The sequence below is a fragment of the Lelliottia sp. AC1 genome (assembly GCF_023278595.1).
Classification (GTDB): Bacteria; Pseudomonadota; Gammaproteobacteria; order Enterobacterales; family Enterobacteriaceae; genus Enterobacter; species Enterobacter nimipressuralis.
In genome coordinates this window covers 4,348,695-4,406,365 of the sequence record NZ_CP025699.1, presented here as the reverse complement: position 1 = coordinate 4,406,365, position 57,671 = coordinate 4,348,695, and the positions used below count along the sequence as shown (strand labels likewise).

Here is a 57,671-nt window from a genome sequence, read left to right as displayed (position 1 = left end):
AAGTATGCACAAACTTATCCACAGTTTGATTTTGCGAGCGATCCCGACGATCGCAAAATCTTTTCCTGTATTCGGTGCTAAAAACTGATGTTTTCATCCTTCTGTGGCATCCTTTAGCCATAAATTGATTAAAGGCACGGACATTATGGTTCAGATTCCAGAAAACCCTCTTATTCTCGTCGACGGCTCTTCATACCTGTATCGGGCGTATCATGCGTTTCCTCCTCTGACCAATAGCGCAGGGGAGCCAACCGGCGCGATGTATGGCGTGCTGAATATGCTGCGCAGTCTGATCCTGCAATACCAGCCGTCACATGCGGCGGTGGTATTCGATGCGAAGGGTAAAACCTTCCGCGACGAGCTTTTTGAGGATTACAAATCCCATCGCCCGCCGATGCCAGACGATCTGCGCGCGCAAATCGAGCCGTTGCACACGATGGTAAAAGCGATGGGCCTGCCGCTGCTGGCAGTTTCTGGGGTAGAAGCGGACGACGTCATCGGTACGCTGGCTCGTGAAGCAGAGAAAATGGGCCGTCCGGTGCTGATCAGTACGGGTGATAAAGACATGGCGCAGCTGGTTACGCCTGGGATCACCCTCATCAATACCATGACCAATACCATTCTTGGGCCGGAAGAAGTCGTCACCAAATATGGCGTGCCGCCAGAGCTAATCATTGATTTCCTCGCCTTAATGGGCGACTCCTCGGATAACATTCCTGGTGTGCCAGGTGTCGGCGAAAAAACCGCGCAGGCGCTGCTGCAAGGCCTGGGTGGGCTGGATACGCTGTATGCCGAATCAGACAAAATCGCCGGCCTGACGTTCCGTGGTGCAAAAACCATGGCAGCGAAGCTGGAGCAGAACAAAGAGGTGGCTTACCTCTCCTATAAGCTGGCCACCATCAAAACCGACGTCGAGCTGGAACTTACCTGTGAGCAGCTCGAAGTTCAGCAGCCGGTGGCGGAAGAGCTTCTCGGCCTGTTTAAGCATTATGAGTTCAAACGCTGGATAACAGACCTCGAAGCCGGTAAATGGATGCAGGCAAAGGGCGCAAAACCTGCCGCGAAGCCAAAAGAGACAATCGTTGTTGATGCCGATGAGGACGTCGAAGAGGCCGCCAGTACGCTCTCCTTCGAAAACTACGAAACGGTGCTGGAAGAAGCGCAGCTTATCGCCTGGATCGAGAAACTGAAAAAAGCGCCGGTTTTTGCCTTTGACACCGAAACCGACAGTCTGGATAACATCTCCGCCAATATGGTGGGCCTTTCCTTTGCCACAGAACCAGGCATCGCCGCCTATGTCCCGGTCGCGCATGATTATCTGGATGCTCCGGATCAAATCTCCCGTGACCGCGTGCTTGAGCTACTCAAACCGCTGCTGGAAGATGACAAAGCGCTTAAGGTCGGGCAAAACCTGAAGTATGACCGCGGTATTTTACAGAACTACGGCATCGAGTTGCGCGGTATTGCCTTCGACACCATGCTGGAGTCTTACATCCTGAACAGCGTGGCGGGCCGCCACGATATGGATTCACTGTCCGATCGGTGGCTCAAGCATAAAACCGTCACCTTTGAAGAGATTGCCGGAAAGGGCAAAAACCAGCTGACCTTCAACCAGATCGCCCTGGAAGAGGCGGGCCGCTATGCGGCGGAAGATGCGGACGTAACTCTGCAACTGCACCTGAAGATGTACCCGAAACTGCAAAAGCAGGAAGGGCCGCTGAATATTTTCGAAAATGTCGAAATGCCGCTGGTCCCGGTGTTGTCTCGTATTGAGCGTAATGGCGTCAAAATTGATCCTGCGGTACTGCACAAACATTCGGAAGAGATCAGCCTGCGTCTGAATGAGCTGGAACTGAAAGCGCATGACATTGCCGGCGAGCCTTTTAATCTCGCGTCCACCAAACAGCTGCAGACTATTCTTTTTGAAAAACAGGGCATTAAACCGCTGAAGAAAACACCTGGCGGCGCGCCGTCCACCTCGGAAGAGGTGCTGGAAGAGCTGGCGCTGGATTACCCGCTGCCGAAAGTGATTCTGGAATACCGCGGCCTCGCGAAGCTAAAATCGACTTACACTGATAAGCTCCCGCTGATGATCAATCTAAAAACCGGCCGCGTTCATACCTCCTACCACCAGGCGGTTGCGGCGACCGGGCGTTTATCATCGACCGATCCTAACCTGCAAAACATTCCAGTTCGTAACGAAGAGGGGCGACGCATCCGTCAGGCATTTATTGCCCCGGAAGATTATCTGATCGTCTCGGCCGACTACTCGCAAATCGAGCTGCGCATCATGGCGCACCTGTCGCGTGATAAAGGTTTGCTGACGGCGTTTGCGGAAGGCAAAGATATCCACCGCGCCACGGCGGCAGAAGTGTTCGGTCTGCCACTGGACAGCGTGACCGGCGAGCAGCGCCGCAGCGCGAAGGCAATTAACTTCGGCCTGATCTACGGCATGAGCGCTTTTGGCCTCTCTCGCCAGCTCAATATTCCGCGCAAAGAGTCGCAGAAGTACATGGATCTCTACTTTGAGCGCTATCCGGGCGTGCTGGAATACATGGAGCGAACTCGCGCTCAGGCGAAGGAAAAGGGCTATGTGGAAACTCTCGATGGCCGTCGTCTCTATCTGCCGGATATCACCTCCAGTAACGCTGCGCGCCGCGCCGGCGCTGAACGTGCGGCAATCAACGCACCGATGCAGGGGACCGCAGCAGACATCATCAAACGCGCGATGATTGCGGTTGATGCCTGGCTGGAAAAGGACAAACCCCGCGTGAAAATGATCATGCAGGTACACGATGAACTGGTGTTCGAAGTGCACAAGGATGATCTGGAAGCGGTCTCGAAAAAGATCCACGAACTGATGGAAAGCAGCATGAAATTAGATGTGCCACTGCTGGTGGAAGTTGGGAGCGGAGACAACTGGGATCAAGCTCACTAAAGGTCCGATGACTAAGACGCTGTTTATGTAAGTAAGCAACATAACAGCGTGGTTTTTGTGACGATTATTAGATTTACCTATGTAAAGAGTGAAAAAAAACTACAAAAAGTGCTTTGTCCAGCGATAAAAAAAGAGTAGAGTTAACGACGTAGGGTACAGAGGTAAGATGTTCTATCTTTCAGACCTTTTACTTCACGTAATCGGATTTGGCTGAATATTTTAGCCGCCCCAGTCAGTAATGACTGGGGCGTTTTTTATTGCGGCAAAGAAAATATTTGGACAAAAAAAACGCGGACATCGCCGCGCTTTTTATCACTCTTCCGCTTCTGTCGCGGGTTCCAGATCGTTAAACCAGCTATCAAGCTTATGACGTAAAACGTCCACACCCTGCTTTTTCAGCGATGAAAACGTCTCAATTTGCACGTCACCGCCAAATTCTACCGCGGCTTCGCGCACCAGTTTTAACTGTGCTTTACGCGCACCGCTCGCCAGTTTATCGGCTTTGGTCAGCAGCACCAGAACAGGGATTTCGCTGGCGACGCCCCAGTGGATCATCTGCTGATCGAGATCTTTAAGCGGATGGCGGATATCCATCAGCACAACCAGCCCTTTCAGGCACTGGCGTTTTTCCAGGTATTCACCCAGCGCGCGCTGCCATTTGATTTTGATCTCTTCTGGCACTTCTGCGTAGCCGTAACCGGGTAAATCCACCAGGCGCTTACCATCAGCGACTTCAAACAGGTTAATCAGCTGGGTACGACCTGGTGTTTTAGAGGTACGCGCCAGGCTTTTCTGGTTCGTCAGTGTATTCAGGGCGCTGGATTTGCCCGCGTTGGAGCGGCCAGCAAATGCCACTTCGATACCTGTATCAGGCGGTAAGTGGCGAATATCAGGCGCACTGGTGACAAAATGCGTCTGTTGGTAGTTCCAGGTAGTCACGTGGTCGTCTCCAAAAATCTTAATCTGAAGGGGAGTATACCTGAATGCAGGCAAAAGGCTTTTCACTTCGCTTCCGGGATGTAGATTAAACCCATTAGGTTTGTGAGACATTGCCCATAATCTCTATGGGATATTTAAGAGAATCCTCATGCGGTAAAAATAACATATCATTTAAAATCATAAGGTTGAGGATTTAGAATTATCTGAAAATACCATTTTGGCCAGTTTGATGGCTTGTCAGAAGTACTGAAAAAGGTAAAGTAGCACCCAAGGCGAGGATGCCAACAGGATAACGACTTAGGGATAAGGGTCAGGAGCGCCAGGAGGCGAAGACTCAGGAAGACGACCAGGATGGTTAGCGCCAGGAGGCGTTCAAAAAAGGAAATGGACCCTATTAAGGATGATATTCGCTAAGGGATAAACAGGGTGAGTTGTTAGCAAACAGGGATTGAATAACCCGTTAAGGGTTGAGAGTCAGGAAAAAAGGCGACAGATTGCTCTGTCGCCTTTTTTCTTTGCTTGCTTTCTGCTAGATTTCGCCGCAATTCTATACTGAAGAAAATGGCTTAAAGACAAGGCATCATGAAAAAACCGACATCCACAGCGGGCGCTAAACGCCCGGCAAAAGCGCACCGCAAAACCCGTGAAGAACTGAATCAGGAAGCTCGCGATCGCAAACGTGCGAAAAAGCATAGTGGTCATGCTTCGGGTAGCCGTGCGAACGGCAGCAGTGCTTCAGGTTCCGCTGCGCAACAATCCAAACAGAAAGATCCGCGCATCGGGAGCAAAACGCCAATTCCCCTGGGCGTGACGGACGCCCCGGTTATCAAGCAGCTAAAACCTAAAAAGAGCGAGAAACCTATGCTTTCACCGCAGGCTGAGCTGGATATGCTGGAGAACGATGAGCGCCTGGACGCGCTGCTGGAACGTCTTGAGGGCGGTGAAGCCCTGAACGCTGAAGAGCAGAAATGGGTCGATGCCAAACTGGATCGTATCGATGAACTGATGCAGCAGCTCGGTCTCTCTTACGACGATGAAGAAGACGAAGAAGAAGAAAAGCAGGACGACATGATGCGTCTGCTGAAAGGTGGAAACTAACATTTGCACCCAGCGGGCTCTATAGTCCTTCTTATAACCCTTCCGGTTATATGTTATCTGGTGTGGTTATTCGTTAAACTACGGCGGTTGTCGCGGCGACAGAGGTGGCTGCGCACCCGAATATTGACCCGCAATGGGGTCAAAACGGGCCGCCGTATACGAACGCGACACCAACGGAAGGAGTGAGCATGTCTGTACCAAACATCGACTGGGATCTGGCCCTGATCCAGAAATATAACTATTCCGGGCCGCGTTATACCTCATACCCGACCGCGCTGGAGTTTGCTGAAACCTTCGGCGAGGCCGATTTTTTGCAGGCAGTTGCGCGATATCCTGAACGCCCGCTGTCGCTCTATGTTCACATTCCTTTCTGCCACAAGCTCTGCTATTTCTGCGGATGCAATAAAATCGTCACCCGCCAGCAGCACAAAGCCGATCAGTATCTGGACGCCCTCGAGCAGGAAATCCTGCACCGTGCGCCGCTGTTTACCAAGCGAAACGTAAGCCAGCTGCACTGGGGCGGCGGTACGCCAACCTATCTCAATAAAGCGCAAATCAGCCGTCTGATGGATCTTCTGCGGGCCAACTTCCGTTTTGAGGCCGATGCTGAAATCTCTATTGAAGTCGATCCGCGTGAAATCGAGCTGGATGTACTCGATCACCTGCGAGCCGAGGGCTTTAATCGCCTGAGCATGGGCGTGCAGGACTTTAACAAAGAGGTTCAGCGCCTGGTCAATCGCGAGCAGGATGAGGAATTTATTTTTGCGCTGCTGAACCACGCGCGCGAAATCGGTTTTACTTCGACCAATATCGATCTGATCTACGGCCTGCCGAAACAGACGCCGGAAAGCTTCGCCTTCACGCTGAAACGCGTGGCAGAGCTGAATCCCGATCGTCTGAGCGTCTTTAACTATGCGCACCTGCCGACGCTTTTTGCCGCTCAGCGCAAAATTAAAGATGCCGATTTGCCCTCTGCCCAGCAGAAGCTGGATATCCTGCAGGAAACTATCTCGTCCCTGACGGAAACCGGCTATCAGTTTATCGGCATGGACCACTTCGCCCGTCCTGATGACGAGCTGGCCATTGCCCAGCGCGAAGGTGTGCTGCACCGTAATTTCCAGGGCTACACCACCCAGGGCGACACCGATTTACTGGGGATGGGAGTCTCTGCGATCAGCATGATTGGCGACTGCTATGTGCAGAATCAGAAAGAATTGAAACAGTATTATCAGCAGGTGGATGAAAACGGAAATGCCCTGTGGCGCGGCATTGCGCTTACGCGCGATGACTGCATCCGTCGGGATGTGATTAAGGCGTTAATCTGCAACTTCCGCCTCGATTTTGCCGACGTCGAATCCCTGTGGGAACTCGACTTTGCCGACTACTTTGCTGAAGATCTGAAGCTGCTCGCGCCGCTGGCGAAGGATGGGCTGGTGGATGTGAGCGATAAAGCGATTCAGGTGACGCCAAAAGGGCGCTTGTTGATTCGTAATACCTGCATGTGCTTTGACGCCTACCTGCGCCAGAAAGCCCGCTTGCAGCAATTTTCACGCGTAATCTAAAAGTCCCTGTGGTGCAGCGCTGACCGGGACTACCAGGCGTAGTTCTCATCAGCGCTGCGCCAACAGGCGTAGAAGTGTTATTCCATTCCCAGCTCTTTCAGCTTCCGCGTCAGGGTATTTCGCCCCCAACCCAGCAGCCGTGCCGCTTCCTGTTTATGCCCCTGAGTATGGCGAAGCGCGGTCGTCAGTAACGTGCGCTCCATTTCGGGCTGCGCTTCGGAAAGCAGGTTTTGATGACCGGAACGCAGCGCGCGATCCGCCCACTGCGCCAGCAGCGTCGCCCAGCTGTCAGGTAACGACTGTCCGGTGCTGCTTTCGGGCGCGGTAGATTCAAACAGTTCACCCGGTAAATCCTGAATCAGCACTTCCTGCCCGGCAGCCATAACGGTGAGCCAGCGGCAGGTGTTTTCCAGCTGACGCACGTTGCCCGGCCACGCCAGTCGCGTCAACGCGGCATCGGTTTCCGGGTGCAGCAGTTTGGCTTCCACGCCCAGTTCGCGAGCCGCCACCTGCAGGAAATGGCGCGCCAGACGCGGAATATCTTCCCGGCGTTCGCGTAGCGGCGGGAGATGGACGCGAATCACGTTCAGACGGTGGAACAAGTCTTCACGGAATTTGCCTTCCTGAACGCGCTGTTCAAGGTTCTGGTGCGTGGCGGCGATAATGCGCACGTCGACTTTAACGGGGGCGTAGCCGCCGACGCGATAAAACTGCCCATCGGCCAGCACGCGCAGCAGACGTGTTTGCACGTCCAGCGGCATATCGCCGATTTCATCGAGGAAAAGCGTTCCGCCGTCTGCCTGTTCAAAGCGGCCCTGACGAATGGTATTTGCGCCGGTAAACGCGCCTTTCTCATGGCCAAACAGTTCCGACTCGATCAAATCCTTCGGAATGGCGGCCATATTCAGGGCGATAAACGGGGCTTTCGCGCGCGGGCTGTGGCGATGCAGGGCGTGCGCAACCAGCTCTTTACCGGTCCCGGATTCGCCGTTAATCAGCACACTGATGGATGAACGCGACAGGCGGCCAATGATACGAAACACATCCTGCATCGCGGGCGCTTCGCCAATGATATCGGTCGTCGGGCCAAACACCGGCGCGTTTCGCGGCTGCTGTTGCTCCTGATAGTGGCTGATGGCGCGTTCCACCAGGGCGACGGCTTCATCGATATCAAAGGGTTTTGGCAGGTAATCAAATGCGCCCTGCTGGTAGGCGCTAACGGCGGCATCCAGATCGGAGTGAGCAGTCATTATGATGACCGGAAGCATCGGATGACGTTGCTTAATCTGCTTTAACAGCGCAAGCCCATCCATCCCCGGCATCCGGATATCCGAAAGCAGCACGTCCGGGGTTTTAGTGATGAGCGCATCAAGCACTTCGCTACCGCTTTCAAAGGTGGTGCAGTTTAATCCTGCTCCGGTAAGCGCGCGTTCAAGCACCCAGCGGATGGAGCTATCATCATCGACTACCCAGACTATCCCTCGTTGCATCGTCGTCACCTTTATTTTTTTATTGGCAGGTAAACCGAAAACTCGGTATGACCCGGCCAACTGGTAAATTCAATTTTGCCGGAGTGTTGGTCAATCAAATTACGGGCGATGGACAATCCCAGCCCGGTTCCGCCCTCGCGGCCGCTCACCATCGGGTAGAACAGCGTGTCCTGCAGATGCGACGGAATTCCTGGCCCGTTGTCTTCTACGTCGATTCGGGCGGCGAGGCGATAGCGCACGCCATGCAGCGTCAGCTGGAACGCGGTACGCGTACGCAGAATGATTTGCCCGCCATCCGCGCCTAAGGCTTGCAGCGCGTTACGTACCACATTCAGCAGAACCTGTTCAATCTGGTCGGGGTCGTGCGGCAATTCCGGCAGACTCGGATCGTAATCGCGCACCAGCGTGACGTTGGCAGGCAACTCCATCGACACCAGCTTCACCACCCGCTCAGCCACTTTGTGGATGCTCTCGGTAACGTGCATGCCTGGCTGCTGCGGCCCAAGCAGACGGTCCACCAGATTGCGCAGGCGATCGGCCTGTTCAATGATGACGTTGGTGTATTCGGCCAGCGCCGGGTCCGGCAGTGCTTTGGTTAACAGCTGTGCAGCGCCTCGGAGGCCTCCCAGCGGGTTTTTAATCTCATGGGCAAGCCCCCGCACCAGATCGCGTGCAGCGATTTGCTGTGCGTGCTGGAGCTGCTCCTGGCTCAAACGGCGCAGATTATCCATCGGCGCCATTTCCAGCAGTATTAATCCTTCCGGCAGACGTTGCGCCGTAAGGGAGAGAATGTGCGAGCGCCCGTCGATCACCAGGGTCACTTCATTATCGGTAAAGCCCTGGCCTGCCGATAAACTTTCCTGCATCAACGCAATATTCAGCGAAAAATAGCTCAACAGTTCCGGGAGTGGGGTACCGAATAATTTACGCGAGCTTTGGGCGAGCAGCTGCTGCGCCGCAGGATTGGCGTAATGGACCGCCAGCTCGTCGTCGACCAGTAAGATACTGTTGATTAAAGAATTGAGGATCTGCCCAGCATCGGGCAGCGTGCCAGTTGCCATTAAGCAGTCTCCTGGAGTTGGGTGCACTAATTTAGTGCAGTATAGCGTTTTAGTGGTAAAAAGCGCGTGAGATCAGGTTGTTGGTGGAGAAAAAAGCCCATCCGAAGATGGGCTAAAAGTTTCCACGGCAACAAAAAAATCTTCTGCGTCTTTCCTGTCACCGCAGCGACAAGAAAAACGGTGAATCAGATGAAAATTAAACGCTGTAGTACAGTTCGAACTCAACCGGGTGTGGCGTCATGCGAACACGGTCGTTCTCTTCAATACGCAGTGCGATGTAAGCATCGATAGCGTCGTCAGTGAACACACCGCCAGCAGTCAGGAACTCACGGTCAGCGTCCAGCGCGTTCAGTGCTTCTTCCAGAGAACCGGCAACCTGTGGGATCTCTTTTGCTTCTTCTGGAGGCAGGTCGTACAGGTTTTTGTCCATCGCTTCGCCTGGGTGGATCTTGTTCTTGATACCATCAAGACCAGCCATCAGCAGCGCTGCGAAGCACAGGTATGGGTTAGCCGCTGGGTCCGGGAAGCGCACTTCGATACGACGCGCTTTTGGAGACGCAACCACTGGAATACGGATAGAAGCAGAACGGTTACGGGCAGAGTAAGCCAGCATTACTGGCGCTTCGTAGCCTGGGACCAGACGCTTGTAGGAGTTGGTGGTTGGGTTCGCCAGGGCGTTGATCGCTTTAGCGTGCTTGATGACACCACCGATGTAGAACAGCGCCTGCTCGGACAGACCCGCATATTTGTCACCAGAGAACAGGTTAGTCCCGTTCTTGGAGAGAGACATGTGGCAGTGCATACCGGAACCGTTATCGCCGAACATAGGTTTTGGCATAAAGGTCGCAGTTTTACCGAAGCGGTGTGCAACGTTGTGCACCACATATTTGTAGATCTGAATCTCATCCGCTTTTTTGGTCATGGTGTTAAAGCGGGTTGCGATTTCGTTCTGACCCGCAGTCGCCACTTCGTGGTGATGCGCTTCAACAACCAGGCCCATCTCTTCCATGATCAGACACATGGTAGAACGGATGTCCTGAGAAGAGTCGACCGGAGGAACCGGGAAGTAACCGCCTTTCACGCCTGGACGGTGACCTTTGTTACCACCTTCGTATTTGGTGGAGGAGTTCCATGCGCCTTCGATATCGTCGATAGCTACGTGAGAACCGGAGATAGACGCACCAAAGCGAATATCGTCAAACAGGAAGAATTCTGGTTCTGGCCCGAACAGCACGGTGTCCGCGATACCGGTAGAACGCAGGTACTCTTCAGCGCGTTTAGCGATGGAGCGTGGGTCGCGGTCGTAGCCCTGCAGCGTGCCTGGCTCGAGGATGTCGCAACGAATAATCAGGGTAGACTCTTCGTAGAACGGGTCAATGAGCGCAGTGGTTGCGTCTGGCATCAGAACCATGTCGGATTCGTTGATACCTTTCCAGCCGCCGATTGAGGAGCCGTCAAACATTTTGCCTTCTTCAAAGAATTCGGCATTTACCTGATGAGCAGGAATTGTGACGTGCTGTTCTTTACCTTTGGTATCAGTGAAGCGCAGATCAACAAACTTCACTTCGTGTTCGTTCAGCATCGTCAAAACGTGTTCAGCGGACATACGTAACTCTCCCGGATTGGTCATTGTCGTCGTGGTAACGAGGTCTTCAATTCTGTGTAAGGCTGGCGTGGTCGCCATGTTTTTGCCGTATTTTTATAAAGCGAAATCTGTGCCAACTTTTAAATCACCCCAAAAAGGCGTTATCATGCACGTCATAGTGCAAATGAGCTGCACCACGATAGTCATCTTGCACCAGTATAGTGCTTCAGTGTGAACATTGAGCACCATATTGGTGCAATTTCCGTTAAAGTGCACTTTTTACGCTGCGTGAAAGCGATCACAAAGCAACTCTGCGATACTTGTTTGCGGAGGATGTTTGTGATCCTGTTTAGTCCTGCGATTAATCCGTGTACAATAACGCGCTATTTCTAAATGCCTGAGGCAAAGTTGTGATCGAAAATCTGCGTAATATCGCCATCATCGCGCACGTTGACCATGGTAAAACTACCCTGGTTGACAAGCTGCTGCAGCAATCCGGTACCTTCAGTAATGAACGTGCTGAAGCCACCGAACGCGTGATGGACTCCAACGATTTGGAGAAAGAGCGTGGGATTACCATCCTCGCTAAAAACACCGCTATCAAATGGAATGACTACCGTATCAACATCGTTGATACCCCAGGCCACGCCGACTTCGGTGGTGAAGTTGAACGTGTAATGTCCATGGTAGACTCCGTTCTGCTGGTCGTTGACGCAATGGATGGCCCAATGCCGCAGACGCGCTTCGTAACCAAAAAGGCATTCGCCCATGGTTTGAAGCCAATCGTGGTTATCAACAAAGTTGACCGTCCTGGCGCGCGTCCTGACTGGGTTGTGGATCAGGTGTTTGACCTGTTCGTTAACCTCGACGCAAGCGACGAGCAACTCGATTTCCCAATCATCTATGCATCAGCACTGATGGGTATCGCGGGCAACGACCACACTGATATGGCGGAAGACATGACCCCGCTGTACCAGGCGATTGTTGACCACGTTAAAGCACCAAGCGTTGACCTCGATGGTCCGTTCCAGATGCAGATCTCCCAGCTGGATTACAACAACTACGTTGGCGTAATCGGCATCGGTCGCATCAAGCGCGGTAAAGTGAAGCCTAACCAGCAAGTCACTGTCATCGACAGCGAAGGTAAAACCCGCAACGGTAAAGTCGGCAAAGTTCTGACTCACCTCGGTCTGGAGCGTATTGAATCCACCGAAGCCGAAGCAGGCGACATCATCGCGATCACCGGTCTGGGCGAGCTGAACATCTCCGACACCCTTTGCGATCCGCAAAATGTCGAAGCACTGCCAGCGCTGTCTGTTGATGAACCGACTGTAACCATGTTCTTCAACGTCAACACCTCTCCGTTCTGTGGCAAAGAAGGTAAATACGTTACCTCTCGTCAGATCCTTGACCGCCTGAACAAAGAGCTGGTGCACAACGTTGCGCTGCGCGTTGAAGAAACCGAAGATGCGGACGCGTTCCGTGTATCCGGTCGTGGTGAGTTGCACCTGTCCGTTCTTATCGAAAACATGCGTCGTGAAGGCTTCGAACTGGCTGTGTCCCGTCCGAAAGTTATCAACCGTATGATCGATGGCCGTATGCAAGAGCCGTTCGAGAACGTGACGCTGGATATCGAAGAACAGCACCAGGGTTCTGTGATGCAGGCAATGGGCGAGCGTAAGGGCGATGTTAAAGACATGATCCCTGACGGCAAAGGCCGTATTCGTCTGGATTACCTGATCCCGGCACGTGGCCTGATCGGCTTCCGTACCGAGTTCATGACCATGACCTCCGGTACCGGTCTGCTGTACTCCACCTTCAGCCACTACGATGACGTTAAACCGGGTGAAATCGGCCAGCGCCAGAACGGCGTGCTGATCTCTAATGGCCAGGGTAAAGCAGTTGCGTTCGCACTGTTCAGCCTGCAGGACCGCGGTAAGCTGTTCCTGGGTCACGGTGCAGAAGTTTACGAAGGCCAGATCATCGGTATTCACAGTCGTTCTAACGACCTGACTGTAAACTGCCTGACCGGTAAGAAACTGACCAACATGCGTGCTTCCGGTACTGACGAAGCCACCACGCTGGTTCCAGCACAGAAAATGTCTCTTGAGCAGGCTCTGGAATTTATCGATGACGACGAACTGGTAGAAGTAACTCCTACCTCCGTACGTATCCGTAAACGTCACCTGACTGAGAACGACCGTAAACGTGCGGGCCGTGGCAGCAAAGACTAATACGACTCCTCTCTCAGGTACGTCGTGCGAAAAGCCGCTGAGATTCAGCGGCTTTTTTTATATCAGAATGAATATCTCAACCCTAAGCGAATGCGATACTGCTCGCGGTTATAGTCATTCCATCGGTCCAGCCATTGAAGCTCCAGATACGGCAGCCAGTGTGGGTCAATCTTGTAGCTAAATTTGTTCGTGATTTCCCAGTGATGATCTTTACCATTTCTACTCTGGTAATCATTCACTCGCTGGAAAAAGTGCGGTTCAAAGGTATAAAAGAACGCGTCGGTTAATTTAAAATTCCAGTAATTCGCGAATTCATGGGTATCGTTCTTATCCATTTTACCGTTAAAGTCAGGTGTGTCGTAATTATTGTGATTGTAGCGATAACGAAATGTCAGGTTAAACCAGTCAATAAATTTATAATTAGTATCTAAATAAATAGCGCCGCCCGAACCTGCGCTGCTGTCATTGATCAATCCGCCGGGCTGAAAGGTTAATTTGTCCGTGGGTCGAAACAGGGGATACCAGCCCTCAATTTCGTTATAACTGTGCTTCAGCTCATCCCATTGACCTAAATTATAGGCATTGGTGAACATCAGCCCCGCCCCCATATCAAAGTTATATCCGGCTCGCAGGATAATTTCGTGCTGTTCCGAGGCGGTATTATAGGCTTCGCGCGTTTCGACATAAGCGCCCGCCAACGCAGAGCAAGACACTGATGAAACGAACAGTGCAATGACGATTCTCTTCATGATTTGTCCATGTATAGATACAGAAGGGCCGCCCCTCCTGTTAAACAGGAAGGGTTAATAGCCAGATTTATGGTTATAAAGTGACTGCTGACGCTTTATTTTTTATGGGTACATCCGGTTCTTGTGCAGACTGTTTCTTCCGTTTTCCAATCTCCTCAATAATAAAAGCGAAGCGTTGTTCATTGAGTTTATAAAACAGCCCCATGGTGATGGCAGCAATAATCGCCAACCCGCAAGGCCAGAGAAAAATAAGCTGACGCAGACCAAGCAGAGTGCCTGTGCTTTGTACCGCATGTGGGATATAGCCAATTTGCGTCAGCATAATTCCCGGCAGGAATCCGGCGAGCGCGGCGGAAATTTTGCGTGAAAAGGTATAGCCGGTATAGACTGAACCTTCGGCGCGAATTCCGGTTTTCCATTCGCCATAATCAACGGTATCCGGCACCAGCGCCCAGTTCAGGCTGTTCACAAACGCGGTGCCAAAAAACGCCATGCAGGAAAACAGCACAAACGACAGCGAGCTGGTTCCCCAGAAAAAGTTCAATACATCGCCCACCGCCCACAGGGTCAAACCGCCCAGATATACCTGCTTTTTGCCAAAGCGTTTTACCGCACCGGGCACCAGGAAAACCCCCACCAGAATGCAGCCCATACTGAAAAAACCCATCCATGACAAAAGATGAATATCGTTCAGCACGTACTGGGTGTAATACACCTGGATGGCAAGTTTGATATTGAAGGCCGCCAACGTACAGAGGTTGGCGATACACAACACCAGTAAAGGGGGGTTGCGGAAAATGGCACAGAACGATTTCATAATGCCGGGTTTATGGGATTCTGGTGTGATCTCAACGTAGCGTTCTTTCACGCCACTGTAGCAACACCACATGCAAAACAGCCCCGCGGTCACGAATAGCAGCGCCGCAACTAAATAGCCCAACGACGGCTGGCTGACGAACAGTGCCTGAACGGGCATAAAGCCAACGGTACACAGCAGCAGCCCCACCGTTGCACCACCCTGGCGCCAGGCGGCGAGGTGGGCGCGCTCGTTTGGGTTTTTGGTGATTGCCGGGACCATTGCACCATACGAACAGTTCATCAGGCTGTAAAACAGACCAAACATCATGAAGAGTACCGTGGCGATGGTGGTTTTGACGGTCAGGCTGAAGTCGTTCGCCACGAACTGCGCTGTGGCAACCAGCGCCACCGGGACGGAGGCATACAGAATAAAGGGTCTGAATTTACCCCGTGCGCCGACATTGCGTCGTGAGTCCAGCAGCACGCCGGTCAGCATATCGGTGAAGGCGGTGAAGAATTTCGCCACCAGAAAAATAATTCCGCCATAGAACGCAGGCATCCCCAGCTCATCGGTATAAAACTTCAGCAGATATAACGTGCCGATACACAGCATTAAATTCGAGCCAAAATCGCCCATTCCGTAGGCGCACTTCTCGCGCAGGCTCAGTTTCAGGGTTAACGGATCAAGGTTCGGGTTCATCTGCGATCCTCATAGCGCCCCGCAGGGCGCTCTTTTAGTGATTCATCAGGCCATGCGCTTGCGCATTTCTATCTCTTCAACGATGCGCACGTACATCTTCTCGTTAAGGTTATAGAAGCATCCCATGGCCACAATGGTGATGACGGCCAGGATGCCTGGATAGATGAAAATCAGCTGACGTAAGCCTTCGACGGTTCCGGCGGACTGCACCACGTTGGGAACATAGCCAATTTGCGTCAGCATAATCCCGGGGAAGAAACCGGCCAGCGCCTGCGATACTTTTCTGAAGAAGGTAAATCCGGTATAGACCGTGCCTTCGGATCGCACGCCGGTACGCCATTCTCCGTATTCCACCGTGTCTGACACCAGCGCCCAGTTCAGGCTATTGACGAAGGCCGAACCAAAGAAGGCCAGGCATGAAAACGCCACAAAACTGACCGAGCCGCCACCAAAGAAGTAATTCAGCAGATCGCCCACCACCCAGATCAGCAATCCGCCGATATACACTTTTTTCTTACCGAAGCGACGCACTGCGCCGGGCATCATAAATACGCCGATAAAAATGCATCCCATGCTGAAGAATCCCATATACGACAGCAAAATCGGGTCGTTAAGAACGTATTGGGTGTAGTAAACCTGGATGGCGAGTTTGACGTTGAACGCGCCCAGCGTGCACAGGTTGGCGATACAGAGGATAAACAACGGTCGGTTACCGGCGATGGCCTTAAACGACTGTAACAGTCCCGGTTTTTGCGTTGAACTAGCCGGCTGCACTTCCACATAACGCTCTTTCACGCCCCGATAGCACCACCACATACAGAGCAGACCGCCGAGAGAAAACAGCGTGGCCGCGAAGACATAACCCAGCTGGGGATTGTCTTCAATCAGATTCATCACCGGAACAAAACCGACGGTACACAGCAGTAAACCGAGCGTCGCACCGCCCTGACGCCAGGCCGCCAGAGAGGCACGCTCATCAGGATTTTTGGTCATCGCCGGAACCATTGCACCATACGAACAGTTCATCATGCTAAAGAACAGCCCATAGAGCATAAACAGCACCGTCGCCATCACCGTTTTACCATTGATATCAAACGGTGTGCCGATGAAGTTGGCGATAGCCAATAGCATCACCGGAAAGGCGGCATAGATAACGAAAGGACGGAATTTTCCCTTCGGCCCAATCTTGCGCCGCGAGTCGAGCATGATGCCTGTGCCCATATCAGTAAACGCAGTAAAAAACTTTGCGATCAAAAAGATGATCCCACCATACGTGCCCGGCAATCCCAGCACATCGGTGTAAAACTTCAGCAGATACAGTGTGCCGATATCCAGCAGGATATTGGAACCCAGATCGCCCATTCCATAGGCGAGTTTTTCTTTGAACGGCAGTCGTAGGGTTGCCGGATCGGATGATTGCTGACTCATTATTATTCTCCGTCTGCCCGCGAGTGACCTCGCGTGCGAGCCTAATCAGATATGACGCAAGCTGCCGAACAGCGCAGCCCATTCGCTTTGCTGGCGATAAAATACCGGCGGTTTACCGAGAGGCGCCGCGACCGTTATCTCACCGCCGCTGTGCTGCTCACCGGTCCACGCGTTGATCCAGTTGTCCTGCGGCAAATAGAGCGTCCAGTCGTTGCGTCCCTCTTCATGCACGGGCGCGACCAGCAAATCACGGCCAAACAGGTACTGGTATTTCAGCGAATAGGTATGCGCATCGTCTTCGTAATGCAGGAACAGCGGGCGCATCACCGGCAAACCTCTTTTGGCGTTCTGCGCCACGGCGTCTTTGATGTACGGCTTCAGGGTGGTGAAGACGGTGGTCATACGGGCAAAGTGGGCGATAGTTTCCGCATCTGCGTCAAACTGCCAGTTATCGCCGGGGCGATTGCCTTCATGGGTGCGCATCATCGGAGTGAAGGCGCTGAAATCGCACCAGCGCAACAGCAGCTCTTTACTGCGTTTCATATCGAACAGTGTGGTATATCCGCCGATATCGCTGTGATGCAGGCCGTGGCCGGTCATGGCCAGTGACAGCGCAGCCGGAACCACAGACGCCAGGCCATCATCCAGACTCCAGTCAACGTTCTGATCGCCTGCCCACATCATCACCGAGTGTTTCTGACTGCCGGTGTAACCCGCGCGCATGAAAAACAGGATCTCGCCCAGTTTGCCGGTCTCTTTCAGTGCTTCGTAATTACATTTTGCCCACAGCGCAGGCCAGGCGTTATGCATGATCTCCGCGCTTACGCCGTTGTGCAGGAAGGTATCGGTAGGAAGATACTCACCAAAGTCGGCCATCCAGCCGCCACAGCCCAGCTCAATCAGATTTTGCTTGATAACCTCCTTGTACCAGTCGTAGGCTTCCGGATTGGTCAGGTCGATAACGCCCGCATAAAATTCGCCAAACTCAACGTGATAATCTTTACCCTCGGCATCTCTGGTCAGATAGCCGCGTTTTGAGGCCTCTTCACACAAATCTTTATCGCTGGCGACGTACGGGTTGATATAGGAGAGGAATTGCACGCCTTCGCTTTTCCATTGCTGGATGCGCTCATCAAGCTGCGGATAAAGTTCACTGTTCCATTTCCAGTTCCACATGACGCGCTTGCCGAATGAGGTCATACGGATACCGGACCAGTCCTGCGCCCAGATCCCATTCACCTTCACGCCGCCCTTGCGCAGGGTATCTAGCTTTTGCTGGCACACGTCGGTTCCACCCTGAATGCCGAGCGTAACGCCGTCGTAAACCCAGTCCGGGAGTTCCGGCTGTCGGCCAAGTAATGCGCTGAGTTTTTCCAGCAGATCGGCATACGTGTCTGCACATTCGAAGCGCAGGGTCGCGTTATCTTCCCAGAATGCCAGCTCGTGAAAATCGGGATCGCTGAAGTCGAAATTCATATAACAGCTGTTATCAACGTGGCAGTAATATTTTTGTGTGCTGACGAATGTCGGCTGGGGGAAGAAGGTCCAGTAATAATCACCACCGGCATTCTCTTTACAGTCGGCAAGCCAGGTGACATAGGTTTGTTTATTCCGCCCCACGCCCTGCTCGCTGGTCCACAGGGGGAAGGGTTTACCGCGCAGATCGAAATACGAAAACTGTTCGCCGCAACCGTATATATGATCGTCGGGCTGCGCCGCCAGTCTCAACCAGATGCGGTTATGGCGTGTGGCATCGTTTTTAAGCTTTAGCTCCAGGCGGCCCTGATGATCTACACCGACCCATAGCGTGGCGCTCACCGCATCCCCACGTGTAAACCGAATCGCCCAGCCAGTGCCTTGCTTCGTCACCGTCGCGTCCGTCAGGGCAATCTTCTCGTCGAGTTTGTCTTTAATGTTGAAGTTGCCGCGAAACATTTCGATATCGGCAATACCCGCGCCAATCCACAGGCAAGGCGTTTCAGCGGTATGCGATAAAATCAGGCGGTTTTGCCAGCGCAGGGTGAAGCCTTTATTGTTATTTTTCAGGTCAATATTGTGTAGGGTACTCATAAGATCTCCATCTGTCGGGAGTAGTATTATTTGGCCTGGCTATCCAGTAATCCGGCGGCGACAGCAGGGGCTAACCCTGGTGCGAGCGGTAAACGGGGGATAACCAGGCAGTGCAGCAGGTGATAGATATCCTGCTTGCCGTCCCAGACTTTGGTGGTCACTTTGTTATCCGTATCCAGTTCTTGCCACCATGAGCCGTTTTCGTAATCCATCAGATATTTGATGCAGTAATCCCACCATTTCTGATACCAGGCTTCGTACTGGGTATCGCCAGTGACGGTATAAAGTGCATACGCGGTTCCCATGGCTTCGACGATAGGCCAGCGCACGCGCTCGCGGACGATAGGTTTTCCGTCCCAGTCTACCGAATAGACGAAACCGTCGGCGCCGTCCGGTGCCCAGGCATCACGAATGGTGGCGTGGAACAATCCTTTCGCATCTTCCAGCAGCCACTCGGGCGCTGTTTCAAAGCGAGCCTCAAGCGCAGCACGCAGATGCAGCATAAGCCGGCCCCACTCAATCCAGTGGCCTGGCGTACCACCGTAGGCACGGAAACGGTGGGCGGGATTTTCTTTGTTGTAATCGCGCAGAGGGTTCCAGTTCGCATCAAAATGTTCGTTAACGCGGTAATCACCTTTGCGGGCAACGTCATGAATAATCACCGAAGCGATACGCAGCGCGCGGTCGAGCCACTTACGGTCGTGGGTGACGTCGTACACAATCAGGAACGCTTCCACGGCATGCATATTGGCGTTACCGCCACGGTAATCTTCGGTGGCACTGAAGGCTTCATCCCAGGACTCCAGACACATCTGTTCCTGCTCGCTCCAGAAGTACTTCTCAATCACTTCGATTGCATCATTCAGCAGTTTGCGTGCGTCGGGATGGCCAGTGGTGACAGCGCTGGCTGCGCCGAGTAACACGAAGAAGTGCTGATAACCCTGCTTGGACGCATCCACAACGCCCTCGTCATTCACGCAGGCGTACCAACCGCCGTATTGCGTGTCGCGCAGCGCCGTATTCAGGGTGGCGATCCCGTGTTCCACTAGCGCGTAGGCCCCTGGACGACCCATTGCAGCGGCAACAGAGTAGACGTGCAGCATGCGGGCCGTGATCCACAGATGGGTGCCCATATCACTGCGCACCTGACCGTTATTGCCCAGCCAGCCGAAGCCGGTCGGCACGGCCGCATTTTTACCAAAATCCAGAATACGGTCGGTTTCTTGTTCGAGCCAACGGTTATGGCTCAGCGTATTAAACCATTTCATTTTTTCGTCCTTTCTTAACGGCGAGCCATCATTTCGTCGACGATTTCACCCAAACGCTGCAATTTCGGCACTGAAACATCGCGCAGCATCAGTTCAGTATCTGGTAGCCCCACCACGGATGACCAGACGGCTCGGCCCGCTAAAAATCCGGAGGCACCCGCCTGCATGGCGACTCGCACGGCGCGCGGGAACAGCTTTTCATCGACGCCCGAAGAGAGGATCACCCACGGCATACCAATCTGATCGTTCAGTTTCTGCGAAGCGGTAAGTAACTCCTGCTGGGTGCCTTTCCCGAACAGCGGCATTTCAACTTTATAGAGGTCGGCTCCGCTATCACCCAGTTCTTTTGCTGCATCAATAATTGCCTGTTCCCGATCAAATACGGCACTGTGGCGTGGCGGGCGCACTACCGGCTCAATAATGCTGAGCAGTCCGTGGCTGTGACAAAGATGATTAAAATCGCTCACCATCTGAAGGCGCTGCTGCGGATCTTCATCGCTGCGCCACAGCACCAGCAGCTTGAGCGCTTTGCCGCCGTCACGTTTTACCGCCTGCGGATCGATACTTTTATCAATGATGACGCTGTCTACGGGAAGACCATTGCCCGGAATAAATTCATCGGCGGCGACAATCATGGCGCAGCTTTTGGCGACCGCGTTTTGCTCGACGACCTGACGGTAGCAAAATTGCTGGTCGACCAGGATTGCCGAGGCGTACGGCGAAAGAATTTTTGCTGCGTTGACTTTGAACTCGGTTAAATGCCGATCGGTGACCGGCAAGGGGTTGCCCGCAGCGGCAAACATTAAACGCATGGCTTCACGCTGATCGACAGCCAGCATGGCAAAACCGCCGGAAGGTCGGGTGATCTCTTTCAGGGTATAGGTGCTCATTGTTCAGTCCTTTTGTATTAATGTGTGTGATTCAGCCCGGCAACCGCCCGAACTTGCTCAAGAATGGCGGTCCAGTCCTGGCGACCCCGGCCTGCCGCGCGCGCCTGGTTATAAACTTCGCGCGAGGCCGCCCCGAGCGGCATAGGAACGTGCAGCAGGTTAGCCACGTCCAGGGCGATCCCAAGATCTTTATGGGCAAGGTCGATCATGAACGCCGGGGTCAGATCGCCTTTCAGCACTTTGTTCGGCCAGGAGGTGGTGAAATGGCCTTTTCCGGCAGGCGTGCCGCTCATTACTTTCAGTGCAACATCGAAAGAGAGACCTAGCGCTTCGCACAGCACTGCGGCTTCCGCCGAAAGGGTATTGAGGGCGATGCTCATGTAGTTGTTGATGAGCTTGACGCGAATCCCCATGCCGGGGCCGCCCGCGATGATGATTTCATTTCCCATGGCCATCAGAACCGGCGTGGCGCGCTCCACCTGCAAGGGCGTCCCGCCGGCCAGCAATAGTAATGTTCCTGCTATCGCATGATCGGAGGTACGGCCCACGGGAACATCCATCATGCTGAATCCGCAGTCGGTCATTTCGGCAATGAGTTGGTCCGTTTGCAACGGATGGATGGTCGACATATCAATCACCAGCGCTTCGCGAGACAGCCCTTCGCAGATACCGTGCTCGCCAAATAGGACGGCACGAACCAAATCACCGTTCGGCAGCATAGTGATGACAAACTCGGCGTCGCTTGCGGCCTCTGCGGGAGTCGCCGCCGCTCGCGCCCCTTTTTCAACCAGTATCTGAACGGCCTGCGGATTGACATCAAAGACGTGAAGCTGGTGGCCCTGCTTTAGCAAATTGTTCGCCATTGGTGCGCCCATCTGCCCTAATCCTATAAATGCGATTGCTGACATATTTCTCTCCTGCTCAGTCGTTGTTGTCACAAATTGTCAGTTATTGCGCGTTTGTGCTGTCTGTTTTTGATCGTATTTGTAATTTATGGTCAAAAAATTGACTCGGGTCACTTTTTAAACATTTGATGAAATTAAAATGGATTCATCAAAAACGCATAAGGAATGACCATGACTCGAATCGCTTGTGTCGGAATTACCGTGCTGGATCGCATCTGGTATCTCAGTGATTTACCCAGGGAAGGCGGCAAGTATGTTGCGAATAACTATACGGAAGTGGGCGGTGGCCCGGCGGCGACTGCGGCGGTGGCAGCGGCGAAACTGGGCGCAAAAGTGGATTTTATTGGCCGCGTTGGTGACGATGATACGGGCAACAGATTGCTCGCGGAGCTGGAGTCCCTGGGAGTAAACACGCGCTACACGCGCGTTGTTAAAGGGGCGCGCTCGTCGCAATCCGCGGTACTGGTTGATGCCAGCGGTGAACGCATTATTGCCAACTATCCCAGCCCCGATCTCCCGATGGCCGCCGACTGGCTTCACGATATCGACTTTTCTCAGTGGGATGTTGTGCTGGCGGATGTGCGCTGGCATGACGGGGCAAAGCAGGCATTTACGCTGGCACGTCAGCAGGGAGTGACGACAGTTCTCGATGCGGATATCACGCCGCAGGATATCCGCGAGCTGGTGGCGTTAAGCGATCACGCGGCGTTTTCGGCGCCTGGGCTGCAACGTTTGACGGAACTCGCGTCACCGGAACATGCGCTGAAAAATGCACAAATGCTCACAAATGGACAAGTCTATGTCACGCAGGGCAAAGAGGGTTGCTATTGGCTCGAAAACGGACAGCTTTGCCATCAACCGGGCTTTAGCGTTGAGGTGGTTGATACCACTGGCGCTGGCGACGTTTTTCATGGTGCTCTTGCGCTAAGTTTGGCGCAACATGCGAGGGGGGCGGACGCTGTTCTGTTTGCCAGTGCGGTCGCCGCACTTAAATGTACTCGTCCTGGAGGACGCGCTGGTATCCCTGACTGTGATCAAACCCGCTCTTTCTTGTCACTTTTTGTATAAAATGCGGGGCGTGATGATATTTCGAGGACAGCCCATGAGTCTGACCGAACTAACAGGGAATCCGCGACACGATCAATTGCTCACGTTGATCGCCGATCGTGGCTACATGAACATTGATGAACTGGCGCAGCTGCTAGATGTGTCTACCCAGACCGTGCGTCGGGATATCCGCAAACTGAGTGAGCAGGGATTAATTACGCGTCATCACGGCGGCGCAGGCCGGGCCTCAAGCGTGGTCAACACCGCCTTTGAGCAGCGCGAAGTCTCGATGACGGAAGAGAAGCGGGCGATTGCCGAAGCCATTGCAGACTATATTCCGGACGGCTCGACGATTTTTATCACCATCGGCACCACTGTGGAGCATGTTGCGCGGGCGTTGCTCAATCATAACCATTTGCGCATCATCACTAACAGTCTGCGCGTGGCGCATATTCTGTATAAAAATCCCCGCTTTGAAGTGATGGTTCCAGGCGGAACCTTGCGTGCCCACAATGGCGGCATTATTGGCCCGGCCGCCACCGCGTTTGTCTCCGGGTTTCGGGCTGATTATCTGGTCACCAGCATGGGGGCTATTGAGAGCGACGGCGCGATGATGGAGTTTGATATCAACGAAGCGAGCGTGGTTAAAACGATGATTGCGCATTCGCGCCATGTTTTACTGGCGGCCGATCATACGAAATATCACGCCTCTGCTGCCGTTGAAATTGGCAATGTCGCTCAGGCAACCGCCTTGTTCACAGATGAGCTCCCCGAGCCTGGCCTGCAAACCCTGCTCAAATCCAGTCAGGTTGAGGTCGTTATAAACCTCCGCGAAGAGTCGCAGGCTGGCTAATCATTTCTCTTCCATCCCCGACGGTGATTGCCTCGGGGATTATCCTCTCTTTCTCTAAGCTGAATCTGACGCATAGCCAAAGCCTATCTTTCCCGCTACAGTTATTTCTCCACGGCGCGAAGGAGATAAACATGCTTTATATCTTTGACTTAGGAAATGTCATCGTCGATATCGATTTTAATCGAGTGTTGGGTGCATGGAGCGATTTTAGCCGTGTGCCGCTGGCGACCCTGAAACAGAATTTCACCATGGGAGAGGCATTTCACCAGCATGAGCGGGGGGAAATCAGCGATGAAGCCTTCGCTGAAGCCATGTGTCACGAGATGGATCTGCCCTTGAGCTACGAGCAGTTCGCTCACGGCTGGCAGGCGGTATTTGTGGCACTTCGCCCGGAGGTCATCGACACCATGAACAAGCTTCGCGAACAGGGGCATCGCGTGGTCGTGCTGTCCAATACCAACCGTCTGCACACCACGTTCTGGCCTGGTGAGTATCCGCAAATCCAGCACGCTGCAGATAAAATTTACCTGTCTCAGGAGATGGGCATGCGCAAACCTGAGGCGCGAATTTATCAGGCCGTCTTGCAGGCAGAAGGATTCTCTGCCGCCGATACGGTCTTTTTTGACGATAACGCCGATAATATAGAGGGAGCTAACCAGTTGGGTATCACGTCGATCCTGGTCACCGGGAAAGAGACGATACCGAACTACTTTGCGAAGCAGTTATGTTAAAAACCGTTCATCAAAAAGCCACACACCATACGCGTCCGTTTCGGGCGTGGATCAAACTGCTCTGGCAGAGGATTGATGAGGACAACATGACCACGCTGGCGGGCAATCTCGCTTACGTGTCGTTGCTCTCATTGGTTCCGCTGGTGGCGGTGATTTTCGCGTTGTTCTCTGCGTTTCCGATGTTTGCCGACGTGAGTCTGCAGCTGCGTCACTTTGTGTTTGCTAACTTTATTCCCGCCACCGGTGACGTGATTCAGGGGTATATCGAGCAGTTCGTTGCCAACTCCAGCAAGATGACCGCCGTGGGCGCCTGCGGGCTGATCGTGACCGCACTGCTGCTGATGTATGCCATCGATAGCGCGCTGAATACCATCTGGCACAGCAAGCGCGTGCGGCCAAAAGTTTACTCGTTTGCCGTCTACTGGATGATTCTGACGCTGGGGCCGCTGCTGGCCGGGGCCAGTCTGGCGATCAGCTCTTATCTTCTGTCATTACGCTGGGCGAGCGATTTAAACAGCGTCATCGACAACGTGTTACGCATCTTCCCGCTGATCCTCTCCTGGCTCTCCTTCTGGCTGCTGTACAGCGTGGTGCCGACCACACAGGTGCCAAACCGGGACGCTATTGTTGGGGCGCTGGTGGCGGCAATCCTGTTCGAGCTGGGCAAAAAAGGGTTTGCGCTCTACATCACCATGTTCCCGTCGTATCAGCTGATTTATGGCGTGCTGGCGGTGATCCCGATTTTGTTTGTCTGGGTATACTGGACCTGGTGTATCGTCTTGCTAGGTGCCGAAATAACTGTCACTCTCGGTGAATACCGCAAACTCAAACAAGCCGCAGAACAAGAAGAAGCAGACCAACCATGATTGCATTGATTCAGCGCGTAACCCGTGCCAGCGTCACCGTGGAGGATGAGGTGACGGGTGAAATTGGCCCAGGACTTTTGGTGTTGTTAGGTGTCGAAAAGGATGACGACGAACAAAAAGCGAATCGTCTGTGTGAGCGCGTGCTCGGGTATCGCATTTTCGGCGATGCCGACGGGAAGATGAACCTGAACGTTCAGCAGGCGGGGGGGAGCGTGCTGGTGGTGTCTCAGTTTACCCTGGCCGCCGACACGGAACGCGGCATGCGTCCGGGTTTCTCCAGAGGTGCCGCGCCCGACCGTGCTGAAGCACTTTACGAATACTTTGTTGAACGGTGTCGTCAACAGGAAATGAATACGCAAACCGGACGATTCGCTGCAGATATGCAGGTGTCGCTGGTGAACGATGGCCCCGTCACATTCTGGCTCCAGGTATGAGCCAGCTGGCGGCATGGCCGCGGGTAACAAGAGAGAGTACAGCTATGTATCACCTTCGAGTACCGCAAACAGATGAAGAATTAGAGGTTTACTACCATTTTCGCTGGGAAATGCTGCGTAAGCCGTTACATCAGCCGAAAGGCTCCGAGCGCGACGCCTGGGATGCGATGGCGCATCATCAGATGGTGGTCGACGAAGAGGGCAACCTGGTTGCCGTCGGGCGTTTGTATATCAATGCCGACAATGAAGCCTCGATCCGTTTTATGGCTGTGCATCCGTCCGTACAGGACAAAGGACTTGGCACCCTGATGGCGATGACTCTTGAGTCCGTAGCCCGTCAGGAAGGCGTTAAACGCGTCACCTGTAGCGCCCGCGAAGACGCCGTGGAGTTTTTCTCCAAGCTGGGTTTCGTCAATGAAGGTGAAATCACCGCGCCGCAAACCACCCCGATTCGTCATTTTTTGATGATCAAACCCATTGCCACCCTTGATGATATACTCCACCGCGCCGACTGGTGCGGGCAGCTGCAGCAGGCCTGGTATCAGCATATTCCGCTGAGCGAAAAGATGGGCGTGCGCATCCAGCAATACACCGGGCAAAAATTCATCACCACCATGCCGGAAATCGGCAATCAGAACCCGCACCATACCCTGTTCGCAGGCAGCCTGTTCTCGCTGGCCACCTTGACCGGCTGGGGGCTGATCTGGCTGATGCTGCGCGAAAGACACCTTGGCGGCACCATTATTCTCGCCGATGCGCATATCCGCTACAGTAGCCCTATCAGCGGTAAACCGAGCGCAGTCGCGGACTTAGGCTCCCTCAGCGGTGACCTGGACCGTCTGGCGCGTGGCCGTAAAGCCCGCGTGCAGATGCAGGTCGAGCTGTTTGGCGACGAAGCGCCAGGCGCCATCTTCGAAGGCACTTATCTCGTGCTGCCTGCGAAGCCGTTTGGCCCTTACGAAGAGGGCGGGAACGAGGAGGAATAACCTCACTCCTGCTATTTTTCCCGGCCTGGTGAGCTGACTCGCCAGGCCACATCCCTCATCACGTCTCGTGCAGACTGGCTGACTCCGCCTAACTGAAAGAAACCATGTATGACACCCGACCAGCGCTGACACGTACAGGTGACGCCCTGTTCCGTCATTCGCTGAAAGAGTGCTTCGCCTTCATCACAAAGCGGATCAAACTCGGCGGTGATGATATGCGTCTGGGACAGCCCGTTAAGGTCGTCACGCCATAGCGGACTGGCTTCAGGATGAAGGCGGTCGGTTCCTGAAAGATATAACTCGTAACCGCTGAGAAGCGTGTCGCGGGTAATGACATAGTCTGCACCGTTGCGGATATAGCTTTCAAAATACGCCGTCGAGTCGAGCATGGGATAGATCAGAATTAACTGTGCCAGCTGCCATTCCCTTGCCGCCTTGAGTCGCAGCGCAGTCACCAGCGCCAGATGCCCCCCCGCGCTGTCACCGGCGAGGGTAATTTGATTTTTATCGATGCCAAACCGATCGGCATAGCGCCAGACCAGGCACGCGGCTTTTTCAGCATCGTCATGGGCGGCGGGGAAGGTGTGTTCCGGTGCCAGACGATACTGCACGGCAACGATCCGACAGCGGCTGTAATAAGCCAGCTGACGTAACTGACCATCATGAGTCTCAAAGCCGCCGCTGATAAAGCATCCGCCGTGATAATAGACAACCGTCGGTAAAATCTCAGGGGCATTGAGCGGCGAATAAACCCTAAACCGCATCCCTTCAAGTTCGACAGACTCGACGTGAACGCGCGTTTCCGTTTCGCCTGCCAGCACCGTGCTCGCGACATACCCTGCACGCCGGTCATCAATATTATGCTCTCGTGCAGAGGGGCGCCCGGCCGCGATAAACCCCTGAACCAGTTCAGCAATCCCGTTTTCCAGTGCCATAATTCTTCCTGGTTATCTGTATGGATATACAGCGTTATAGCCTGGTTTGTTGCAAAAGAAAACGGGGGATTTGGGTGGGAGTTTGAATCTCGAACGCGGCTCGCAAAATGGAGCATGAAGGCAGATGCAGGCCGGGCAACCTTGCGTCGCCCGGCACTGTTACAGAAAACTACTCCCCTTCACCCGGGAACAAGAACGGGTTGATTGAGCTGCGGGCGAAGCCCTCTTGCTCCATCCGCGCGTCGAGTACCAGCGTGGCGAGGTCGTCGGCGACGGCTTCCACTTTCGGGTCTTTTTCCTGATAGAGAATTTTCAGGTAGGTCCCGCAGTCACCGCAGCTTTCGGCTTTAACGGCCGCATTCTCGTTTTCCAGCGACCAGTAATTCAAATCGCGGGTCTGCTCGCAGTTGCTGCATTTGATGCGCACCACGTGCCACTCGGTTTCACACAGGTTGCAGTGCAGATAACGCAAGCCTTGCGTGGTGCCGATTTGCACCATGCTGGTCACGGGCATCGAGCCACACACCGGGCAGAACTGACGGGCTTCACCGTATTCTGCACGCGCTTTACCCGGAATCAGGCTCGCCATTTGCGCCCAGTAGAGCGACAGGGCAGCCCAGATAAAGGGCGCTTTATCGCTACTGACCAGGGAAAAATCGGAGGCAAATAGCGCGCTCGCCATCTCTTCCAGCTCCAGATCGGAGGCTTTTTCCAGATTCTCGATCACCGCCAGCGCAGGGCCGCTCATCTCAGGCTTCAGCTCTGCAATCAGCGAGTGCAGCAGCTTTTGCCAGTGCTTGTCGCGCGGCAGAACGTGAATATCCAGCGGCGGTTTGCCCTGCTCGTTGGCTTCTTTGATGCGCGCGGCGAGGTCCATTTGCAGCGGGTGGTCGTACAGCACCACTTCCTGCGCGTGGGCGATCAGCGCGGCAAAGCGCAGAAATTCACCGAGCGGATTGTTCTCTGCCAGCTCGCGCAGACGCTCTGCGCGGCGGTTGTAGAGGTTCTTGAGTCTGGGGAATAACAACGGCGGAATGTACTCCGCCGTGCGTTTCTCGCTCGAACCCAGCTCATCTTGCGGGATTATGCGAATACTCATTCAGTTTTCTTTTCCGTTGTCTTGCGGACCTCACGGTACCAGCGCGGGTGATGTTTCTTCGCCCACGTACTGGTAACCCATCCTTCCACCATCGCGGTAATAGTGCCTTTCACCCATAGGGCGGCGTAGATATGCACCATGATAACCACAATTAACGCGACTGCGGCAAATGAATGCAGCATCAGCGCAAATTGGATCACCGGGATTGAGAAAGCGGGCGCAAAATACGGACGCCAGATAATCACGCCGCTCACCAGCAACAGGACCAGGAAGATAATCGCCGCCCAGAATACGCATTTCTGGCCGAAGTTATAACGCCCGGTATCACCCACTTCCTCGTTGACGACGATCTTACGAATATTCTTCGCCCAAAAGATATCATCCCGATTGATTAGGTTATGGTGCCAGTAGCGGAAAAACATGATGATAAACGAGGCAAACATAATCACGCCGACAAACGGGTGCAGAATACGCGCCAGCTGCGGTGTGCCCATGATTTGCATCAGCCAGTTAAAGGACGGGAAGAAAAATCCCAGCCCGCTTATCGCCGCCAGCATGAAGCAGAAGGCGGTGACCCAGTGGTTGATACGTTCCGGCGCTGTGTAGCGCACGATGGTGTCACGTCTTTTCATTTGCGCACCTCGTCTTTCTCTTCATGCAGATTGTCGTCTTCCTCTTCCGCGCGGTTCGGGCCGACACCGACATAGTGGAAGATGCTGGCGGCAAAGGTTGCAGCGAAGCCAACGGCGGCCAGCGGTTTCCAGATGCCTTTCCAGAATTTAACGGTCGCGCTGATTTCCGGGTTCTCCGGCAGGCCGTGATACAGATTCGGCTTGTCGGCATGGTGCAGCACATACATGACGTGTGTACCGCCAACGCCCGCCGGATCGTACAGACCGGCGTTGTCGTAACCACGGGTTTTCAGCTCGGCGACGCGCTCGCCCGCCAGCGTTTTCATATCCTCTTTGTAGCCAAAGTGAATGGCCCCCGTCGGACAGGTTTTCACGCAGGCCGGCTCCTGGCCGACATTCACGCGGTCGACGCACAGCGTACATTTGTAGACGCGGTTGTCTTCCGGGTTCAGTCGCGGCACGTTGAACGGGCAGCCCGCAATGCAGTAGCCGCAGCCGATGCACTGTTCTGACTGGAAGTCGACGATGCCATTGGCATACTGAATGATAGCCCCTTCGGACGGACACGCCTTCAGGCAGCCTGGATCGGCGCAGTGCATGCAGCCATCCTTGCGGATCAGCCACTCCAGTTTGTCGTCCTGTTCCACTTCCGAGAAACGCATCACCGTCCAGGACTTGGCAGTCAAATCGGCGGGGTTGTCGTACACCCCGACGTTATGACCCACTTCGTCACGGATATCGTTCCACTCGGAACACGCCACCTGACAGGCTTTGCAGCCGATACAGGTGGTGACGTCAATGAGCTTCGCCACTTCCTGCTGGTGGTCCCGCGCCTGAGGCGCGGGCGTGAAGCCGTTAGTCGCGGAACGACGAATGATGTCTTGCGATTGATAAGCCATAAGTCGTCTCCGTTACACCTTTTCCACGTTTACCAGGAAGGCTTTGAACTCCGGCGTCTGCGTGTTCGCATCACCGACGAACGGTGTCAGGGTGTTGGCAATAAAGCCTTTCTTCGCCACGCCCTCGTAACCCCAGTGAATCGGGATGCCGATGGTATCCACCTGTTGCCCATGAACATTCAGCGTGCGAATACGTTTGGTCACCACCGCCTTGGCTTTGATGTAGCCACGGTTAGAGGAGACTTTCACCGTATCGCCGTGCGCGATGCCGAGCTTATTCGCCAGCTTCTCACCGATCTCCACGAACTGTTCCGGCTGCGCGATGGCGTTAAGCAGCGCGTGTTTGGTCCAGTAGTGGAAGTGCTCGGTCAGACGGTACGTGGTGCCGACGTACGGGAATTTATCTTTTTTACCCAGCGCTTCAAAATCGCCTTTGAAGATACGGGCGGCCGGGTTTGAGATCACGTTCGGGTGCAGCGGGTTGGTTCCCAGCGGCGTTTCAAACGGCTCGTAGTGTTCCGGGAAGGGACCTTCAGCCATTTTATCGATGGCAAACAGGCGGCCCATGCCTTCTGGCTGCATGATAAACGGCCCGACATCGCTGCCCGGTGCGGCGGCGCTGTAGTCCGGAATATCCACGCCGCCCCATTTCGCGCCGTCCCACTTCAGGAGCTGACGCTTCGGATCCCACGGTTTACCCTGCGGGTCTGCGGAAGCACGGTTATACAGAATGCGGCGGTTCAGCGGCCACGCCCACGCCCAGCCCAGCGTATTGCCGAGGCCTGACGGATCGGCGTTGTCGCGGTTCGCCATCTGGTTGCCCTTCGGCGTCCAGCTTCCGGCGAAAATCCAGCAGCCACTGGCGGTTGAGCCGTCGTCGCGCAGATGCGCAAAGGTGCTCAGCTGATCGCCTTTCTTCGCCAGTACGGTGCCGGTGGCCGGATCAACCACATCCGCCAGCGCTTTACCGTTACTCTCCATCGCCACCTCTTCAGGGGCAGGATTTTCAGGCGTTGAATAGTTCCAGGTCATGTTCAGAACCTGCTCTGGAGTCGCGCCGCCTTCGGCTTCGTACATCTTGCGCATGCGCAGGAAGATACCGGCCAGAATCTCGCCGTCGTTCATGGCGATACCCGGGGCGTCCGCACCTTTCCAGTGCCACTGCAGCCAGCGACCAGAGTTAACGATAGAACCGTTCTCTTCGGCGAAGCAGGTGGATGGCAGGCGGAACACTTCCGTCTGAATTTTCGCTGGATCGACGTCGTTCGATTCACCGTGGTTCTGCCAGAAGGTCGAGGTTTCGGTATTGAGCGGATCAATCGTCACCAGGAATTTCAGTTTCGACAGCGACTCTACCACCTTGTTCTTGTTCGGGAACGAGGCGACCGGGTTAAAGCCCTGGCACAGATAGCCGTTCACTTTGCCCTGGTGCATCATGTCGAAATACTGCAGAACGTCGTAACCCTTGTCCCACTTCGGCAGCCAGTCAAAGCCCCAGCTGTTTTCTGCTGTCGCTTTATCGCCGTAGAAGGCTTTCATCATCGAGACGAAGAATTTCGGGTAGTTGCCCCAGTAGTTCACCTGACCTTCCAGCAGCGGTTTCGGCGTGTTGGCGGTCAGATAGGTCTGGAGGTCGGTCTGTTTTTCGCTTGGCAGCGTCATGTAGCCCGGCAGGCTCTGCGACAGCAGGCCCAGGTCCGTCAGCCCCTGAATGTTGGAGTGACCGCGCAGGGCGTTCACGCCGCCGCCTGCCATCCCCATATTGCCGAGCAGCAGCTGAACCATCGCCATGGTGCGGATGTTCTGCGCCCCGATGGAGTGCTGCGTCCAGCCCAGCGCGTAAAGGAACGACGCGGTTTTATCGTGAGCACTGGTTTCGGCGATGTACTCGCAGACTTTCAGGAAGTCAGCTTTCGGCGTGCCGCAGATGTTTTCGACCACGTCTGGCGTATAGCGGGAAACGTGCGTTTTCAGCAGGTTCCACACGCAGCGCGGGTGGGTAAGGGTGGTATCGCGTTTCGCAAAGCCGTTTTCGTCCAGCTCGTAGTTCCAGCTGGTTTTGTCGTATTTGCGTTTTTCGGCGTCGTAACCGCTGAACAGACCGTCTTCAAAGCTATAGTCCTCACGCACGATCAGGCTGGCGTTGGTGTAAGCCTCGGTATATTCACGGTTATATTTTTCGTTGGTCATCAGGTACAGCAATACGCCTGACAGGAAAGTAATGTCAGTACCTGAGCGAATAGGGGTGTAGAAATCCGCCACTGACGCTGTACGCGTAAAGCGGGGATCGATCACAATCAATTTCGCGCCATTGTGGATTTTGGCTTCCATCGCCCAGCGGAATCCCACCGGATGCGCTTCTGCCGCGTTCCCACCCATCACAATGATGAGGTTAGCGTTTTTGATGTCGACCCAGTGGTTGGTCATCGCACCGCGACCAAATGTTGGAGCAAGACTTGCTACCGTTGGTCCGTGTCAGACACGCGCCTGGTTGTCGACCGCGAGCATACCGAGTGCGCGCGTAAATTTCTGGGTTAAATACCCGGTTTCATTGCTGGATGCGGAGGCACAAAGCATGCCCGTGGAGAGCCAGCGGTTAACGGTGACGCCATCGGCATTCTGCGCGATAAAGTTCGCATCACGGTCTTCTTTCATCAGTTTGGCGATACGGTCAAATGCCGTTTCCCAGCTGATTTGCTGCCATTTATCGGAGCCAGGGGCGCGATATTCCGGGAATTTGAGGCGGCTTTCGGAGTGGATAAAGTCCACCAGACCGGCCCCTTTCGGGCACAGCGCACCACGGTTGACCGGATGATCCGGGTCACCTTCGATATGGAAGATGGATGCTTTAGCGTTTTTCGCGCCGTCGCCGAGGCTATACATTAACAGCCCACAACCGACAGAGCAGTACGTACAGGTATTACGGGTTTCACGGGTGCGCAGCAGTTTGTACTGCCGCGTTTCCGCCAGCGCTACACCAGGGGCAAAGCCCAGCGCCGCTGCCGTCGTGCCTGCCATACCGCCAGCGCAGATCTTAAAGAACTGCCTTCTGCTGACCTGCATGGGTCACTCCTTGTTTACGACATTGCTCCCTCTTCATATTTCGCGCTGCAGGTGCGTTGGCTGCGTTCTCTTACTCAGCCGCTTACGTAGGTAAGCGTCTGGGGATTCGCTCAATTGCCGCCTTCCAGCAACACGAACTATTTAGGGAGGTTATTGTTTTTGCGCATGATTGCAAAACAACCATAACGCTTAAAATTTGATGTATTCCCTCAATTCCACGAGGGATATGATTTCAGAATACCACAATGTCGGTAAGCCTGTTCCGGTGCGGTTAATACAAAGTGAACGTATTATCACTCTGATGATTATAAAGTGTGATATTGATCACGTTTTGACCCTGGCTTGTTAAAGGCGTGTATCAGCGCGTCTGTTGTGCCACTCCCAAATGAGTAGGTAAACTTGTGGGGTATGGCTGCCGAAAAGTTGATCCATACTATGCGCACGGCCTGCGGTTTATGATGCAATAGCAGGCTCACCTTTGTGGTTGCTCAGGAATACCGTTGTGTCAAAACAGAATCGTGATACCCATTCGTCTCCCTTGCCTGCGGGCGTGGTGGAGCAAGTGGTACACAGACCCCCTCACATTACCCACGGAATCCCCGATTTTCTGGCGGAAGAAGTGCCTGTTGCCCTGGTCTACAACGGTATCTCCCACGTCGTGATGATGGCCTCGCCCAAAGATCTTGAGCTGTTCGCGATCGGTTTTTCGCTTTCGGAAGGCATTATCGAACACCCGCAGGAGATCTTCGGCATGGATGTCGTTCAGGTCTGTAACGGCCTGGAAGTGCAAATTGAACTCTCCAGCCGTCGTTTTATGGGGCTGAAAGAGCGCCGACGCGCGCTGGCCGGGCGCACAGGCTGCGGCGTATGCGGCGTCGAGCAACTGAACGATATCGGTAAGCCGATTGTCCCGCTGCCGTTTACCCAGACCTTCAATCTTAAACATCTCGATCACGCCCTGGAGCATCTCAACGACGTCCAGCCGATAGGGCAACTGAGCGGCTGTACGCACGCGGCCGCATGGGTTCTTCCGTCGGGGAATATTGCAGGCGGTCATGAGGATGTTGGGCGTCACGTCGCGCTGGATAAACTGCTGGGACGTCGCGCCGGAGAAAGCGAAACCTGGCTGCAGGGTGCGGCGCTGGTATCGAGCCGGGCGAGCTATGAGATGGTGCAAAAGGCGGCCATGTGTGGTGTCGAAATACTGTTTGCCGTCTCGGCGGCGACCACCCTGGCGGTGGAGGTAGCACAGCGCTGCAACCTGACGCTGGTGGGGTTCTGCAAACCGGGACGCGTCACCATCTATACGCATCCGCAGCGTTTAATTATTGATCAGTAAATTTGAAAGACTTTAGCAAATCCTTCCGCTTTTAGTTGTTGATGATGAGGCCTATTATTATCACATCAAGGCACAACGCCTTATCTAAACAACTTACTGAAGGATTTACATCATGAAAAACATCAAAACTTTTGTTGCAGTTATCGCTCTTGCCGCTTCTTTCGGTTCTTTCGCAGCTCAGACCGTAACCGCAACCGCCTCGACCATTGACGGCGCAGAAGCGAAAATTGCCGCTCAGGCGGAACAGGCCGGTGCTGCTTCTTACACCATTACCCAGGCTTTCTCAGGTAACCGTGTTCACATGACCGCTGAACTGAACAAATAAGAGCATAGCCACTGTCCCCTGCTCATCCGGGCAGGGACAGGTTTTCCCCTCTCCGCAGTAACGCCATCCCCCTCGTAGCCCATTTTTTCCGCTCAACAGAACGCTAAAAATGACGCGATCGTGTCGACTCGCGCGCCATGAGAGCGAATCTCTTTCATCAATGCAAACCGGCCACACGCAACAACGCCGTCACGACTGCAGCAGAGATAATCACGACGATCAGCGGCACTTTACGCCACGCCAGGAACACGGCAAAGGCCACGCCTAAGACTCGCGCCATGCCGGCAAAATGTTCGCCTTCGTAGAAGGTGGTCGCCAGCGCCACGGAAAAGAGCAGCACCGTTGCTGCATCCGACAGCAGCGCTTGCGAGCGCTCGGACAGCGCCAGGCGGTTGCCAAGCTTTGCGCCACCGAGGCGCATCAGATAGGTTCCCGCCGACAAAATCGCAATGCCGAGAATAAAGAAGGTCATGTTTTCCATTATTTTTTCCTCGCCGCCAGACCCAGTAACGACAGCAGCACCGGCAAACCGACCGGCGCGAATGGTACTGCGGCCAGCGACAGTGCTGCGCCGCTGCAGGCGCGGATCAGCGTGGTGCGGTTTTTAAAGGCCGGAACGACTAACGCCAGCAAAATCGCCGGGAATACGGCGTCGAGACCGATGGTTTCAGGCGCAGGCAGCAGCTTGCCGACCATCGCCCCCAGCAGTGTCCCCAGCGGCCAGATGATCGCTACGCCTAGTCCGCACAGCCAGTAGGCGGCTTTGCGCTGCTCGGGGGTTTTTTGCGACAGACCAAACACCACGCTTTCGTCGTTCATGATGTGGCAGCCGAGGAAGCTCAGGCCGCGCTTACCTACCAGCTCGCGCACCGTGACGCCAAACGGAACGTGGCGGGCATTCACCAGCAAACCCGCCGCCGCCGCCGCAAGCGGATTACCGCCGCTGGCCACGATGCCGATAAACATGAATTCCGACGCGCCCGCGAGCACGGTAATGGAGAGCACAAACGGCACCCACACCGGGAAGCCGTAAGCCATCGCCAGCGAGCCGTAGGACATGCCGACGACGCCCACGGCGAGACACACCAGAACGATCGCTTTGACCGTGTCACCTTTCAGACAGGAGAGAGAGTTCTTCATACATTTTTAGCCATATCGAACGAGTATCCATTATAATGAACGCATCAATATCGTTTTTCAAGATGAACGATTCGTTCGATTTATAGAACAAGAGGCCGTTTTATGACGCAGCCAATCAGCGTGATCGCGAAAAGCCTGGTGCGGGAGCGCCTGCGAACCGGGCTGTCGCTGGCGGAAATCGCACGCCGCGCCGGGATTGCTAAATCCACCCTTTCGCAACTGGAATCCGGGAATGGCAATCCCAGTCTGGAAACGCTCTGGTCGCTGTGCGTGGCGCTGGGGATCCCGTTTGCGCGCCTGTTAGAGCCGCAGCAGCCCACCACTCAGGTGATCCGCCGGGGTGAAGGGACCAAAGTGATTGCCGAGCAGGCGAACTATCAGGCGATTTTACTGGCCGCCTGTCCGCCGGGCGCACGCCGCGATGTCTATCTGCTGATGACCCAGCCGGGTGCAGACCGCATTTCGCAGCCGCATCCGCCGGGTTCCGTAGAGCACATTATCGTCACCCAGGGACGGGCGCTGATCGGCCTGACTGACGCTCCGGAAGAGCTGGGCGAGGGCGATTACATTTGCTATCCCGCCGATCAACCGCATATCTTCAAGGCGCTGGAACCGGATACCCACGCGCTTTTAGTGGCGGAACAAAACTAACTTCTCGGACACGGAAAATCATGTCGCTCAAAGCCATTGCCAAAGAACTGGGGCTGTCTGTTACTACGGTCAGCCGCGCCCTCAACGGATATGACGACGTTTCTCGCGAAACCCGTGCGCGGGTGGAAGCCGAAGCGCAGCGCCGTGGCTATCGGCCAAACACCTTTGCCCGCCGCCTGAAGATGGGCAAAATCGACGCCGTCGGGCTGGTGTTTCCCGTGCATCCGGTTCCGCTCAATAACAGCGTTTTTATGGACATGGTCGGCGAAATTAGCCACGAACTGGCGCGACATGAGATTGATTTACTGCTGATCGCCGACGATGATCTCGCCGATAAACACAGCTACATGCGCATGGTGCAAAGCCGCCGTGTGGATGCGCTGATTGTCGCGCATACCCTCGATCAGGACCCGCGCCTTGCGCAGCTTCAGGACGCCGGTTTTCCGTTCCTCGCCCTGGGCCGCAGCCAGTTGCCAAAACCCTACGCATGGTTTGATTTTGATAACTATGCCGGGACCTATCGCGCCACGCGCTGGCTGATCGACAAGGGCCATCAGCGCATCGCCCTGCTGGGCGAAAGTAATAATCAGGCGTTTATCACCCAGCGCCGTCTCGGGTATCTCGACGCTCTGCGCGAAGCGGGGTTATCCAGCGAATGGCTGCGCGCGATGCCGCCGTCACGCCGCGCAGGCTATACCACGACGCTTGAGCTGCTTGCACTGCCAAACCCGCCGACGGCGATTGTGACTGACTGCAACACCCACGGCGACGGCGCGGCAATGGCGCTGGCGCAGCAGGGGCGGCTGACCGGCAGCGACCCGGTTTCGCTGGTGGTGTATGACGGCCTGCCGCAGGACAGCATTGTCGACGCCGACGTAGCAGCGGTGATCCAGTCCACCCGCGAGGGCGTGGGCAAGCAGATCGCCGACATGGTGCGCCAGCTCATCAATGGCGATGATCTCTCCCGTCTTCAGGTGCTCTGGCAGCCTGAATTTTCACCGGGCCAGACGGCCTAAATCACCGCAAAACTCTAAAGTTGATCACAGATCCGAAACGTTTTGGTTGGTATCCGAAACGTTTCGGATCAACACTCAGGACATCCGATGACAGGAGATGTCCGATGCAAGATTCCATTTTACGACTCGAAAGCACGACGACAGACGTGGTGATCAAAACGCACCCGTTCGCCGAAATTGTCTACTGGGGGCCACACCTTCACCACTTTTCGCCGCAGGATGCGCAAAGTCTGGTTCGCCCGGTGGCTAACGGCAGGCTGGACGTGGATATCCCGGTGACGCTGATGGCCGAGCTGGGCCACGGTCTGTTTGGCTCGCCAGGCATTGAAGGCCACCGCCAGGGGCTGGATGGCTCTCCGGTGTTCAGGACCGTTACCGTTGAACAGCAGCGTCACAGCCTGACGATTACCGCAGAAGATGCGCACGCCGGGCTGCGGCTGACCAGCGAACTCGTCCTCGATGAGAGCGGCGTGCTGGTGGTAAGGCACGGTCTGACCAATCTGCGGGCGCAGCCGTGGCAGGTGGATCGGCTGGCCGTGACGCTGCCGGTTTCGGAGCGCGCGAAAGAGGTGATGGCTTTCCATGGGCGCTGGATACGCGAATTCCAGCCGCATCGCCTGACCCTTGAGCACGACAGTTTTGTGATTGAAAACCGGCGCGGGCGCACCTCCCACGAACACTTCCCGGCGCTGATGACCGGCACACCTGCATTCAGTGAAATGCAGGGCGACGTGTGGGGCGTGCATCTCGGCTGGAGCGGCAACCACCGCCTGCGGGCTGAAGTGAAAACCGATGGCCGCCGCTACGTGCAGGCCGAAGCGCTCTATCTGCCGGGCGAAATGGCGATTGCCGAGGGCGAAACCCTCTGGACGCCGAAATTGTACGCCAGCTACTCCGCGCAGGGGCTGAACGGGATGAGTCAGCAGTTCCACCGCTATCTGCGCGAGAACATCATTCGCTTCCCGCAAAACAAGCCGCGCCCGGTGCACCTCAATACCTGGGAAGGGATCTATTTCAACCACGATCCGGACTACATCATGCGGATGGCCGACGAAGCGGCGGCACTGGGCGTGGAACGCTTCATCATCGACGACGGCTGGTTTAAGGGGCGCAACGACGACCACGCCGCCCTGGGTGACTGGACTCTCGACGAAAAAAAATACCCTAACGGGCTGATGCCGGTGATCAATCACGTCAAAAATCTCGGCATGGAATTTGGTATCTGGGTGGAGCCGGAAATGATTAACCCCGATTCCGATCTTTACCGCGCGCATCCCGATTGGGTGCTGGCGCTGCCGGGCTACACGCAGGCGACGGGGCGACACCAGCTGGTGCTGAATCTGAACATTCCGCAAGCCTTTGAGTATTTGCTGGAACGCATGAGCTGGCTGCTGGGCGAACATCCGGTGGACTACGTGAAGTGGGACATGAACCGCGAGTTGGTGCAGCCAGGCCATCTCGGTAAAGCCGCTGCCGACGCGCAAACGCGCCAGTATTATCTCCTGCTTGAGACACTCGGCCAGCGCTTCCCGCACGTGGAATTTGAATCCTGCTCGTCCGGCGGCGGACGCATTGATTACGAAGTCCTGACCCGTTGCCACCGCTTCTGGGCATCCGATAACAACGATGCGCTGGAGCGCAACACCATCCAGCGAGGAATGAGCTACTTCTTCCCGCCGGAGGTGATGGGCGCACATATCGGTCATCATAAATGCCACGCCACGTTCCGCCAGCACAGCATCGAGTTTCGCGGGCTGACCGCGCTGTTTGGGCACATGGGGCTTGAGCTGGACCCGCTCACCGTCGATGAGCACGAGCGTGAAGGCTACCGCCGTTACGCCGCGCTGCATAAGCAATGGCGCGACGTGATTCACCACGGCACCCAGTGGCGCGTGGATATGCCGGACGCCACCACTCAGGTGCAGGGTATAGTGAGCGAAGACCAACGGCAGGGGCTGTTTATTGTCAGCCAGCTGGCGATGCCGGATTACACCCTGATGATGCCGCTGCGCATGCCGGGGCTTGCAGCGAACGCGCAATACCGCATCACCTTGCTCGATCATCCAAATATCCGCCTCACCGGCGAAGGGGGCCACACCATGCGCAAACTCCCGGCATGGATGGAAGCGCCACAAACGGTGAGCGGAGAATGGCTGATGCAGGCGGGACTGGTACTGCCGATTCTGGACCCGGAAACCGCCATTCTGATTGGCCTTGAACGCGTGTAAGGGTGATGGGCCGGGCGACCGGCCCTGAGTTGAGGATAAAAATAATGAACACGACTGCCTGTACCCACAAAGACAACCCCAATTTCTGGATTTTCGGGGCGTTCTTCTTTCTCTACTTCTTCATTATGGCCACCTGCTTTCCGTTCCTGCCGATCTGGCTGTCGGATATCATCGGTCTGAATAAAACCCATACGGGGATTGTTTTCTCCTGCATTTCGCTCTCAGCGATTGCGTTCCAGCCGGTGCTGGGGGTGATCTCTGACAAGCTGGGGCTGAAAAAGCACCTGTTATGGATCATCGCCATTTTGCTGTTCTTGTTCGCTCCCTTCTTCCTCTACGTCTTCGCGCCGCTGCTGAAAATGAATATCTGGCTCGGGGCGCTGAGCGGTGGGCTGTATATCGGCTTTGTCTTCTCGGCGGGCTCCGGAGCGATTGAGGCCTATATCGAGCGAGTGAGTCGCAACAGCTTCTTCGAATACGGTAAAGCGCGGATGTTCGGCTGCCTGGGCTGGGGGCTGTGCGCCTCCACGGGCGGCGTGCTGTTCAGCATCGATCCGTCGTTTGTTTTCTGGATGGGCTCAGGCGCGGCGCTGCTGCTGATGCTCCTGCTGGTGGTCGCCAAACCGAAGCCAAACCAGACCGCCGAAGTGATGAACGCGCTGGGCGCCAATCAGCCGCAAATCACCGCCAAAACCGTCTTCACCCTGTTCCGCCAGCGCAAAATGTGGATGTTTATTTTGTATGTGGTTGGCGTGGCCTGCGTGTATGACGTGTTTGATCAGCAGTTTGCTACCTTCTTCAAATCGTTCTTTGCGACGCCGGAACAGGGGACGCGCGCCTTTGGTTTTGCGACCACGGCCGGAGAAATTTGTAACGCGATCATTATGTTCTGCTCGCCGTGGATCATTAACCGCATCGGCGCGAAAAACACCCTGCTGATTGCCGGGCTGATTATGGCCACGCGCATTATCGGCTCGTCCTTCGCCACTACCGTGACGGAAGTCATCGCCCTGAAAATGCTTCACGCGCTGGAAGTGCCCTTCCTGCTGGTGGGGGCGTTTAAATACATCACTGGCGTGTTTGATACCCGCCTGTCAGCGACCATCTATCTGATTGGCTTTAACTTTGCCAAACAGTCGGCGGCCATTTTCCTGTCGGCGTTTGCGGGGAATATGTATGACCGGATCGGCTTCCAGGACACCTATCTGATGCTCGGATGCATTGTGCTGGCGGTGACGGTGATCTCGGCGTTTACGCTGAGCAGCAGGCAGCAAATCGCGGCAGGACGCAGCACGCTGGAGGCAAGCTAAATAGCTTAAAGGAAAACGCTGCCGCGAGTGCGGCAGCGTGAACGGTTACTCGAGGAAAAACACCTCTTTCAGCTCCGCACTCACCGGGCTGTTGTCCGGATTTGCGGGCATCACATCGCGCATGTGTTTCCACCAGCGCTGGCACACGTCGGTATTCGCCACCGCGTTCCAGCGCTCTTCCGATTCAATCTCAACGCTGGCAAACAGCAGGTTGCGCTCCTTGTCGAGATAAATGGCGTAATGGTGCGCACCGTGGTCTTTCAGCACCGATTCCAGCTCCGGCCAGATCGGGGTGTGGCGGCGCTGATACTCCTCGTGAGCGTCAGGATTCACCTGCATCACAAAGGCTTTGCGGATCATAGGGCCTCCAGATACAGCTCGCGCACATCGTCGCGGCTGGCAGTGCGTGGGTTACAAGGCGCACACGGATCGGCGAGGGCTTTATCCAGCCAGCCTTCGATATCCGCTTTGGTCACGCCAAGCTGGCTGAAGCCAGAAGGAATACCGACGCGCGTACTCAGGGCGCGAATGGCGTTGATCGCCTCCATGCTGGCCGCTTCATCGCTCATCCCGCGCGTCTCCACGCCCATCGCCTGAGCCACACGGGCGAAACGCGCCACCGCGTTCGGGCGGTTAAAGTTTTCGATGATCGGCAGCAGGATGGCGTTGCAGACGCCGTGCGGCAGATTGTGCGTCGCCCCCGGCTGATGCGCCAGCGCGTGAACCAGCCCTAATCCGGCGCTGTTAAACGCCATGCCTGCCAGATACTGGCCGAATGCCATCTGTTCGCGTGCTTCGAGGTTGTGCCCGTCGTCGACGGCTTTCGGCAGCCAGAGGCTGATCAGGCGAATCGCTTCGAGGGCGTTAGCATCGGTGAGCGGGTGAGCGCCGACGGAAACATAGGCTTCGATGGCGTGCGTCAGGGCGTCCATCCCCGTTGCGGCGGTGACGGAGGCGGGGATATCGAGCATCACACTGGCATCATCCACGGCGATATCCGGGATAATATTGGGGTCGATAATCACCTCTTTCACCTGACGCTCGCTGTCGATGATCACCGCATTGCTGGTCATCTCCGCCGCGGTGCCTGCTGTAGTGTTAATAGCTACCAGCGGCACACCGGCGTTTTTGACTTTGCCGACGCCGGCATAGGCGGTCGACGGGCCAGGATTAGCGGTGAGGATTTTAATCGCTTTCGCCGTATCAATCGGGCTGCCGCCGCCGAAGGCGATAACGTAATTGCAGCTGGCGCTCTGAAAGGCCGCAAACCCTTTCTGTACCAGCGCTTCAGTCGGATTCGGGAACACTTCATCAAAGAGGTGATACGACATCTGATGGGCGTCCAGGGCGGTAAACAGGCTGTCGAGCAGCCCCATTTTCACCAGCTGTCCGTCAGTGACGATAAGTGCCTTGCCCCACTGTTTGCTCGCCACCAGATTAACCATGTCACCGATCGCGCCCGCGCCGTGCAGGCTGATTTTGGGAAGTGCCAACATGAAACTCATGATAATTCTCCTTAATTACTGTGATTTTTATGCCCGGCGGCGCGACGCTTGCGGGGCCTGCGGTCAGACAGGCCAGATAAGCGAAGCGCCACCCGGCATTAGATCCGTCTTCGCTGCATAATCCGGCGGGTGATAATTGGCAGCGAAATCACCACTATCAGCATCGCGCCGATAATCACCGACATCACAATGCCGGGCACGTTGAGCAGGCTCAGGCCAAAAGTCACCAGGCCCATCAGGAAGGCGGCGATAATCACGCCCACCATGCTGCCGGAGCCGCCGAGAATATTGACGCCGCCGAGCACCGCCATCGTCACCACCGCCAGCTCCCAGCCCATCGCAATCGTCGGGCGCGTACTGCCGAGGCGCGAGGTGAGCAGCACCGAGGCCAGCCCCGCCATCAGCCCGACCAGCGCAAACAGCAGCAGGTTGTGGCGCTTCACGTTGATGCCTGAAAACCACGCCCCGGTCGGGTTATTGCCGATGGCGTACGTCCGGCGGCCAAAATTGGTGCGATGCAGCACGAAGGCAAACACCGCTGCCAGCAGGATAAACAGCGCGAATTCAAACGACAGCGCGCCCCACACGTAGCCCTGCCCGAACCAGGCGAAGCTCTCGGGCCAGGTGTTCAGCGCCTGATCGCCGAGCAAAATGTAGGTAATGCCGCGATACAAACTCATGGTGCCGATGGTGATCACGATGGACGACAGGTTAAAGCGCGTGACCAGAAAGCCGTTGAACAGCCCGCACAGCAACCCGACGCCTAATCCCACGCAGACCAGCAGCGGCGTATCTACACCCGCCGCCGCGCAAAAGCCCATCGCTGTCGAGCTGAGCGCGATGGTCGATGCCACCGACAGGTCGATTTCACGGGCGATGATCAGCATCGCCATCGGCAGCACAATGATCGCTTTTTCGGTGAAGTTGAACGTCGCGTCAGAAAGGTTCCAGATATCGAGGAAATAGGGCGAGGCGAGGGCGTTGACGATAAACACCGCCAGCGTTACCGCCAGCAGGAAGCCCTCCCAGCACAGCAGACGCTGGAAAATCCCCGTCGCGGCCGGACGATTTTTGATCTCTTCCGAAGTCATCATTTTGCTCATGAGTTCACCGCCTGTTTCTGACGCGCCAGCGCCGCATCGCGCAGGATCAGCCGTCCTTTGCGTTTGTTGCCGCGTTCATTGAGCAGCACCGCAATCACGATCACCGTCCCGGAAATCGCCATCTGCCAGAACGGAGAGACGCCAATCACCGGCAGCGCGTTATTGATCACCCCAAGGAACAGCGCGCCAAACAGACAGCCCAACACCCGGCCCGTGCCGCCCATGGTGCTGATGCCGCCGATCACGCACGCGGCGACCACCTGCAGCTCAAAGCCGTTGGCGACATCGACGTAGGCGACAGCGAAACGTGAGATCCACAGATAGCCGCAGAATCCGGCCAGCGCGCCTGACAGGCAGAAACTGACGAACTGCATTTTGCCTGCGTTGATCCCCGTGTAATACGCCGCCGTGGCGTTGCCGCCTGCGGTGTAAAGGGCGCGCCCGGTGCGGCTGTAGCGCAGGAAATAGCCGACCAGCAGCAGGGCCGCAATCGCGCACCAGCTCAAAACGGGCAGACCGAGCAGTGACGCGCGCGGCAGGGCGAGGAAATCCGCGCCCATCTGGTTGGAGTTCACCCAGCCACCGCCGGTGAGCAGGAAGATAATCCCGCGATAGATGCTCATGGTGCCGAGCGTCACCACAATCGCCGGAATACCCAGTTTCCACACCAGCAGACCGTTGATGACGCCCATCAGCAGACCGAGCGCCGTTGCCAGAATCAGCAGCGCCCAGACGGGCACGGCGGGATAATGGAAGTTGATCAGGGCGACAATCATCCCCGTCAGCGCCAGATTGGCCGCCATCGACAGGTCGATGCCTTTGGTCAGCAGAACCATCATCTGGCCGAGGGCGAGAATGATGAGAATCGAGGTGTCGTTAAACATCTCCACCAGGTTTCCCGGTGCGATAAACGACGGCACGCGGCTGCCGATGGCAATGATCATCAGTACGATCACCGCCCCCAGCAGGGCTTCGCGGTGTTTCAGGAGTTGCTTCACCATTACGCGGCCTCCTGTTTTGCACCGCTGGCTGCGCTGACGATGGTTTCCGCCGTCGCCCCGCCCGCCGGGTATTCCGCCACCATCAGCCCTTCGTGCATCACAATGATACGGTCGGCCATGCCCATCACTTCCGGCAGTTCCGACGACACCATAATCACCGCCAGCCCCTGTCCAACCAGCTCGGACATAAACTGATGAACGGCCGCTTTCGAGCCAATATCGATACCTTTTGTCGGCTCATCGAGGATGATCACCTCAGGATGCGTCGCCAGCCATTTGCCGATCACCACTTTTTGCTGATTGCCGCCGGAGAGGGTTTCGACCGGCTGTTTCCAGCTAAACGCCTTCACCTGCAGCCGTCTGGCGTATTCATCGGCCAGCGCCCATTCGCGGTCCTGATTTAACACCCCGCCGGGATTGAGCCTGCTGAGCTGCGGCAGGCTGATGTTCTGCGCAATCGACAGTTCGATAATCGCTCCCTGCTTCTGCCGCTCTTCCGGCACGCAGACAATCCCCGCGCGGATGGCATCGGCCGGTTGGCGGAAATTCTGCGCCTGACCGTTCAGCACGATCTCGCCGGAGGAGGGACGGGTGACACCGGAGAGCGCCTGCATCAGCTCGGTACGCCCGGCGCCGACCAGCCCGTAAAAGCCAAGGATTTCGCCTTTGCGCAGGGAGAATGAGATATGCGCGAATTCGGTCGGATGGCAGAGGTCTTTGACCTCCAGCACCGTCGCCCCTTTTTCGCACACCACTTTCGGGAAGGTCTGGGTGATAGCGCGGCCTACCATCATCGCCACCATCCGCTCTTCGGTGATGTCGTTGATCGCCCCTGCGCCGACGAACACGCCGTCGCGCAAAATGGTGTAGTGATCCGCCAGCTCAAAAATTTCGTCGAACTTGTGCGAGATAAACAGGATCGCTTTGCCTTCCTGCTTCAGGCGCTCAACAATCTGGTAAAACTCGAGGATTTCATGCTGCGACAGGGCGGCGGTGGGTTCGTCGAGGATCACCACCTGCGCCTCAAACGACAGGGCGCGGGCAATGGCCACCATATGACGCTGGGCGATACTCAGCGTTTTAAGCGTTGCGCGCGGGTCGATTTGCACCTCCAGGCGGGCGAGGATCTCCTGCGCCCGGCGGTGCATCTCCGGCCAGTCGAGCTTTCTGAAAAAGCCTTTATGCAGATACTGGCCGACAAAAATATTTTCGGTCACCGACAGCTCATCAAAAAGCACGGTTTCCTGATGAATAGCGGTAATCCCGACTTTGTGTGCCGATTCCGGCGTCGGGAGATGAATGGGGATGGCTTTATAGAGGATTTCACCCTCTTCGGGCTGATAAATCCCGGTCATCACTTTGACCAGCGTCGATTTGCCCGCGCCGTTTTCACCGATAAGGGCGGTGACTTTGCCGGGCCAAAGCTCAAGCTGTACGTTCTCAAGGGCGCGCACACCAGGGAAAACCTTGGTGATGCCCTTAAGCTCCAGCAGCGGTGTGGATGCGTTCATGAGAGTTCTCCATCAAAGGGGATCTTGTGGGCCGGATGGCGCGACGCTTCTCCGGCCTACAAAACGCATCAGAAGATTTTTGAGAACTTATCAATATTGCTCGCATCGTAGACGAACGGCTCAGCCATCGCGCCGCTGCCGTCGGCATCGAGCTTCACTTTGCCCAGTTTGCCCATGCTGGCTTCATCTTTGGTGGCGGTGCCTTTCACCAGGTCGTCGGCTAAATAGGTGGCAGCGTAACCCAGATCGATCGGGTTCCAGATCGCGAAGCTTTTGCTCGCCCCGGATTTCACCGCGCCGGCCATTTCAGACGGCAGGCCTAACCCCGTCACATACACTTTGCCGATTTTGCCCTGGTCTTTCACCGCCTGTGCGGCAGCCACGATCCCGACCGACGACGGGGAGACGATCACTTTCAGATCGGGATAGGTTTTCAGCAGGCCAACCGCTTCGCGGTAGCTCTTATCCGACAGATCGTCGCCATAGGCTACGGTCACCAGATTGACGGACGGATACTGCGGCAGCACCTTTTTCATCTCGGCAATCCAGGTGTTCTGGTTCGTGGAGGTCGGGGTGGCGCTTAACACCGCCACGTCGCCTTTTTCGACGTTCAGGGCTTTCAGCGCATCGGCGGCCAGCTTAACGTTGGTTTCACCGATCAACGCGTTATTAGAGGGATTCAGGTGGATCTGACGCCCGGCTTTTGCCACGCCGGAATCCCATGAGACCACTTTGATCCCACGCTGCATCGCCTTTTTCAGCACCGGCACCAGCGCATCGGGATCGTTGGCGGAGATGGCGATCGCATCCACCCCCTGCGCGATCAAACCGTTCAGCACTTCGATCTGCGCTTCGGCGGTGGTGGTGGTCGGGCCGGTATAAATGACTTTCACATCACCCAATTCTTTGGCGGCCTCCTGCGCGCCCACGTTCGCTGCCTCGAAGAATCCATTTCCGAGAGATTTCGCCACCAGGGCGATTTTTACTTCTGCTAAAGCGGAACCGGACAACGCCAGAGCGGCAACGGTGAGGATTAAGCTTGTCTTTATTTTCATTGCTTTTACTCCACTGAATTGAGTGTTGTGTAGGGTTTGCAGGTGTTTTTTTCGCCCCGTCTCAGTGAGCGGGGCGCGATGTTTTTATTTGTACAGCTCTAACGCCGATTTCAGCGGGGTGACGCCAAAGCGTTTACCCAGCGCAATCAGCTCTTCCTGAGTGATGGTCTGTTTCATTCCGCCCATGGAATAGACCTTAACCAGCACTTCAGCCGACTTCTCAGCGGTGTCGATCAGGCCAAAGGCTTCATCAAGCGTCGGGCCACTGCCGAAGACACCGTGGAATGGCCACAGTACCAGGGAATGTTTTTGCATCTCTTGCGCGGTGGCTTCGCCGATTTCATCGGTGCCTGGCACCATCCACGGCAGAATACCCACGCCGTCCGGGAAGACCACCAGACATTCGGTGCTCCCTTCCCACAGTTTGCGGGTGATGAAATCCGTGGTGTTTTCCAGCACGTAGGTCAGGGCGATCAGGTTGGTCGCGTGGCAGTGCATGATCACGCGGTCTTTGCCGTCCGTCGCTTTGATGCGCTCGCAGTGGGAGAGGAAGTGCGCCGGGAGTTCAGAGGTCGGCACCGCTTCGTTCGTCAGCCCCCAAAGAATGTGGTAGCCCGCGCCGTCGCTGTCCACTTTTACCACGCCTAAATTCGCTGCCGGATCGAGCTGCACATTGCGGAAGAACTTGCCGGAACCGGTGACGATAAACGGCGTATTGGCGAGCAGCGGCATCGGCTGGCTTAGGGCGATATAGCGCGGTTTCGGGTGGAAATCCGCTTCGAACGGCGCAATGTCGGCGTCGTCCAGGCGCAAGGTCAGGTTGCCGCCGTTGCGCTCGTCCCAGCCTTTTAGCCAGGCGTCGGTGGTGGCTTTGATCATGCCCTGGACGAACCAGGCGTTGGTGATGGTGTGCATAGTCTTGTGATTCCTTTGAAAATGTCGGGCGACGCGTAGCGATCCCCGCTGACAAGTGTTCGTAAGCCCGGCAGGCGAAGCGCCGCCGGGCGCTGTTTTAGCTGCGAGTCGCTAGCACCTCTTTCTCATACGCCCGCACGTTGTCCAGCCACTGGCTGCCCGCTGGCGCATCGTTGCGCTGACAGTACATTTCCCACACGGCCTGCCACGGCAGGGATTTCTGCTCTTCCAGCAGTGCCAGACGCGCCGTGTAGTCGCCTTGCTCTTCCAGCGCGCGCAGGGCCGCCGTCGGCTCCAGCAGCGCACGCAGCAGGGCTTTCTTCATGTTGCGGGTACCGATCACCCATGCCGCAATGCGGTTGATCGAGGCGTCGAAGAAGTCGAGACCGATATGCACGCGGTCGAACAGATCGTGACGAATAATTTCGCTGGCAATGGCCTGAGTCTCGTCATCCAGCAGGACCACGTGGTCGCTGTCCCAGCGTACCGGGCGGCTCACGTGCAGCAGCAGGCGCGGGATGTACAGAATGGCGGCGGAGATTTTGTCGGAGATCACCTCAGTCGGATGGAAGTGGCCCGCATCCAGGCACAGCGCCGTCTGGCGGCTGGTGGCATAGCCCATGTAGAACTCGTTGGAGCCCACGGTGTAGCTTTCGGCGCCGATGCCGAACAGCTTGCTCTCCACCGCATCAATGTGATGCGCCGGGTTCAGCTTTTCGCTGATCACCTCGTCGAGAGCGTCCAGCAGGCGCTGGCGCGGAGCCAGGCGGTCAACGGTGATATCTTTCATGCCGTCCGGGATCCAGATGTTCATCACCGACGGCGTGCCGAGCTGTTCACCGAAATACGCTGAAACGCGGCGGCTGGCTTTGACGTGGTCGATCCAGAACTGGCGAATCTCGTCGTCGGAATGGGAGAGGGTAAAACCGTCGGCGCTCAGCGGGTGCGAGAAGCAGGACGGGTTAAAATCCAGACCCAGTTTGTTGGCTTTTGCCCACTCCACCCAGTTCTTAAAGTGTTCCGGTTTGATTTCGTTACGCGCGACCGGCTCGCTGGATTCGAGATAAATCGCGTGCAGGTTCAGGCGTTTTGGTCCCGGAATTAAACTGAGCGCCAGCTCCAGATCGGCACGCAGTTCGGTGGCATTACGCGCTTTGCCCGGATAGTTGCCTGTCGCCTGGATGCCGCCCGTCAGCGCGCCGCCGGTATTTTCAAAACCCGCGACGTCGTCGCCTTGCCAGCAGTGCATGGAGACCGGCAGACGGTCGAGCTGACGCAGCGCCTCTTCGACATCCACGCCCACGGCGGCGAAACGCTGTTTAGCCAGTTCCCAGGCTTGTTCAAGTTGAGTGGTCATGCGCAAAGCTCCTTTGTCAGTCGTTTTTGCTGAAACTGCGCCTGATAGCGGGCAATTTCATGGCAGGGATTAGGGGTAAACGTGGTGAGCGGGTAGTTGTTCGTCACCAGCGTTCGGAAATCGTCAACGTTGGAAAGCTCGTCCAGGGTCATCAGCTGGATGCCGATATTGCCGAGCGTCGAGGCCTCAACAGGGCCGGCGACCACGGTGATGCCGCAGGCGTCGGCGCAAAGCTGGTTCAGCAGCTGGTTCTGGCAACCGCCGCCGACAATGTGCAGCTGGCTGAACGGTTTGCCGCGCAGAGCCGCCAGTTCGTTCAGCACGTCGGCGTAGAGCAGGGCGAGGCTGTCAAAAATGCAGCGCGCCAGTTCCGCCGGGCTGTGCGGCACGGGCTGTGCGCTCTCACGGCAGGCGGCCTGGATTTCATCGCCCATGTTGTGCGGATTGATAAAGCGGTCGTCGTTCGGATTGATCACGAAGCGGCAGGCCGGCAGTTTTTCTGTCTCGGCGATAAGGCGCGCCAGGTCGGTAACGTTCTGCTCTTTCAGCACGCGCTGGAGCAGCCACAGCCCCATGATATTTTTTAGCACCCGGTAGCGGCCTTCCGCTCCGCCTTCGTTGGTGATGTTTGCCGCCAGCGACTTTTCGCAGGTGTACGGCGTTTTGCTCTCAAAGCCCATCAGCGACCAGGTGCCGGATGAAAGATAGGCCGCGTCGTGGTCTGCCAGCGGAGAGGCAATCACCGCGCTGGCGGTATCGTGGCTGGCGACGGCGACGACCGGTATTTCATTCTTCTGCGGGCAAATCCAGTGACCGATCACATTGCCGGGGTGAGTCGGGGTGCCAAACCAGCTGGCGGAAGCGCCTGTCCAGTTGAGCAGGTTTTCATCCCAGTTATCGGAGTTGATATTCACCAGCTGGGTGGTGGTGGCGTTGGTGTATTCCCAGTTCATCTTGCCCGTCAGGCGATAACTGAAGTAATCCGGGATCAGCAGCGCGTGGGCGACGTTTGCTACCAGTTCGGGCTGTTGTTCCACCAGAGCGCGCAGCTGGTAGAGGGTGTTAAAGGGTAAGAACTGGATGCCGCTGCGCCCGTAGATATCGGCTTTACCGAGCTGATCAATGGCGCGAGCCATCACGCCATCGGTCCGGCTGTCGCGATAGGAGACGGGCAGGCCGATGCGCTCGCCGTGGCGGTCGAGCAGCACAAAATCGACGCCCCAGGTATCAATCCCGATGCTGTCGATCAGAATGCCGTCGTCGCAGACTTTGTTCAGGCCAGTGCGGATTTCCGCCTCCAGACTGTCAATATCCCAGGTCTCGACGCCGTCCTGCTTTTGCAGGCTGTTACCGAAGCGATGGATTTCACGAAGCGAAAGTGCGCGCTGTGCAGGCGTATAGCTGGCAAGCATCACGCGCCCGCTGGATGCACCTAAATCGACAGCCACACAATGGCGAGAGGTCATAATTCGGTCCTTCTTGGAGTCATTGCGAAACAGTCTAAGAAAGGGAAGAAAAACGCACCTTCTTGCCACTGACAGGCAAAATCGCGCGCTGGCAAGAAAGCAAAGATGAACGTGAGGAAGTTCACAGTTTCCTGTTATGACGGGGATTTCAGCCCATGTGACCGTTGCCGCATTTCCGGATCTTTCCCGCTGTTTCTTGAAAAACTGACAGGCTTTGCACGCTTTGGTGTCGAAAATTGAAGGTGAGAAACCCGGCCCTTAATTACTATTTTGAGAACATTTCTCATTGGTGGTGGCCGATATGACCGTACTGCACAGCGTGGATTTTTTCCCTCACGGAAGTTCGCCGGTGGCGATCGAACCACGGCTTCCTCAGGCGGCTTTTCCTGAACATCATCATGATTTTCATGAGATTGTGATTGTTGAGCACGGTACGGGCATTCACGTGTTTAACGGCCAGCCCTACACCATCAGCGGTGGAACCGTGTGCTTTGTGCGCGACCACGATCGGCACTTGTATGAACATACGGACAATCTGTGTCTGACCAACGTGCTCTACCGTTCACCAGATGCGTTCCAGTTTCTCTCCGGGCTTAACCAGCTTCTGCCGCAGGAGCAGGATGGGCACTATCCGTCGCACTGGCGAGTGAATCAGTCCACCCTTCAGCAGGTGCGCCAGCTGGTGGGGCAGATGGAAACGGTAGAGGAAAATGCGGAAACGCATACGCGCGCCAGCCGTGAACTGTTGTTCATGCAACTGCTGGTTCTGCTGCGTCGCAGCAGCCTGGTGGAAGGGGCCGAAAACAATGATGCGCGCCTTAATCTGATGATGGCCTGGCTGGAAGAACACTTCGCGGAAGAGGTGTGCTGGGAAACAGTGGCCGATAATTTTTCCCTTTCCCTGCGTACGTTGCATCGCCAGCTCAAGCAGCACACGGGCCTGACGCCGCAGCGCTATCTCAACCGGCTGCGTCTGATCAAAGCGCGGCACCTGCTGCGTCATACGGACGATAGCGTGACGGATATCGCATATCGCTGCGGATTTGGCGACAGTAACCACTTTTCGACGCTGTTCCGTCGTGAATTCAGCTGGTCGCCGCGCGAAATTCGTCAGGGCCGGGATGCGTCACTTCAGTAACGCGAGGAGAATCACCGTTTTTTTGCCGTAAAACAGCTAATAATGTCAGGTTATTAGCCGTTGAGGTGAGTTGTGGGCGCTCCGTTAATCCTTCGCAAATCCGATTTTTTTGCCAGTGCCGGGCAGGCTGTCGCGGTGGCCGATCGCTATCCGCAAAACGTCTTTGCCGAGCACACGCACGAGTTTTGCGAGCTGGTGCTGGTGTGGCGCGGCAACGGTTTGCACGTCCTCAATGACCGCCCCTACCGCATCACCCGCGGCGATCTGTTTTATATCCGCGCGGAAGATAAACACTCCTACGCCTCGGTCAACGACCTGGTTTTGCAGAACGTGATTTACTGCCCGGACAGGCTAAAGCTCAACGTCGACTGGGCGGGGCATATTCCAGGGTTTAACGAGGCGCACACTGCGCCGCACTGGCGATTGAGCAGCAACGGCATGACCCAGGTACGACACGTCATCACCCAGCTTGAACAGGAGAGCCTGAAAGCCGAGCCGGGGGCGAACGAGATGGCCGAGCTGCTGTTTGCCCAACTGGTGATGACCCTCAAACGCTATCGCTACGCAACGGATAACCCTTCTGCCACGGCGCAGGAAGCGCTGCTTGATAAGCTGATTACGACGCTTGCGGGCAGCCTGAATCGCAGCTTTGTGCTGGAAAAATTTTGCGAGCAGGAGCAGTGCAGTGAGCGTACCTTGCGCCAGCAGTTCCGCACCCAGACGGGGATGACGGTGAACCACTATTTGCGCCAGCTGCGCATCTGCCACGCGCAGTATCTGCTACAACATACGGAACTGATGGTGAGTGAAGTCTCGACGCGCTGTGGCTTTGAGGACAGTAACTACTTTTCCGTGGTGTTTAACCGCGAGGTGGGGATGACGCCGGTTCAGTGGCGTCATCACAGTCGAAAAGCGGCGTGATCAGTTCGCCATGCCAAGGCCAACAATGTTGGCGGCAATAATAATCACCACGCAGCCCAGGCTCAGCACGCTTACCGGACGCCGTCCGGCGTTGTTCCACTCCTTCAGCACCAGCCCCACAATCCCGCCGCACAGCACGTAGAAGCTCATGTGCAGCATCCAGCTCATGTAGTCATACTGCGGTGGAATGCTGGCGTGGCCCCAGGCGTAGAAGAAGAACTGCAGATACCACATCAGGCCACCCAGTGCCGACAGCAGCACGTTGGTGATGATCAGGTGTTTTGCCAGTGAGAAGTCGGCTTTTACCGACAGGTTCTTCACTTTTGCCAGACGAATGAAGCAGAAGCCGAGGTTCACCAGCGCACCGCCGCCCATAATCACCACGTAGCTTGGCAACGCGACGTAGAGCGGGTCCACGCCCAGCGCTGCTGCGGCTTCGTGCATCGGTTTGGCGGCGTTCATGGCGAAAGACATCCCGGCGGAGAAAATGCCGCACATCACCGCCAGAATCAGCCCTTTCTTCAGGTTGAACTCTTCAGCGCGGATGCCCATTTTACGCTCTTTCAGCTGGCCTGCGCGGGTGACTATCCCCACGCCGATCACCGCTACCAGCACGCCCAGCAGCGTCATCTGGCCGCCTTTGGTGTTGATCAGCACGTCGAAATTACCGTTAATGATTGGCGTCATCAGCGTGCCGACAATCAGGGTGATACCAATGGCGATCCCGATGCCCATCGACATCCCGAGATAGCGCATAGTCAGGCCGTAGTTGATATTGCCGATGCCCCACATCGCGCCGAACAGAAAGACCGGCAGGAGCGTGGAGGCGCTAAAGGAGGAGAAGTACCCCCAGAAATCGGGCAACAGCATGGCGCTGATGGTCCATGGCAGGATCAGCCAGGAAACTGTACCGCCCACGGACCACATGGTTTCCCATGACCAATGTTTGACCTTTTTAAACGGGGCATAGAAACAGGCTGCACTGGCTGCGCCTATCAAATGCCAGAAAATACCCATCGTAATCGCATGATTCATTTTTACGTCCTCATCGTTTTTATAGGCCGGTGGCTTCCCTCCGACCCGATGAGTGTAAAAATTAAGCGGCGAGCGAACCTTCAGAAGGTTGCCGCACTTTTCTTGTCCATGGCAATCAGCGCGTTAACCACGTGAGCAGACTCACAAATTCGGCATTGGCACAAAAATGGATAACCTTATAAAAAGTACGGCATTGATAATCATTTTCAATATCATTTAATTAACTATAATGAACCAACTGCTTACGCGGCATTAACAGCTGTGCCGCCCGACAATAATGGAGAGGATTATGAGTTATACACTGCCATCCCTGCCGTATGCCTATGACGCACTGGAACCGCATTTTGACAAGCAGACGATGGAAATCCATCACACTAAACACCACCAGACTTACGTGAACAACGCGAATGCGGCGCTGGAAAGCCTGCCAGAATTCGCCAACCTGTCTGCTGAAGAGCTGATCACCAAACTGGATCAACTGCCAGCAGACAAGAAAACCGTTCTGCGTAACAACGCTGGCGGTCACGCAAACCACAGCCTGTTCTGGAAAGGCCTGAAAACCGGCACCACCCTGCAGGGCGATCTGAAAGCCGCTATCGAGCGCGATTTCGGTTCCGTGGACAACTTCAAAGCTGAGTTTGAAAAAGCAGCAGCGACCCGTTTCGGTTCTGGCTGGGCATGGCTGGTACTGAAAGGTGATAAACTGGCTGTGGTTTCTACCGCGAACCAGGATTCCCCGCTGATGGGTGAAGCGATCTCTGGCGCGTCTGGTTTCCCAATCGTGGGTCTGGATGTGTGGGAACACGCTTACTACCTGAAATTCCAGAACCGTCGCCCGGACTACATCAAAGCGTTCTGGGACGTGGTGAACTGGGACGAAGCAGCGGCACGTTTCGCAGCTAAAAAATAAGGTTGCACGATAGCCTGTGAGAAGCGAGTCTGATGACTCGCTTTTTTTGTATCTGCAGAAAGGAGCCATGATACATGCAACATCCGGTGAATGTGTTTACAGGCAAGATCAGGGAGTACGACGGCAGCCGCCCGAGCGCCATTGCCAAAGTACAGGTCGACGGCGAACTGACTCTGACCGAACTCGGGCTGGCGGGAGATGAGCAGGCCGAGAAGAAAATCCACGGCGGGCCAGAGCGCGCGCTGTGCCACTATCCGCGCGAGCACTATCAGCACTGGGCGCGGGAATTTCCCGAGCAGGCGGATCTGTTCGTTGCCCCGGCGTTTGGTGAGAATCTGTCGACGGAAGGGATGACCGAGCAGAACGTGTTTATCGGCGACATTTTCCGCTGGGGTGGTGCGTTAATTCAGGTGACGCAGCCGCGCTCGCCGTGCTTTAAGCTGAACTACCATTTCGGCATCAGCGATATGTCCGCGCAGCTGCAAACGGCGGGTAAAACCGGCTGGCTGTATCGGGTGATTCAGGGCGGGCAGGTATCGGCGGATGCGCCGCTGGAACTGGCATCACGCCTCAGCGAGGTGTCGGTTTATGACGCCTGTGCGATTGCGTGGCATATGCCGTTTGATGATGAGCAGTATCGTCGCTTGTTGTCGGCAGCGGGGTTATCCACCAGTTGGACGAGAACGATGCAGAAGCGGCGCATTAGCGCGCAGATCGAGGATAATTCGCGGAGATTGTGGGGAAAATAGGGGGTTCCGTGCGGCCTGCGTTGCCCGGTGGCGCTACGCTTACCGGGCCTACAAAACCCAAACTGAACCTGTAGGCCGGGTAAGGCGCAGCCGCCACCCGGCACAAAGCCCGCACCGAACTCGTAGGCCGGGTAAGGCGTAGCCGCCACCCGGCATCACAGCGACTACGAACGCTTGTACAGCGGCAACCACAGCGTCAACCGCAATCCACCCAGCGGACTATCGTCGGCCTTCACCCAGCCGCGATGCTGCTGAATGGCGGTCTCAACAATCGCCAGCCCCAGCCCTGTCCCACCGGATTCACGATCGCGCGCTTCATCGGTGCGATAGAACGGACGGAAAATCTGCTCGCGGTCTTCCGGGCTCACGCCAGGACCGTCATCATCTACGTTGATGGTGATGCCGTCTTTATCGACCGAGAACGCCACCTCAATCTTCGTATGCGAGTACCGCAGGGCGTTACGCACGATATTCTCCAGCGCGCTCTCCAGCGTGTTGGGGTTACCGTACAGCGGCCATGGGCCAGGCGGGAAGTTGACGGTGAAGGATTTCCCCATCTGTTCCGCTTCGAACGCTGCGTTGTCCAGCACCTCGTGCCACAGGTGATTGGCTTTCACCGTTTCGCTCACCAGCGCGTTTTTCTGCTGATTGCGCGACATCACCAGCAGATCGTTGATCATGCTGTCCAGACGATGCGCTTCCATCTCGATACGCTCCAGCTCTTTGCTCTCACCGCTGCGGCGGCGCAGCAGGGCGGTGCCCAGCTGTAAGCGCGTCAGAGGCGTGCGCAGCTCGTGGGAGATGTCCGACAGCAGGCGTTGCTGAGTGGTCATCATCCGCTCGAGTGCGGTCACCATCTGGTTAAAACTGGCCCCAGCGGCGAGGAACTCTTGCGGCCCGGCTTCCAGTTCCGGGTGCTGCCGCAGGTTGCCCTGCGCCACTTCATCGGCGGCGTTTTTCAGCTTACGCGCCGGTTTTGCCAGGCTCCACGCCAGCCATAACAGCAGGGGAGAACTCAGCAGCATGGTGACAATCAGCAGCAGCAGCGGTCGGTCAAACAGCAGGTTGATAAAGTCGGTCTGGGAGCTGCTCGCCGGGCGAATCAGATAGAGTTGGTAATTATCTTCCCCATCCTTGATGGAAAATGGCCCTACCATCTCTACCCGACCATATTTCTTTTTCTGCGGGTGATCGGCGTTATCCGCCTGGCCAATGAAGTTGCGGATGATCTGCATTTCATTGCGTTCCGCGCCAATCACGCGGCCTTCGCTGGTAACCAGCAGCAGGCGTTGTCCGGGCGGCGCCCACTTGTCGATAGCGCGAAACAGCCTGCGCCACCACATCAAATCGTTAGGCGGGTCGTTTGCCAGCTCGGCTTCTACGTGTTGCTCGATCATCACGCCCTGACGTTGCTCGCTGTCGAGAAGCTCCGTCATCTGGCGTGAGTCGAGTTTTGGCAACATCAAAACCAGCATTAAAACCAGTGCCAGCGTCAGCCAGAAAATGGCGAAGATGCGGGCGGTTAAACTGCCTATCATGAAGCGGAAACCATCAGATAACCGCGACCACGCAGGGTTTTAAACCATGGGTGACCGTCTTTGCGCTCCGGCAGCTTACGGCGCAGGTTAGAGATGTGCATGTCGATGGCGCGGTCAAACGGCGTGAGGCGCTTGCCGAGCACTTCCTGGCTTAAATGTTCACGCGAGACCACCTGGCCGAGATGCTGGGCCAGCAGG

At 55.8% G+C, this 57,671-nt stretch carries 50 protein-coding genes (1 of these 50 only partly in view); 20 read left to right on the top strand and 30 right to left on the bottom strand.

Going from position 1 to position 57,671, the window contains the following annotated elements:
* Positions 1-145: 145 nt before the first annotated feature.
* Positions 146-2,938 carry a DNA polymerase I gene (gene polA / locus C0560_RS20905; protein WP_248859361.1) on the top strand — a complete coding sequence of 931 codons (2,793 nt, stop codon included), beginning with the start codon at positions 146-148 and terminating at the stop codon, positions 2,936-2,938.
* Between the two features lie 312 nt (positions 2,939-3,250).
* Here the strand turns inward: polA and yihA are convergent, their stop codons facing one another.
* Positions 3,251-3,877: a ribosome biogenesis GTP-binding protein YihA/YsxC gene (gene yihA / locus C0560_RS20900; protein ID WP_102105704.1), complete on the bottom strand. Its 627-nt coding sequence runs from the start codon at positions 3,875-3,877 to the stop codon at positions 3,251-3,253.
* 582 nt (positions 3,878-4,459) lie between these two features.
* On the opposite strand from yihA, the gene yihI reads away from it, so the two are divergent.
* Both yihI and hemN read left to right on the top strand, forming a co-directional pair.
* A complete protein-coding gene (yihI, locus tag C0560_RS20895; RefSeq protein WP_248859360.1) occupies positions 4,460-4,975 on the top strand; it encodes a Der GTPase-activating protein YihI in 516 nt (171 codons plus the stop codon).
* Positions 4,976-5,163: 188 nt separating this feature from the next.
* Positions 5,164-6,537 carry an oxygen-independent coproporphyrinogen III oxidase gene (hemN, locus tag C0560_RS20890; RefSeq protein WP_248859359.1) on the top strand — a complete coding sequence of 458 codons (1,374 nt, stop codon included), beginning with the start codon at positions 5,164-5,166 and terminating at the stop codon, positions 6,535-6,537.
* A gap of 77 nt (positions 6,538-6,614) precedes the next feature.
* Here hemN and glnG read toward each other — a convergent pair whose 3' ends face one another.
* The 3 genes from glnG to glnA all read right to left on the bottom strand — a co-directional run bounded on the left by glnG (position 6,615) and on the right by glnA (position 10,694).
* Positions 6,615-8,027: a nitrogen regulation protein NR(I) gene (gene glnG / locus C0560_RS20885; RefSeq protein WP_102105701.1), complete on the bottom strand. Its 1,413-nt coding sequence runs from the start codon at positions 8,025-8,027 to the stop codon at positions 6,615-6,617.
* Between the two features lie 11 nt (positions 8,028-8,038).
* Positions 8,039-9,088, bottom strand: coding sequence for a nitrogen regulation protein NR(II) (gene glnL, locus C0560_RS20880; protein ID WP_100778328.1), 1,050 nt, complete (start codon positions 9,086-9,088; stop codon positions 8,039-8,041).
* Positions 9,089-9,284: 196 nt separating this feature from the next.
* Positions 9,285-10,694 (bottom strand): glutamate--ammonia ligase, encoded by a 1,410-nt coding sequence (gene glnA / locus C0560_RS20875; RefSeq protein WP_095284040.1) that lies wholly within the window; start codon positions 10,692-10,694, stop codon positions 9,285-9,287.
* Between the two features lie 389 nt (positions 10,695-11,083).
* Between glnA and typA the strand changes: the two genes are divergently transcribed.
* A complete protein-coding gene (gene typA / locus C0560_RS20870; RefSeq protein WP_100778329.1) occupies positions 11,084-12,907 on the top strand; it encodes a ribosome-dependent GTPase TypA in 1,824 nt (607 codons plus the stop codon).
* Between the two features lie 62 nt (positions 12,908-12,969).
* Here typA and ompL read toward each other — a convergent pair whose 3' ends face one another.
* The 7 genes from ompL to yihU form a co-directional block, all read right to left on the bottom strand.
* Complete coding sequence (gene ompL / locus C0560_RS20865) at positions 12,970-13,656, bottom strand: porin OmpL (RefSeq protein ID WP_248859358.1); 687 nt, start codon at positions 13,654-13,656, stop codon at positions 12,970-12,972.
* A gap of 73 nt (positions 13,657-13,729) precedes the next feature.
* Positions 13,730-15,154: an MFS transporter gene (locus C0560_RS20860; protein WP_181827052.1), complete on the bottom strand. Its 1,425-nt coding sequence runs from the start codon at positions 15,152-15,154 to the stop codon at positions 13,730-13,732.
* A 45-nt stretch (positions 15,155-15,199) separates the two neighbouring features.
* Complete coding sequence (locus C0560_RS20855; RefSeq protein WP_181827051.1) at positions 15,200-16,582, bottom strand: MFS transporter; 1,383 nt, start codon at positions 16,580-16,582, stop codon at positions 15,200-15,202.
* A 45-nt stretch (positions 16,583-16,627) separates the two neighbouring features.
* Complete coding sequence (locus C0560_RS20850; protein ID WP_181827050.1) at positions 16,628-18,652, bottom strand: alpha-glucosidase; 2,025 nt, start codon at positions 18,650-18,652, stop codon at positions 16,628-16,630.
* 26 nt (positions 18,653-18,678) lie between these two features.
* Entirely contained in the window at positions 18,679-19,920 is a 1,242-nt protein-coding gene (gene yihS, locus C0560_RS20845; RefSeq protein WP_181827049.1) for a sulfoquinovose isomerase, read from the bottom strand.
* A gap of 14 nt (positions 19,921-19,934) precedes the next feature.
* Positions 19,935-20,810, bottom strand: coding sequence for a sulfofructosephosphate aldolase (gene yihT / locus C0560_RS20840; protein WP_181827048.1), 876 nt, complete (start codon positions 20,808-20,810; stop codon positions 19,935-19,937).
* Positions 20,811-20,827: 17 nt separating this feature from the next.
* A complete protein-coding gene (gene yihU / locus C0560_RS20835; RefSeq protein WP_248859357.1) occupies positions 20,828-21,718 on the bottom strand; it encodes a sulfolactaldehyde 3-reductase in 891 nt (296 codons plus the stop codon).
* Positions 21,719-21,886: 168 nt separating this feature from the next.
* Between yihU and C0560_RS20830 the strand changes: the two genes are divergently transcribed.
* From C0560_RS20830 to fabY, 6 genes are all read left to right on the top strand, one after another.
* Positions 21,887-22,783, top strand: a complete 897-nt coding sequence (locus C0560_RS20830) for a sugar kinase (protein WP_181827046.1) — start codon at positions 21,887-21,889, stop codon at positions 22,781-22,783.
* 34 nt (positions 22,784-22,817) lie between these two features.
* Positions 22,818-23,615, top strand: a complete 798-nt coding sequence (locus C0560_RS20825; RefSeq protein WP_248859356.1) for a DeoR/GlpR family DNA-binding transcription regulator — start codon at positions 22,818-22,820, stop codon at positions 23,613-23,615.
* Between the two features lie 131 nt (positions 23,616-23,746).
* Entirely contained in the window at positions 23,747-24,346 is a 600-nt protein-coding gene (yihX, locus tag C0560_RS20820; RefSeq protein WP_100778330.1) for a glucose-1-phosphatase, read from the top strand.
* Positions 24,340-25,212: a virulence factor BrkB family protein gene (locus tag C0560_RS20815; RefSeq protein ID WP_100778331.1), complete on the top strand. Its 873-nt coding sequence runs from the start codon at positions 24,340-24,342 to the stop codon at positions 25,210-25,212. Before yihX ends, C0560_RS20815 begins: the two co-directional genes overlap by 7 nt.
* Positions 25,209-25,646: a D-aminoacyl-tRNA deacylase gene (gene dtd, locus C0560_RS20810; protein ID WP_100778332.1), complete on the top strand. Its 438-nt coding sequence runs from the start codon at positions 25,209-25,211 to the stop codon at positions 25,644-25,646. The genes C0560_RS20815 and dtd overlap by 4 nt, the downstream gene beginning before the upstream one ends.
* Positions 25,647-25,690: 44 nt before the next feature.
* Entirely contained in the window at positions 25,691-26,632 is a 942-nt protein-coding gene (gene fabY / locus C0560_RS20805) for a fatty acid biosynthesis protein FabY (RefSeq protein WP_248859354.1), read from the top strand.
* An 11-nt stretch (positions 26,633-26,643) separates the two neighbouring features.
* Here the strand turns inward: fabY and C0560_RS20800 are convergent, their stop codons facing one another.
* From C0560_RS20800 to fdnG, 5 genes are all read right to left on the bottom strand, one after another.
* Positions 26,644-27,567: an alpha/beta hydrolase gene (locus C0560_RS20800; protein WP_248859353.1), complete on the bottom strand. Its 924-nt coding sequence runs from the start codon at positions 27,565-27,567 to the stop codon at positions 26,644-26,646.
* A gap of 169 nt (positions 27,568-27,736) precedes the next feature.
* Positions 27,737-28,666 carry a formate dehydrogenase accessory protein FdhE gene (gene fdhE, locus C0560_RS20795; protein WP_123429927.1) on the bottom strand — a complete coding sequence of 310 codons (930 nt, stop codon included), beginning with the start codon at positions 28,664-28,666 and terminating at the stop codon, positions 27,737-27,739.
* Positions 28,663-29,298, bottom strand: coding sequence for a formate dehydrogenase cytochrome b556 subunit (gene fdoI, locus C0560_RS20790; RefSeq protein ID WP_248859352.1), 636 nt, complete (start codon positions 29,296-29,298; stop codon positions 28,663-28,665). Before fdoI ends, fdhE begins: the two co-directional genes overlap by 4 nt.
* Entirely contained in the window at positions 29,295-30,197 is a 903-nt protein-coding gene (gene fdxH, locus C0560_RS20785; protein ID WP_248859351.1) for a formate dehydrogenase subunit beta, read from the bottom strand. Before fdxH ends, fdoI begins: the two co-directional genes overlap by 4 nt.
* A gap of 12 nt (positions 30,198-30,209) precedes the next feature.
* Positions 30,210-33,260: a formate dehydrogenase-N subunit alpha gene (gene fdnG / locus C0560_RS20780; RefSeq protein ID WP_100778338.1), complete on the bottom strand. Its 3,051-nt coding sequence runs from the start codon at positions 33,258-33,260 to the stop codon at positions 30,210-30,212.
* Between the two features lie 502 nt (positions 33,261-33,762).
* On the opposite strand from fdnG, the gene fdhD reads away from it, so the two are divergent.
* The gene (gene fdhD / locus C0560_RS20775; protein WP_102105695.1) at positions 33,763-34,599 is read left to right on the top strand and encodes a formate dehydrogenase accessory sulfurtransferase FdhD; all 837 of its coding nucleotides are present in this window, start codon (positions 33,763-33,765) and stop codon (positions 34,597-34,599) included.
* A gap of 112 nt (positions 34,600-34,711) precedes the next feature.
* Positions 34,712-34,924 (top strand): YdgH/BhsA/McbA-like domain containing protein, encoded by a 213-nt coding sequence (locus tag C0560_RS20770; RefSeq protein WP_100778340.1) that lies wholly within the window; start codon positions 34,712-34,714, stop codon positions 34,922-34,924.
* Between the two features lie 157 nt (positions 34,925-35,081).
* Here C0560_RS20770 and C0560_RS20765 read toward each other — a convergent pair whose 3' ends face one another.
* Together C0560_RS20765 and C0560_RS20760 are read right to left on the bottom strand one after the other, a co-directional pair.
* Positions 35,082-35,405, bottom strand: a complete 324-nt coding sequence (locus tag C0560_RS20765; RefSeq protein WP_100778341.1) for an AzlD domain-containing protein — start codon at positions 35,403-35,405, stop codon at positions 35,082-35,084.
* Positions 35,405-36,064, bottom strand: a complete 660-nt coding sequence (locus C0560_RS20760; protein WP_107702601.1) for an AzlC family ABC transporter permease — start codon at positions 36,062-36,064, stop codon at positions 35,405-35,407. Before C0560_RS20760 ends, C0560_RS20765 begins: the two co-directional genes overlap by 1 nt.
* A gap of 102 nt (positions 36,065-36,166) precedes the next feature.
* On the opposite strand from C0560_RS20760, the gene C0560_RS20755 reads away from it, so the two are divergent.
* The 4 genes from C0560_RS20755 (at position 36,167) to C0560_RS20740 (ending at position 41,269) form a co-directional block, all read left to right on the top strand.
* Positions 36,167-36,715: a helix-turn-helix domain-containing protein gene (locus tag C0560_RS20755; protein ID WP_100778343.1), complete on the top strand. Its 549-nt coding sequence runs from the start codon at positions 36,167-36,169 to the stop codon at positions 36,713-36,715.
* Between the two features lie 20 nt (positions 36,716-36,735).
* A complete protein-coding gene (locus tag C0560_RS20750) occupies positions 36,736-37,731 on the top strand; it encodes a LacI family DNA-binding transcriptional regulator (protein ID WP_102105693.1) in 996 nt (331 codons plus the stop codon).
* A 104-nt stretch (positions 37,732-37,835) separates the two neighbouring features.
* Positions 37,836-39,959 carry an alpha-galactosidase gene (locus C0560_RS20745; RefSeq protein ID WP_248859350.1) on the top strand — a complete coding sequence of 708 codons (2,124 nt, stop codon included), beginning with the start codon at positions 37,836-37,838 and terminating at the stop codon, positions 39,957-39,959.
* Between the two features lie 44 nt (positions 39,960-40,003).
* A complete protein-coding gene (locus C0560_RS20740) occupies positions 40,004-41,269 on the top strand; it encodes an MFS transporter (RefSeq protein WP_100778346.1) in 1,266 nt (421 codons plus the stop codon).
* Between the two features lie 45 nt (positions 41,270-41,314).
* Here the strand turns inward: C0560_RS20740 and rhaM are convergent, their stop codons facing one another.
* The 9 genes from rhaM to rhaB all read right to left on the bottom strand — a co-directional run bounded on the left by rhaM (position 41,315) and on the right by rhaB (position 51,182).
* Positions 41,315-41,629, bottom strand: coding sequence for an L-rhamnose mutarotase (gene rhaM / locus C0560_RS20735; protein ID WP_100778347.1), 315 nt, complete (start codon positions 41,627-41,629; stop codon positions 41,315-41,317).
* Complete coding sequence (fucO, locus tag C0560_RS20730) at positions 41,626-42,774, bottom strand: lactaldehyde reductase (protein ID WP_248859349.1); 1,149 nt, start codon at positions 42,772-42,774, stop codon at positions 41,626-41,628. Before fucO ends, rhaM begins: the two co-directional genes overlap by 4 nt.
* A 98-nt stretch (positions 42,775-42,872) precedes the next feature.
* Complete coding sequence (locus C0560_RS20725; protein WP_123429935.1) at positions 42,873-43,877, bottom strand: ABC transporter permease; 1,005 nt, start codon at positions 43,875-43,877, stop codon at positions 42,873-42,875.
* Positions 43,874-44,878 (bottom strand): ABC transporter permease, encoded by a 1,005-nt coding sequence (locus tag C0560_RS20720; RefSeq protein ID WP_102105689.1) that lies wholly within the window; start codon positions 44,876-44,878, stop codon positions 43,874-43,876. Before C0560_RS20720 ends, C0560_RS20725 begins: the two co-directional genes overlap by 4 nt.
* Positions 44,878-46,389: a sugar ABC transporter ATP-binding protein gene (locus tag C0560_RS20715; RefSeq protein ID WP_248859348.1), complete on the bottom strand. Its 1,512-nt coding sequence runs from the start codon at positions 46,387-46,389 to the stop codon at positions 44,878-44,880. Before C0560_RS20715 ends, C0560_RS20720 begins: the two co-directional genes overlap by 1 nt.
* A gap of 68 nt (positions 46,390-46,457) precedes the next feature.
* Complete coding sequence (gene rhaS / locus C0560_RS20710; RefSeq protein WP_100778352.1) at positions 46,458-47,444, bottom strand: rhamnose ABC transporter substrate-binding protein; 987 nt, start codon at positions 47,442-47,444, stop codon at positions 46,458-46,460.
* An 84-nt stretch (positions 47,445-47,528) separates the two neighbouring features.
* A complete protein-coding gene (gene rhaD / locus C0560_RS20705; protein WP_100778353.1) occupies positions 47,529-48,359 on the bottom strand; it encodes a rhamnulose-1-phosphate aldolase in 831 nt (276 codons plus the stop codon).
* Positions 48,360-48,456: 97 nt separating this feature from the next.
* On the bottom strand, positions 48,457-49,716 hold the full coding sequence (rhaA, locus tag C0560_RS20700; RefSeq protein ID WP_100778354.1) for an L-rhamnose isomerase: 1,260 nt from the start codon (positions 49,714-49,716) through the stop codon (positions 48,457-48,459).
* Positions 49,713-51,182 (bottom strand): rhamnulokinase, encoded by a 1,470-nt coding sequence (rhaB, locus tag C0560_RS20695; protein ID WP_248859347.1) that lies wholly within the window; start codon positions 51,180-51,182, stop codon positions 49,713-49,715. The genes rhaA and rhaB overlap by 4 nt, the downstream gene beginning before the upstream one ends.
* Before the next feature lie 301 nt (positions 51,183-51,483).
* Between rhaB and rhaS (C0560_RS20690) the strand changes: the two genes are divergently transcribed.
* Positions 51,484-52,320, top strand: a complete 837-nt coding sequence (gene rhaS, locus C0560_RS20690; protein WP_107702611.1) for an HTH-type transcriptional activator RhaS — start codon at positions 51,484-51,486, stop codon at positions 52,318-52,320.
* A 72-nt stretch (positions 52,321-52,392) separates the two neighbouring features.
* Positions 52,393-53,241: an HTH-type transcriptional activator RhaR gene (gene rhaR / locus C0560_RS20685; protein ID WP_100778357.1), complete on the top strand. Its 849-nt coding sequence runs from the start codon at positions 52,393-52,395 to the stop codon at positions 53,239-53,241.
* On the opposite strand, the gene rhaT is transcribed toward rhaR, so the two are convergent.
* A complete protein-coding gene (gene rhaT / locus C0560_RS20680) occupies positions 53,242-54,276 on the bottom strand; it encodes an L-rhamnose/proton symporter RhaT (protein WP_142503704.1) in 1,035 nt (344 codons plus the stop codon).
* Between the two features lie 289 nt (positions 54,277-54,565).
* Between rhaT and sodA the strand changes: the two genes are divergently transcribed.
* Together sodA and yiiM are read left to right on the top strand one after the other, a co-directional pair.
* Positions 54,566-55,186: a superoxide dismutase [Mn] gene (sodA, locus tag C0560_RS20675; RefSeq protein WP_010436906.1), complete on the top strand. Its 621-nt coding sequence runs from the start codon at positions 54,566-54,568 to the stop codon at positions 55,184-55,186.
* Between the two features lie 74 nt (positions 55,187-55,260).
* Positions 55,261-55,935, top strand: a complete 675-nt coding sequence (gene yiiM / locus C0560_RS20670; RefSeq protein ID WP_248859346.1) for a 6-hydroxyaminopurine reductase — start codon at positions 55,261-55,263, stop codon at positions 55,933-55,935.
* 164 nt (positions 55,936-56,099) lie between these two features.
* Here the strand turns inward: yiiM and cpxA are convergent, their stop codons facing one another.
* Positions 56,100-57,473: an envelope stress sensor histidine kinase CpxA gene (gene cpxA / locus C0560_RS20665; protein ID WP_095283986.1), complete on the bottom strand. Its 1,374-nt coding sequence runs from the start codon at positions 57,471-57,473 to the stop codon at positions 56,100-56,102.
* Positions 57,470-57,671 carry the end of an envelope stress response regulator transcription factor CpxR gene (cpxR, locus tag C0560_RS20660; protein WP_006179159.1) on the bottom strand. The gene runs 497 nt beyond the window's last position, so the window shows 202 of its 699 coding nt (coding positions 498-699); the start codon falls outside the window, past its right edge; its stop codon occupies positions 57,470-57,472. Before cpxR ends, cpxA begins: the two co-directional genes overlap by 4 nt.

Excerpts from the sequence above, each read along its gene's own strand:
- fdhE (WP_123429927.1), bottom strand. The coding sequence starts at position 28,666 with ATGAGTATTCGCATAATCCCGCAAGATGAGCTGGGTTCGAGCGAGAAA.
- glnG (WP_102105701.1), bottom strand. The coding sequence starts at position 8,027 with ATGCAACGAGGGATAGTCTGGGTAGTCGATGATGATAGCTCCATCCGC.
- C0560_RS20800 (WP_248859353.1), bottom strand. The coding sequence starts at position 27,567 with ATGGCACTGGAAAACGGGATTGCTGAACTGGTTCAGGGGTTTATCGCG.
- C0560_RS20815 (WP_100778331.1), top strand. The coding sequence starts at position 24,340 with ATGTTAAAAACCGTTCATCAAAAAGCCACACACCATACGCGTCCGTTT.
- rhaT (WP_142503704.1), bottom strand. The coding sequence starts at position 54,276 with ATGAATCATGCGATTACGATGGGTATTTTCTGGCATTTGATAGGCGCA.
- fdxH (WP_248859351.1), bottom strand. The coding sequence starts at position 30,197 with ATGGCTTATCAATCGCAAGACATCATTCGTCGTTCCGCGACTAACGGC.
- rhaA (WP_100778354.1), bottom strand. The coding sequence starts at position 49,716 with ATGACCACTCAACTTGAACAAGCCTGGGAACTGGCTAAACAGCGTTTC.
- yihX (WP_100778330.1), top strand. The coding sequence starts at position 23,747 with ATGCTTTATATCTTTGACTTAGGAAATGTCATCGTCGATATCGATTTT.
- C0560_RS20760 (WP_107702601.1), bottom strand. The coding sequence starts at position 36,064 with ATGAAGAACTCTCTCTCCTGTCTGAAAGGTGACACGGTCAAAGCGATC.
- yihS (WP_181827049.1), bottom strand. The coding sequence starts at position 19,920 with ATGAAATGGTTTAATACGCTGAGCCATAACCGTTGGCTCGAACAAGAA.
- C0560_RS20750 (WP_102105693.1), top strand. The coding sequence starts at position 36,736 with ATGTCGCTCAAAGCCATTGCCAAAGAACTGGGGCTGTCTGTTACTACG.
- C0560_RS20825 (WP_248859356.1), top strand. The coding sequence starts at position 22,818 with ATGAGTCTGACCGAACTAACAGGGAATCCGCGACACGATCAATTGCTC.
- C0560_RS20720 (WP_102105689.1), bottom strand. The coding sequence starts at position 44,878 with ATGGTGAAGCAACTCCTGAAACACCGCGAAGCCCTGCTGGGGGCGGTG.
- ompL (WP_248859358.1), bottom strand. The coding sequence starts at position 13,656 with ATGAAGAGAATCGTCATTGCACTGTTCGTTTCATCAGTGTCTTGCTCT.
- C0560_RS20850 (WP_181827050.1), bottom strand. The coding sequence starts at position 18,652 with ATGAGTACCCTACACAATATTGACCTGAAAAATAACAATAAAGGCTTC.
- fucO (WP_248859349.1), bottom strand. The coding sequence starts at position 42,774 with ATGAGTTTCATGTTGGCACTTCCCAAAATCAGCCTGCACGGCGCGGGC.
- C0560_RS20860 (WP_181827052.1), bottom strand. The coding sequence starts at position 15,154 with ATGAACCCGAACCTTGATCCGTTAACCCTGAAACTGAGCCTGCGCGAG.
- C0560_RS20740 (WP_100778346.1), top strand. The coding sequence starts at position 40,004 with ATGAACACGACTGCCTGTACCCACAAAGACAACCCCAATTTCTGGATT.
- C0560_RS20855 (WP_181827051.1), bottom strand. The coding sequence starts at position 16,582 with ATGAGTCAGCAATCATCCGATCCGGCAACCCTACGACTGCCGTTCAAA.
- sodA (WP_010436906.1), top strand. The coding sequence starts at position 54,566 with ATGAGTTATACACTGCCATCCCTGCCGTATGCCTATGACGCACTGGAA.
- C0560_RS20830 (WP_181827046.1), top strand. The coding sequence starts at position 21,887 with ATGACTCGAATCGCTTGTGTCGGAATTACCGTGCTGGATCGCATCTGG.
- C0560_RS20715 (WP_248859348.1), bottom strand. The coding sequence starts at position 46,389 with ATGAACGCATCCACACCGCTGCTGGAGCTTAAGGGCATCACCAAGGTT.
- rhaS (WP_100778352.1), bottom strand. The coding sequence starts at position 47,444 with ATGAAAATAAAGACAAGCTTAATCCTCACCGTTGCCGCTCTGGCGTTG.
- C0560_RS20725 (WP_123429935.1), bottom strand. The coding sequence starts at position 43,877 with ATGAGCAAAATGATGACTTCGGAAGAGATCAAAAATCGTCCGGCCGCG.
- hemN (WP_248859359.1), top strand. The coding sequence starts at position 5,164 with ATGTCTGTACCAAACATCGACTGGGATCTGGCCCTGATCCAGAAATAT.
- C0560_RS20765 (WP_100778341.1), bottom strand. The coding sequence starts at position 35,405 with ATGGAAAACATGACCTTCTTTATTCTCGGCATTGCGATTTTGTCGGCG.
- glnA (WP_095284040.1), bottom strand. The coding sequence starts at position 10,694 with ATGTCCGCTGAACACGTTTTGACGATGCTGAACGAACACGAAGTGAAG.
- C0560_RS20745 (WP_248859350.1), top strand. The coding sequence starts at position 37,836 with ATGCAAGATTCCATTTTACGACTCGAAAGCACGACGACAGACGTGGTG.
- polA (WP_248859361.1), top strand. The coding sequence starts at position 146 with ATGGTTCAGATTCCAGAAAACCCTCTTATTCTCGTCGACGGCTCTTCA.
- yihI (WP_248859360.1), top strand. The coding sequence starts at position 4,460 with ATGAAAAAACCGACATCCACAGCGGGCGCTAAACGCCCGGCAAAAGCG.
- glnL (WP_100778328.1), bottom strand. The coding sequence starts at position 9,088 with ATGGCAACTGGCACGCTGCCCGATGCTGGGCAGATCCTCAATTCTTTA.
- dtd (WP_100778332.1), top strand. The coding sequence starts at position 25,209 with ATGATTGCATTGATTCAGCGCGTAACCCGTGCCAGCGTCACCGTGGAG.
- fdoI (WP_248859352.1), bottom strand. The coding sequence starts at position 29,298 with ATGAAAAGACGTGACACCATCGTGCGCTACACAGCGCCGGAACGTATC.
- yihU (WP_248859357.1), bottom strand. The coding sequence starts at position 21,718 with ATGTCAGCAATCGCATTTATAGGATTAGGGCAGATGGGCGCACCAATG.
- rhaS (WP_107702611.1), top strand. The coding sequence starts at position 51,484 with ATGACCGTACTGCACAGCGTGGATTTTTTCCCTCACGGAAGTTCGCCG.
- yiiM (WP_248859346.1), top strand. The coding sequence starts at position 55,261 with ATGCAACATCCGGTGAATGTGTTTACAGGCAAGATCAGGGAGTACGAC.
- C0560_RS20770 (WP_100778340.1), top strand. The coding sequence starts at position 34,712 with ATGAAAAACATCAAAACTTTTGTTGCAGTTATCGCTCTTGCCGCTTCT.
- C0560_RS20755 (WP_100778343.1), top strand. The coding sequence starts at position 36,167 with ATGACGCAGCCAATCAGCGTGATCGCGAAAAGCCTGGTGCGGGAGCGC.
- rhaM (WP_100778347.1), bottom strand. The coding sequence starts at position 41,629 with ATGATCCGCAAAGCCTTTGTGATGCAGGTGAATCCTGACGCTCACGAG.
- cpxA (WP_095283986.1), bottom strand. The coding sequence starts at position 57,473 with ATGATAGGCAGTTTAACCGCCCGCATCTTCGCCATTTTCTGGCTGACG.
- rhaD (WP_100778353.1), bottom strand. The coding sequence starts at position 48,359 with ATGCACACCATCACCAACGCCTGGTTCGTCCAGGGCATGATCAAAGCC.
- fabY (WP_248859354.1), top strand. The coding sequence starts at position 25,691 with ATGTATCACCTTCGAGTACCGCAAACAGATGAAGAATTAGAGGTTTAC.
- rhaB (WP_248859347.1), bottom strand. The coding sequence starts at position 51,182 with ATGACCTCTCGCCATTGTGTGGCTGTCGATTTAGGTGCATCCAGCGGG.
- yihT (WP_181827048.1), bottom strand. The coding sequence starts at position 20,810 with ATGAGCACCTATACCCTGAAAGAGATCACCCGACCTTCCGGCGGTTTT.